This window comes from Streptomyces sp. NBC_00316 (genome assembly GCF_036158715.1).
Classification (GTDB): Bacteria; Actinomycetota; Actinomycetes; order Streptomycetales; family Streptomycetaceae; genus Streptomyces.
Genome location: NZ_CP108023.1, coordinates 4,587,658 through 4,645,328 on the forward strand (window position 1 = coordinate 4,587,658; position 57,671 = coordinate 4,645,328).

The window sequence follows — 57,671 nt, forward strand, 5'->3', positions numbered from 1 at the left end:
GCGTGCACCACGATGGCGTCAATAGGGCCATGGGGGATCATTCCTGGCCAGATTCATCTACTGCGGGGTTGAACGATGCGCGAGTCGGTTCAAGCTGAAGTCATGATGAGTTTTCTCGTCTCCGAGGAGCTCTCCTTCCGTATCCCGGTGGAGCTCCGGTACGAAGTGTGCGATCCGTATGCGATCCGGATGACCTTCCATCTGCCCGGCGACGCCCCCGTCACCTGGGCTTTTGGTCGCGAGCTGCTGCTGGACGGCCTCAACAGCCCCAGCGGCGACGGGGATGTGCACATCAGCCCCACGGAGCCCGAGGGGCTGTCCGACGTGCACATCCGCCTTCAGGTCGGCGCCGATCGCGCTCTCTTCAGGGCCGGCACGGCGCCACTCGTTGCATTTCTGGACCGAACGGACAAACTCGTCCCTCTCGGTCAGGAGTGCACACTGAGTGACTTCGAGGGGAGCCTGGAGGAGGCGCTCGGCCGGATCCTGGCCAAGGAACAGAACGCCGGCTGAAGAGGGGTTTGGGCCGACGGCCGGGCACACCGGTCGAACACGGTGCCTGCCGAACGGGTGATACGTGTTCCGTGCCGGGACGTTCAGTGCTTCGCCCTGCGACGCCGGCCTCTTCCGCTCCGTACGGGTGCCGAAGCTCCGGCTTCCGCGCCGAGCCCCGTGCGGTCGGCGGAGACGACCAAGGCCGCGAGCAATGTCGTCACCGGCACCGAGGCGACCAGTCCGATGGACCCGATCAGCGTGCGTACGATCTCCACCGCCACGAGCTCGCTGTTGGCCACGGTCCCCACGCTGCTCTGCGCGATCGAGAACAGCAGCAATAGGGGAAGCGCGGCGCCGGCATAGGCGAGCACCAGTGTGTTGACCACCGAAGCGATGTGGTCGCGCCCGATCCTGATGCCCGCCCGATACAGCTTCCGCGCCCCCATCGTCGGGTCCGCCTGGTGCAACTCCCAGACCGCCGACGTCTGGGTGACCGTCACATCGTCGAGCACGCCGAGCGAGCCGATGATGACACCGGCCAGCAGCAGGCCGCTCATGTCGATGTGCGGGTACAGGCCGTGGATGAGGCCCGTGCTGTCGTCGGTGTTGCCGCTCAGGCTCGCCCAGCCGATGAAGAGCGAACCGAGCAGCCCGATCAGCACCAGTGAGACCAGCGTGCCGATGACCGCGACCGATGTGCGGGCGCTCAGGCCGTGGCACATGTAGAGCGCGAGCAGCATGATGGCGCTGGCCCCGACGACCGCGACCAGCAGCGGATTCGAGCCCTGCAGGATCGCCGGCAGGATGAACAGGGTCAGCACGGCGAACGATGCGGCGAGAGCGATCAGCGCCATCACCCCGCGCATCCTGCCGACCACGACCACCGCGAGGGCGAAGATCCCGGCCAGCAGAGCCATCGGGAACTCCCGGTCCACGTCGGTGACGGAGTACTGGAGGTCATGGGGCGCGTCGGGGGCGTATGCGACGACGACTCCCTGCCCCTCGTGCAACTGCCGTGGTGCGTCGGGCTGGACGATCTCGACGAAGGTCCTTCCCTTGTCGTGGCCGGTCGTCACCTCGATCGTGGCCTTCTCGCACAGCCCCACCTCCCGGGTCGCGGTCCCCGAGGGCGTCGTGGTGTCGCCGGTGGCCGGTGCCTGAGCGGCGTTCACGTCCTTGCAGTCGACCTTGTCAATGTTCACCACCTTGCCCTGCTGGGTCTGCCGGTCGAAGCCGACACCGGTGCGTTCGTGCGCGGGCGCACCGCCCGGCCAGAGCACCACGAGGCCGACGACGACGGCGGCAGCGAACGGGATCAGCACGGCCGCGATGACCTTGCGCAGATGTTTCGACACCGGTGCCGCAGGCCCATGGCTGTGCGCGTGGGCGTGCTGATGATCCTGCGGTCCGGAGTCGCTCTCGGGGGACGTCACCCAGGGATCATCGCAAGGAGAGGAGGCCCTCTGTTCAGTACGGCTCGAAGGGCGCTAGCGTGGCAGCACCTTTGCACACGCGGGAGCTCGGAGCACCGGGCTGAGAGGGCGCTGATATCCGTACGTCCGTACGGGACAGGCTGCGCCGACCGCCGAACCTGTTACCGGGTAATGCCGGCGTAGGGAGTAGGTCTCATGACCACATCGGACGAACGCACGCCTGCCTCGAATCGGAGCGCCGAGGCCGGGAAATCCATCGGCTGGCACAAGGGTTACGTCCAGGGCTCGCGCCCGGACCTCCGGGTGCCGGTCCGGCAGGTGCACCTCACCAACGGCAAGGACGTGACGCTGTACGACACGTCGGGGCCGTACACCGATCCCGCCACCGACACCGACGTCCGACGCGGGCTTGCGCCGCTCCGGGAGAACTGGATCACCGCCCGCGGCGACACCGAGGAGTACGCGGGCCGCCCGGTCCGCCCCGAGGACGACGGCCTCAAGCACACCTCGCCGCGCGGCGGACTGCGCAACCTCGACGCCGTCTTCCCCGGCCGCCCGCGCCAGCCGCGCCGCAGCCGCGACGGGCAGCCGGTGACCCAGCTCGCGTACGCCCGCGGGGGCGAGATCACCCCGGAGATGGAGTACGTGGCGATCCGGGAGAACGTGGAACCCGAGGTCGTACGCGAGGAGATCGCAGCCGGCCGGGCGGTCCTGCCGGCCAACGTCAACCACCCGGAGAGCGAGCCGATGATCATCGGCAAGCGGTTCCTGGTGAAGGTCAACGCCAACATCGGCAACTCCGCGGTCACCTCCTCCATCGAGGAGGAGGTCGAGAAGATGACCTGGGCAACCCGGTGGGGCGCAGACACGGTCATGGATCTCTCCACCGGTCGCAACATCCACACCACCCGTGAGTGGGTTCTGCGCAACTCCCCGGTGCCGATCGGCACCGTTCCGCTCTACCAGGCCCTCGAAAAGGTCGACGGCAGGGCCGAGGAGCTGACCTGGGAGATGTACAAGGACACCGTCATCGAGCAGGCCGAGCAGGGCGTCGACTACATGACGGTCCACGCCGGTGTGCGCCTCCCGTACGTCCCGCTCACCGCCCGCCGCAAGACCGGCATCGTCTCCCGTGGCGGATCGATCATGGCGGCCTGGTGCCTGGCGCACCACAAGGAGTCGTTCCTGTACGAGAACTTCGAGGAGCTCTGCGAGATCCTCGCGGCGTACGACGTGACGTACTCGCTGGGCGACGGACTGCGCCCCGGCTCGATCGCCGACGCCAACGACGAGGCCCAGTTCGCCGAACTGCGCACGCTCGGCGAACTCAACACGATCGCCAAGCGGTTCGGCGTCCAGACGATGATCGAAGGCCCGGGCCATGTCCCGATGCACAAGATCAAGGAGAACATCGACCTTCAGCAGGAGATCTGCGAGGAGGCGCCGTTCTACACGCTCGGCCCGCTCACCACGGACGTCGCTCCGGCGTACGACCACATCACCTCGGGCATCGGCGCAGCGATGATCGCCTGGTGGGGGACGGCGATGCTCTGTTACGTCACACCCAAGGAGCACCTGGGCCTGCCCAACCGGGACGACGTGAAGACAGGGGTCATCACCTACAAGATCGCGGCTCATGCCGCGGACCTGGCCAAGGGCCACCCGGGGGCGCAGGACTGGGACGACGCCCTGTCGGACGCACGCTTCGAGTTCCGCTGGGAGGACCAGTTCAACCTGGCTCTCGACCCGGACACGGCACGGGAGTTCCACGACGAGACGCTGCCGGCCGAACCGGCGAAGACGGCGCACTTCTGCTCGATGTGCGGCCCGAAGTTCTGCTCGATGAAGATCTCCCAGGACATCCGGCGTGAGCACGGCGGTTCGCAGTCGGAGATCGAGGCCGGCATGGCGGAGAAGGCCAAGGAGTTCGCGGCGGCCGGCAACCGCGTCTATCTGCCGGTCGCGGACTGATCCCGGGGAATTCCGTGTGAGGGGTGGGAGCCGTCTCTCCTGGCGCCCCCCGCCCCTGACGACGCCGTCGCTCATGGCAGGCGACCAAGGGGTGTCCGGCCGCTCCCGGACACCCCCTGGTGGCCGGAGCGGCCGGTCAGTCCAGTTCGTGTTCCGGGCCGCCGAAGTCCGGACTGGTGAAGTCGGGACTCGTGAACGAAGGACGGGGACCCGCCGCCGGGCCCTCCTCGGGGCTCGAGAAGTCCGGCCTGGAATAACCGATCTTCGGGATGCGGTTGGCCGAGGGGTGCGGTGTGCGCGCCGCGGGGCCTGCCGTGGGGTCGGCGAGTGCGTCTCGCAGGAACGGCAGGATGCCCCGCTCCAGCAGTGCATGCCGCCAGGCTTCCCTGGCGCGTGCCACATCCTCCGGCAGCTCGTCCTCGGGGTCCTCGGCGGGCAGCGACGTCGAGCCGTTGCGCAACGCGGTGATGAGCAGTCCGATGGCGGCGGCCAGTATCGCGGCCGCCATGACCGCGGCGAAGAACCAGCCCGCGGTGACCATGGTGTCGGCGAAGGACGGGGGCTGACTGAGCATCTTCAGGATGTAGCCGACCAGGAGGAAGATCAGCGCGGCGGTACCCGCGAGCATCGGCGCCAGGACGGTGACGACTGCCCCTATGCCGGCGCCCGGCCGGTCCAGATCGTCCGCGTCGGACCCGAGGCCCGAGCCCTGGGCCGAGCCGGCGGCCGGTCCGCGCAGTTCTTCGCGGACCTTCACATAGTGCTCGTACTCGGTGGCGGCGGCCACGGTGATCAGTGCTGTGGCGTTCAGCGCCATGGTGCGCAGCTGTTCCGCGTTGAGCCGTTCGCCGACTCCGGCAAGATCCGGTCGTTCATGGGCGTGACGCAGCGCGTCGCCGAGGATCCGCTCGTACTCGGGTCGGTCCTCTGCCAGCAGGTGCGGAGCGCTGTTCATCTGCATCCCCCGATGCTCCGTAGGGCCTGAGTACCCGCTTGGACCGGGCAGTTGGGCGGAAACGGAGGAGAGCCTGCTACTGATAGGCCGATGGTAGAGCGCCCACGGCACGGGGTGACAGGGGGTTTCCGTAAATAGGCCCAGTGGTCGGCATGGTCAGGTCGTGGATGCGTCTTCCCCGCAGACCGTCAGTCATGCAATGGCAGCTGGACGACCAGTAGCTTTCCGGCCATGGTCACGCCGCCGTCCATGGCGATGGCGAGCCCGTCCGCGTACACGTGCGGGCCGTTCACCACGGGGCCTGCACCGTCCTCGCCGTCCTCCGGACCGACCTCGCCGAGCAGATACGGAATGGGGCTGTGACCATGGACGATGCGCTGTCCGCCGTACGCCGCCATCAGTTCCTGGACCGCCTGCGTGCCACCCTCGTCGCGGAAGGCGAACCGCTTGGTGAGCTTGCGGAAGAGGTCCCAGCACTCGTCGGCGTCGTTACGCGTGAGAATGGCATGCACGGTCTCGTTGACGTCCTCGATGGTGGAGCCGTAGTCGAGGTAGGCCGTCGTGTCGGAGTGCATCAGAAGGTGCCCGTCCTCCTCGACGACCGCGTCGAGCCGGGACATCCACTGGAGGTGCACGTCCTGGAGCCGCTCCATGTCGGTCTTCTGACCGCCGTTGAGCAGCCAGGCCGCCTGGAACGTGGCGGTGCCCGCACCGGAGTTGACCGGTGTGTCGGCGAACCGCTTGGCGCCGATGAGCAGCAGTTCGTGGTTGCCCATCAGGGCCTTGCAGTAGCCGCCGGCGGCCGCGGCCTCGGCGGACAGGCGCATGACCAGGTCGATGACGCCGATGCCGTCCGGACCGCGGTCGGTGAAGTCGCCGAGGAACCAGAGCCGGGCGTTGCCTGCGGCCCAGGCGCCCTCGGCGTCGATGAGGCCCTTTTCGGCGAGGGCCTCGCGGAGCTCGTCCAGATACCCGTGGACGTCGCCGACGACGTACAGCGGCCCGAGTCCCTGGTCCGCGGCGGGCCGCGGGTCCGGGACGGCCTGCACCTGGACGGTGTCACCGCGGTTGATCACGGGAAGATCGCGCGCGGTGGGCGTGTACCCCTCCGGCTCGTCGCCGGGAACGACGCTGCCGGGATGCGGCGCCGCGGGCGGCACCGGGGTCTGCGCATAGGGCGGCACGCGGAAGTCACGCAACGTCGCCGTCCGCACCACGGGTTCCTGACCGGCCCCCTGTGTCATCGACCCCTCCACCACCGTCGCGCCGCCGTACACCTGGCGGCCCCTGCTGGTCGGGGTGGTCCGCGGTGTCGTGCGCCCATCATAGGAATGCGGATCGTGCTGTGTGATGCACCAGGGGTGGTGAATCCGGGCGCACGCCGGGTTCACTGGCCGATTGGTCCCAATTGACCTGATCAATCCCCGGACGGAGAGCGAGGGGCGCTGACCGTGGTGCGGGGCGGACGGCGTTGCGAGGACGTCCGGACGATGAGTTCGGTCGGTATGACCCGTTCCACCGGACCGTCCTGATCGACGCCTTCGATGGCGTCGATCAGGAGCTGGACGACCGCTGTGCCGATCCGGCGCGGCTTGAGCGAGAGAGTCGTGATGGGCGGCTCGGTCGTCGCGTACACGGTGGACTCGCTGCAGCAGACGAGCAGCAGGTCCTCGGGAACGCGCAGTCCGTACCGGCGGGCGGCTGCCAGGAGATCGGTGCCGTTGGGGTCGAAGAGTCCGTAGACGGCGTCGGGCCGATCGGGGCGGGCGAGGAGACGGTCGGCTGCGACCGCCCCCGCACACGGGTCGTGAGCCGGATAGGACTCGTACACCGGGTCCTGGCCCACGCGCTCGCACCAGTGGAGGTACGCGGTGGTGGAGAGTCGGGTGTACGTGTCGGTGGTGGTGCCGGTGAGCAGGCCGATCCGGCGGGCCCCGGCGGCGGCGAGATGGTCGAGGAGGTCGAGCACCGCGGCCCGGTGGTCGTTGTCCACCCAGGCGGTGACCGGAAGGGTCCCGGCTGGGCGGCCGTCCGAGACGACGGGCAGCCCCTGGCGGACGAGTTCGGTGACGACCGGATCCTGGTCGGAGGGGTCGATGACGACGGTGCCGTCGAGGGCGACATTCGACCAGACGTCATGGCGTGAAGTGGCGGGGAGGATGACAAGGGCGTAGCCGCGGGCGAGCGCGGCGGAGGTGGCCGCTCTGGCCATCTCCGCGAAATAGGCGAATTCGGTGAAGGTGAAAGGTTCATCCCCGTACGTCGTGACGGTCAGGCCGATGAGGCCGGACTTGCCGGTACGGAGCGTTCGGGCCGCGGCGGACGGGCGGTAGCCCAGGCGCTCGGCGACCTCGCGGACATGGCGGCGGGTGGCGTCCGGGAGCCTGCCCTTGCCGTTGAGCGCGTCGGAGACGGTCGTGATGGAGACCCCGGCGGCAGCGGCCACATCGCGGATTCCCGCTCGTCCCTGCCGTCCGCCGCGCCGGGGTGTCTCCGTCCGGCTCACCTGGTGCTTCCCTGCTGCTGTCATGGCGAGCCGATAGTAGGGCTCGGGCGGTTGGTTGGGCCGGTCGCATATTCACGCATTGACAGACACGTTTCTGCATGATCATTTTACGTCAAATGCCTTGTAAAGCAAGGGCGTTGATATGCGGGGTCATGGTCTGTGGTGTGCCGACGCGGATGGGCCTACTAAATGGTCGATGTTTCGAAGAGGTCTCAACTCACCTCTTCGGGGGACGCGCGCCACGGCGTGAGCCACCGGCGCGCGCCAGGATGAGAAACGCTCCCCCCATTCCCGGGCCCACCGGACGATTCCTCCGCTCTCCCATTCGCAGCAGCGCCCAATCCTCATAAGGTGAGCAGTATTGATGTGTATGACGGTCGAGGAGGACCTGCGGTGAGCAAGACGAGCCCCAAGCTGCGCGCCGAGCTGGACGGCGTCCCCGCCTATGTGCCGGGCCGGCCGGCGGCGGCCGGCGGACCGGTCGCGTTCAAGCTGTCCTCCAACGAGAACCCGTATCCGCCGCTGCCCGGGGTGATGGAGTCCGCTCTGACCGCGGCCGCGAACTTCAACCGCTACCCCGACATGGCCTGCACCGGTCTGATGAACGAGTTGTCCGACCGGTTCGGTGTGCCCCTCTCGCATCTCGCCACCGGTACCGGCTCCGTCGGGGTGGCGCAGCAACTGCTCCAGGCCACGTCGGGCCCGGGCGACGAGGTCATCTATGCCTGGCGCTCCTTCGAGGCGTACCCGATCATCACCCAGATCAGCGGCGCGACCTCGGTGAAGGTGCCGCTCACCGACAGCGAGGTGCACGACCTCGACGCGATGGCGGAAGCGATCACGGACCGCACCCGGATGATCTTCGTATGCAACCCGAACAACCCGACCGGGACGGTGGTGCGCAGGGCCGAGCTGGAGAGGTTCCTGGACCGGGTGCCGGGCGATGTGCTCGTGGTGCTCGACGAGGCGTACAAGGAGTTCATCCGCGACATCGAGGTGCCGGACGGACTCGAGATCTACCGGGACCGGCCCAATGTGGCGGTGCTGCGGACGTTCTCCAAGGCCTACGGGCTGGCCGGTCTGCGGGTCGGGTTCGCGGTGGCCCATGAGCCGGTGGCGGCCGCGCTGCGCAAGACCGCGGTGCCGTTCGGGGTCAGTCAACTGGCGCAGGACGCGGCGGTCGCCTCGATGCGCGCCGAGGACGAACTTCTCGGCCGGGTCGGCTCCCTGGTCTGTGAGCGGATTCGCGTGCAGAAGGCTCTGGTGGGCCAGGGATGGACCGTTCCGGATTCGCAGGCCAACTTCGTCTGGCTGCGGCTCGGCGACCGTGCACTCGACTTCGCCGGGGCCTGCGAGCGGGCCGGTGTCGTGGTACGGCCGTTCGCGGGCGAGGGTGTGCGGGTCACGATCGGCGAGGACGAGGCGAACGACGTGTTCCTGAGGGTGGCGGAGGCGTACCGCGAGGAGCTGTAGCCGACTCCTGCGCGCACACGGCGACGTGCCGCTTCGCGCATGTGTGCACCGAAGGCCCCGCACCTCTCGTTCGTCGAGGTGCGGGGCCTTTCCGTGTGTTGCGAGCGTCCTGACGAGGGGCCCGGGGGACCCCCCTCGACCATCCCGAAAGCCTGTGCGCCATAATGCTTGTGAATGTGAACGCGTTCACAAGCGTGTCCTGTTCCTCCCTTGATCAGTCGGATTAACAGGGCGAACTGCCGCTGTGGCTACGGCGGCGTTAGGAGAAGACGACGTGGAGCTAGCACTGGCGCCCGAGACCTTGGCGCGATGGCAGTTCGGCATCACCACCGTCTACCACTTCCTCTTCGTTCCCCTCACGATCTCGCTCGCCGCGCTCACCGCCGGCCTGCAGACCGCCTGGGTGCGGACCAACAATGAGAAGTACCTCAGGGCCACGAAGTTCTGGGGGAAGCTCTTCCTGATCAACATCGCCATGGGTGTCGTCACCGGCATCGTCCAGGAGTTCCAGTTCGGCATGAACTGGTCCGACTACTCGCGCTTCGTCGGTGACATCTTCGGTGCCCCGCTCGCCTTCGAGGCGCTGATCGCCTTCTTCTTCGAGTCCACCTTCATCGGGCTGTGGATCTTCGGCTGGGACCGGCTGCCGAAGAGGATCCACCTCGCCTGCATCTGGATGGTCTCCATCGGGACGATCCTCTCCGCGTACTTCATCCTGGCGGCGAACTCCTGGATGCAGCACCCGGTCGGCTACCGGATCAACAAGGAACGGGGCCGGGCCGAGCTCACCGACTTCTGGCATGTGCTCACCCAGAACACTGCGCTCGCCCAGTTCTTCCACACCATCTCGGCGGCCTTCCTGGTCGGCGGTGCGTTCATGGTCGGCATCGCAGCCTTTCATCTGGCGCGCAAGAAGCACATCCCGGTGATGCGCACCTCGCTCCGGCTCGGACTGGTCACCGTCGTGATCGCCGGTCTGCTCACCGCCATCAGTGGCGACACGCTGGGCAAGGTCATGTTCAAGCAGCAGCCGATGAAGATGGCCGCGGCCGAGGCGCTGTGGGAGGGGCAGGACGCGGCCCCCTTCTCGATCTTCGCGGTCGGAGACGTGGCCAAGGGCCACAACACCGTGGAGATCTCGATCCCGGGGATACTGTCCTTCCTCGCCGACGACAACTTCCATTCGTACGTCCCCGGCATCAACGACATCAACAAGGCGGAGCAGGAGCGGTTCGGCCCCGGCGACTACCGGCCCAACATCCCGGTCGCCTTCTGGAGCTTCCGCTGGATGATCGGCTTCGGCATGGCGTCCTTCGGCCTGGGCCTGCTCGGACTGTGGCTGACGCGCAAGAGGTTCATGCTGCGGCCGGGGCTGCGGACCGGCGAGGACGAAGTGCCGCATCTGGTCCTCTTCAAGAACAAGGCGCTCAGCCCGAAGTTCACCAGGCTCTACTGGATCGTCGCCCTGTGGACGCTCCTCTTCCCATTGATCGCCAACTCCTGGGGCTGGATCTTCACCGAGATGGGCCGCCAGCCCTGGGTTGTCTACGGGGTGCTGCAGACGCGCAACGCGGTCTCCCCCGGCGTCTCCCAGGGTGAGGTGCTCACCTCGATGATCCTCTTCACCCTGCTCTACGCGGCGCTCGCCGTGATCGAGGTCAAGCTGCTCGTGAAGTACATCAAGGCCGGACCGCCGGAGCTCACGGAGTCCGATCTCAACCCGCCCACCAGGATCGGCGGCGACGACCACGACGACGCCGACCGGCCGATGGCCTTCTCCTACTGAGAGCAGAGGAGCGCAGAGATGGAACTCCACGACGTCTGGTTCGTACTCATCGCCGTTCTCTGGACCGGCTACTTCTTCCTGGAGGGATTCGACTTCGGTATCGGTGTCCTCACCAAGCTGCTGGCCCGGGACCGCAAGGAGCGGCGGGTCCTGATCAATACGATCGGGCCCGTCTGGGACGGCAACGAGGTGTGGCTGCTCACCGCGGGCGGTGCGACCTTCGCCGCCTTCCCCGAGTGGTACGCGACCCTGTTCTCAGGCTTCTACCTGCCACTGCTGATCATTCTGCTCTGCCTGATCGTGCGCGGTGTCGCCTTCGAGTACCGGGCGAAGCGGCCCGAGGAGAGGTGGCAGACGAACTGGGAGCACGCGATTTTTTGGACCTCGCTGATTCCGGCTCTGCTCTGGGGCGTGGCCTTCGGGAACATCGTGCGGGGCGTGAAGATCGACGCCGACATGGAGTACGTGGGCACCTTCGGGGACCTGCTCAACCCGTACGCAATTCTCGGCGGACTGGTCACTCTCTTCCTTTTCACCTTCCACGGTGCGGTGTTCGCCGCGCTCAAGACGGTCGGGGACATCCGGGAGCGCTCGCGTGCCATGGCGCTCAAGCTGGGCCCGGCCAGCGCGGTGCTCGCACTCGGCTTCCTGATCTGGACCCAGGCCGACAGCGGCGACGGCAGGAGTCTCGTGGCGATGGTCATCGCCGTGCTGGCGCTGGTCGGAGCGATCGCCGCCATAGCGGCGGGGCGTGAGGGCTGGTCGTTCGCGCTCTCCGGAGTGACCATCGTGGCCGCCGTCGCGATGCTCTTCCTGACCCTCTTCCCGAACGTCATGCCGTCCTCGCTGAACGACGCCTGGAACCTCACAGTTACCAACGCCTCGTCCAGCCCGTACACGCTGAAGATCATGACCTGGTGCGCCGGAATCGCCACTCCTGTGGTGCTGCTGTACCAGGGGTGGACGTACTGGGTGTTCCGCAAGCGAATCGGCACGCAGCACATCGCCGAAGCGCACTGACGCACCCCGCGCGGGAGACGGGTCCCGGCCTCTCTCCCGCTCCGGTCCACCGACTGAGCTCTCTGGGGGCTGTTTCACGTGAAACCGATCGATCCGCGCCTGCTCCACTACGCCCGTGCCACCCGTCTCTTCCTCACGGCCGTAGTGGCACTCGGGGCGGTCGGGGCGGCGCTGGTCGTCGCCCAGGCCGTGCTCATCGCCGACGTGGTGGTGGGCGGGTTCGAGGACGGGCTGACCGTTCAGGGGCTGTGCACCCCGCTGATCCTGCTCGCGGCGGTCGCGCTGGGCCGGGGGCTGGTCTCCTGGCTGACCGAGCTGGCCGCGTACCGGGCCAGTGCGGCGGTCAAGTCCGAACTCCGCGGCCGGTTGCTCGACCGGGCGGCCGCGCTCGGGCCGGACTGGCTGAGCGGCCAGCGCACCGGTTCCCTCGTGGCGCTCGCCACCCGAGGTGTCGACGCGCTCGACGACTACTTCGCGCGCTATCTGCCGCAGCTCGGACTCGCAGTGATCGTGCCGGTGGCGGTCCTCGCCCGGATCGTCACCGAGGACTGGGTCTCGGCAGCGATCATCGTGGTCACACTGCCGCTCATCCCGCTCTTCATGATTCTGATCGGCTGGGCCACCCAGTCCCGGATGGACCGCCAGTGGCAGTTGCTCTCCCGACTCTCCGGACACTTCCTCGATGTGGTCGCCGGACTGCCCACGCTGAAGGTCTTCGGCCGCGCCAAGGCCCAGGCCGAGTCCATTCGCACCATCACCTCGCAGTACCGCAGGGCCACCCTCCGGACCCTGCGGATCGCCTTCCTGTCGTCCTTCGCACTGGAGCTTCTCGCCACCCTGTCGGTGGCGCTGGTCGCCGTCACCATCGGCATGCGGCTCGTCCACGGCGAACTCGACCTCTACACCGGCCTGGTGGTGCTGATTCTCGCGCCCGAGGCCTATCTGCCGATCCGGCAGGTCGGAGCGCAGTACCACGCAGCGGCCGAAGGACTCTCGGCCGCTGAGGAGATCTTCGCCGTCCTGGAGACCGAGCCACGGGCGGGCGGCACGGCGGACGTCCCGCAGTCGCTGCGGCTGGAGCTGGAAGGGGTGACCGTACGGCACGCGGGCCGTACCGAGCCTTCGCTGGACAGGGCCTCGCTGGTGGTGGACGAAGGGGAGACCGTTGCCCTGGTCGGCCCGAGCGGCGTCGGAAAGTCCACGCTGCTCCATGCGTTGCTGGGGTTCGTGGCGGCCGACGAGGGCCGGGTGCGGGTCGGCGGCGCCGATCTGTCGACGCTCGCGCCCGAGCGCTGGCGGGAGAGGATCGCCTGGGTGCCGCAGCGCCCACAGCTTTTCGCGGGCACGATCGCAGAGAACGTACGGTTGGCCCGGCCGGACGCGGACGACAGCGCGGTGGAGGCGGCGCTGAGGGACGCGGGGGCGTACGACTTCGTGACGGAGCTGCCCGACGGCGCGCAGACGCTCCTCGGCGAGGACGGCGCGGGGCTCTCCGCCGGTCAGCGGCAGCGGCTCGCGCTCGCGCGGGCGTTCCTCGCCGACCGGCCGGTGCTGCTGCTCGACGAGCCGACCGCGAGCCTGGACGGCGAGACGGAGGCGGAGATCGTCGAGGCGGTACGGAGGCTGGCGGCGGGGCGGACCGTGCTGCTCGTCGTGCACCGGCCGGCCCTGCTCGCGGTTGCCGACCGGGTGGTGACGCTGGAACGCGGTGGTGCACCGCAAGGGCAGCCGGCCCGGAGGCCGCCCGAGGCGGCGGCCGGGGTGCCGCGGCAGGCGCGCACGGGCGGGCCGGGGCGCCCGGACACGTACGAGGGCGAGCGGGCGTCCGAGGTGCTGCGGGAGACGACAGCCCGCACCGGAAAGGTGCTCGCCCGGGTTCGGGAGGCCGCAGGGGCGCAGCGCGGACGGTTCGCGCTCGCGCTGCTGCTGGGCAGCCTCGCCCTGGGTTCCACCGTCGGGCTCATGGCCGTCTCCGGCTGGCTGATCTCCCGGGCCTCCGAACAGCCCCCCGTGCTCTATCTGATGGTCGCCGTTACCGCGACCCGTGCCTTCGGGCTCGGACGCGCCGTCTTCCGCTATGCCGAGCGTCTGGTCTCGCACGACGCGGTGCTGAGCATGCTCGCCGAGCTGCGCGTCGCCGTGTACCGCGGACTGGAGCGCATCGCACCCGCCGGCCTGCGCCGCACGCGGCGAGGGGACCTGCTGTCCCGGCTCGTCGCCGATGTCGACGCGCTGCAGGACTACTGGCTGCGGTGGCTGCTGCCCGCCGGGACCGCGGTGGTGGTGGGAACCGCAGCCGCAGGTTTCACCGGTTGGCTGCTGCCCCAGGCGGGCGTCGTTCTCGCCGCCGGGCTGCTGCTGGCCGGTGTCGGGGTGCCGCTGGTGAGCGGTGCCGGCGCCCGCCGTGCGGAACGTCAACTGGCGCCCGCGCGGGCCGATCTGGCGACCCGGATCACCGATCTGCTCGGCGGAACGGCCGAACTGACCGTCGCGGGCGCGCTGCCCGCACGCAAGGAGAGGACACGGGAGGCCGACACCGTGCTGACCAGGATCGCGGCACGGGCAGCGGCGGCCACCGCGCTCGGCGGCGGCCTCTCCGCCCTGATCTGCGGACTCACCGTCGTCGTTGCCGCACTCGTCGCGGTCCCGGCGGTTCACGACGGACGGCTGGAAGGCGTGGAGCTCGCGGTGGTGGTGCTCACCCCGCTCGCCGCGTTCGAAGCCGTGACCGGTCTGCCGCTCGCCGCCCAGTACCGGCATCGGGTCAGGCGGAGCGCGGAGCGGGTGTACGAGGTGCTGGACGCCCCGGTGCCGGTGCACGAGCCCGCCACCCCGGCCGAGGCCCCCGTAACACCGTTCCCGCTGGAGGTGCGGGGGCTGGCCGCCCGGTACGCGGGAGCGTCGCGGGACGCCCTGGACTCGGTCGACCTGACACTGACCGAAGGCCGGTGCATCGCCGTCGTCGGCCCCTCGGGCTCCGGGAAGACCACCCTCGCGCAGGTCCTGCTCCGCTTCCTGGACGCGCGGGCGGGGACGTACCGGATCGGCGGCGTGGAAGCCTCCACCCTGGACGGGGACACCGTGCGGCAGTACGTCGGGCTCTGCGCCCAGGACGCCCATGTCTTCGACAGCTCCATCCGGGAGAACCTCCGGTTCGCCCGTACCGGTGCGACGGACGACGACCTGCGGGGCGCTCTCGCCGAGGCACGGCTGCTCGATTGGGCCGAAGCGCTGCCCGACGGACTCGACACCCTCGTCGGTGAGCACGGCGCGCGGCTCTCCGGCGGCCAGCGCCAGCGGCTTGCGCTGGCCCGGGCACTCCTGGCCGACTTCCCCGTGCTCGTCCTGGACGAGCCGGCCGAGCATCTCGACCTGGCGACGGCGGATGCCCTGACTGCGGATCTGCTGGCCGCGACCCGGGGCCGTACGACGGTCCTGATCACCCATCGGCTGGCGGGGCTCGAAGCCGTCGACGAGGTGGTGGTGATGGACACGGGCAGGATCGTGCAACGTGGTCCGTACGCCGCTCTGGCGGCCGCGGACGGACCGTTGCGCCGGATGCTGGAGCGCGAACGGGAGACCGTACAGATGCCGGACCCGGCCGTGCGGCCGTAGCGCCCTTCCTCCGGGCCCGGGAGGCGGTCCGGCGGCTTCCGGAGCGAGCCTCCGGACCGCTCCGGCCGACTTTCCTCCCCAAAAGGGACTAACTAGGCTCTGGGTATGTCAGAGCAGGACCCGAAGGACTCACTCGAAGCCGCAACGCAGGCGACGCACAGCCTGCAGGGCCTGTCCACCGAGCTCACCGCCCGCGTCCCGCAACTCCTGGAAGCCATGCGCTCCGTCGGCACCGGGCTCGAACTGCACTCCACCCTCGACCGGATCTGCGACACCGCGGCCGAACTTGCCGATGCCCGCTACGCCGCCATCGGCGTCGTCGACGAGGAGGGCGCAGGGCTCTCCGACTTCCTGACGCACGGGGTGCCGAAAGAGGTGGAAGACGAGATCGGGCACCGGCCCAGCGGGCAGCGGGGGCTGCTGGGGGCACTGATCCACGATCCGGCACCCGTCAGGCTCGCCGATCTGACGGCCGATCCGAGATTCGAAGGATTTCCCGCCGGCCATCCCCCGATGCGGACCTTCCTCGGCGTCCCGATCCGGGTCCAGGGCGAGATCTTCGGCAATCTCTATCTCGCCGAGAAGGACGGCGGGGCCGAGTTCACCGACTACGACCTGCACATGGTGCGGGTGCTCGCCACGGAGGCCGGGATCGCCATCGGCAACGCCCGGCTGTACGAGGCAGCGCGCCAGCGCGAACGGTGGATCGACGGATCGGTGGCCGTGACCACCGCGCTGCTCTCCGGCGGGGACGCCGACGACGCCCTGGCGGTCGTCGCCGAACAGGCCCGCCATCTCGCCGACTCCGCCGCGGGCATTGTGCTCCTTCCGGCCGAGGAGGGCGGTCTGGAGATCGTCGCCGTCTCCGCCGACAGCCCGTCCGCATCACTCGGGGTGATCATCGGCCCGGAGAGTCCCGTCGTCGCCGAACTGCTGGACGGCGAGGCGGTCTTCATGGACGACCTGGCCACTGACTCCCGCATGGTCATCAGGCCGGCGCACCCGTACGGCCCGAGCATGTTCCTGCCGCTGCACAGCGGCGGACGGGTGCTCGGGGCGCTCGCCACCCCACGCGCCCGGGGCGACCGGCCGTTCACCAAGACCGAACGGACACTGGCCACGCAGTTCGCCTCGCAGGCCGCGCTCGCGCTGATGATGGCCGAAGCACAGCGGGACCGGGAGCGGCTCGCGGTGTACGAGGACCGCGACCGGATCGCCCGTGACCTCCACGATCTGGTCATCCAGCGGCTGTTCGCCACCGGGATGCTGCTGGAGAGCGCGCAGCGCCGCTCGGACGTACCGGAGGTACGGACCGGCGTCGGCCGGGCGGTCGACGAACTGGACGTGACCATCCAGGAGATCCGTACCGCGATCTTCGCACTCCAACCGGAACCGGCCGAGGCGCCGTCAGGGCTGCGCACCCGCGTCCTGCGCGAGATCAACATGGCGGCCGTCCCTCTGGGCTTCAAGCCGTCGCACCGCTTCCTCGGCCCGGTCGATTCGCTGGTGGGCGAGCTGACCGGCAAGAACCTGATCGCGGCGCTGCGGGAGGCGCTGTCCAACGCGTTCCGGCATGCCGAGGCGTCCTTGATCGACGTGGTCGTCGATGCGACGGCCGCGCTGCCCGACGGACGCGACGCAGTACGTCTGTCGGTTGCCGACGACGGGGTGGGCATCCCGGAGGGCAGCCGCCGCAGCGGGCTGCGGAATCTGGCGCGCAGGGCGGAATCGCTGGGCGGGTCGAGCTGGTTCGGGCCGGGCATCGGGGAGGGCGGCGGAGGCACGACGGTGGTGTGGGAGGCACCGCTGTGACGACCGGGCCCCCGGTGCGAGGCTTCGCGGTCTGCAGCTGTTCGTGTGCGGCGTTCAGCCTTCGGTGCGGTGCGTCCGGCGCTCGGCGACCAGCCGTTCGATGACGACCGCGACACCGTCCTCGTTGTTGGTGACGGTCCGGCCGGAGGCGGCCGCCAGCGCTGCGGGGTGGGCGTTGGCCATCGCGTACGAGGTGCCTGCCCAACTCAGCATCTCCACGTCGTTCGGCATGTCCCCGAAGGCGACGACCTCGGCGGGCGAGATGCCGCGCTCGGCACAGCAGAGCGCCAGCGTGCTGGCCTTGGAGACGCCGGGACCGCTGACTTCCAGCAGGGCCGTGGGGCTGGACCGGGTGAAGGACGCCACATCGCCGGCCGCGGCGCGGGCCACATCGAGGAAGTCGTCGGGGGCCAGCTCCGCGTGGTGCGCGAGAAGCTTCAGAACGGGGACGCCGGAGCCCGGGGTCTCCTCGTGGAGCAGCTTCTCGGCGATGGCGACGGTGGCGCCCGGGTCGACGTGGAACGGCGGGTAGGCCGGCTCGTAGTGGATGCCGGTCGCCAGCTCCACGGCGAACGTCGTGCCCGGGGCGGCCGCCCGCAGGGCGTGGACGACCGCGAGGGCGGCATCACGTTCCAGCGGCCGGACCTTCAGCAGCTTGCCGCCCGCGTGCAGATCGGCGACCGCCGCGCCGTTCGCGCAGATCGCCAGGCCGTGGCCGTGGACATGATCGCTGACGACATCCATCCAGCGGGCCGGGCGTCCGGTGACGAAGAAGACCTCGATCCCGGCCTCCTCGGCCGCGGCGAGAGCCGCGACGGTGCGGTCCGAGACGGTCTTGTCGTCACGCAGCAGAGTGCCGTCCAGATCGGTGGCGACCAGCCGGGGAAGGGCAGGAAGAGGCGATTCGATAGCTGAGGTCACCCCGCCATTCTCGCGTACGACCGCGCACGGGTGTGCGGAGGGGCGCACATATGAGGGTGCGCGCCTCTGAGCTGGGGAACATGCCTTTGGTATATGCCAGGGGATCTGGGGCCCCTGCCGCGCGGCCGGCGGCCGACGGCGGCCCGCCGCCGGCAGCGGGAGTGAGGGTCAGCCGAGCTGGGACAGGCCTTCGGTGGCGATCCGCTCGAAGACCTTCTCGTCCGCCGCGAAGTCGGAGTCCGCGATCGGCCAGTGGATGACGATCTCCGTGAACCCCAGCTCGAAGTGGGTGCCCGCGAAGTCCACGAACGCGTCGAAGGACTCCAGAGGGCGGTCCGGGGTGAAGCCGGTGAGCAGGATCTTGTCCAGCTCGCCGACATCCCGGCCGATGGCTTCGCAGGCCGTTCCGAGCTTCGTGAGCTGCCCGCGGATGGCCTCCACGGACTGCGCGGGCGTGCCCTCCTCGAACAGCTTGGGGTCGCCGGTGGTGACCCAGGCCTGCCCGTACTGCGCGGCGAGCTTCAGCCCGCGCGGTCCGGTGGCGGCCACGGCGAACGGCAACCGCGGGCGCTGCACACAGCCGGGGATGTTCCGCGCCTCGTTCGCCGAGTAGAGCTCCCCCTCGTGCGTGACCGACGGTTCCCGCAGCAGCCGGTCGAGCAGGGGAACGAACTCGGCGAAGTGGTCGGCCCGCTCGCGCGGCGTCCATGGCTCCTCGTCGCTCCGGCGCAGCGTCGTGGCGTCGAAACCGTTGCCGCCTGCACCGATACCGAGGGTGATACGTCCGTCGGAGACGTCGTCCAGTGTGATGAGGTCCTTGGCCAAGGTCACCGGGTGCCGGAAGTTCGGAGAGGTGACGAGGGTGCCCAGACGAATCCGCTCGGTGGCGGCGGCCGCTGCGGTCAGGGTCGGAACCGCACCGAACCACGGTCCGTCGCGGAAGGTCCGCCAGGCCAGGTGGTCGTACGTGTACGCGGCGTGGAACCCCAGCTCCTCGGCGCGCTGCCAGACCTTGCGGCCCTCGCTCCAGCGGTGGATCGGCAGAATTACAGTGCTCAGACGCATACCTATGACCATACGGCGGCGCCAGGGGGACCGGTTCCGCGGTCGGTGCCGTCCGGGGTCAGCCGGGGAAACGCAGGAACTCGGGCGGCACCGCGTCGGTGAGCCAGACACCGTTCGCGCTGACGTAGAAGACGTGGCCGGCCCGGTGCATCGCCGCCGCGTCCACGGAGAGGACGACAGGGCGCCCGCGCCGGACGCCGACACGGGTCGCCGTCTCGCGGTCGGGCGAGAGATGGACGTGGCGCCGGTTCATGGGGCGCAGTCCCTCGGTACGGATCGCGTCCAGGGCGCGGCCCACCGTGCCGTGGTAGAGGTACGCCGGCGGCTCGGCGGGTGGCAGACCGAGGTCCACCGGGACGGTGTGGCCCTGACTCGCACGGATGCGGTCGCCCTCGATGGCGTAGCGCTGCTTGTCATTGACTGCGACGACATGGTCGAGCTCGGCCCGGGTGATGGGGAAATCGTGCCGGGCCATGGCCCGCAGCAGCTCGTCGATCGGCACCCAGCCGTTCGCATCGAGAGTGATACCGATCCGCTCCGGGTGATGCCGCAGGTGCTTCGAAAGATATTTGGACACCTTGACGGTGCGTCTGTCATCCATCGCGCTGTCGTCCATCCCGCAAGAGTGTCCGTGACGATCTCGTCAGCGCATCCGGATTTGGTCAGGATGCACACCGCCGATTTTCGTCCACAGGTTTGATCCACAGCCAACTAGCTTTATCCACAGGCAATTTGGCGATTCTGTGGACAAGTACCTGTAAAATCAATTGATTTGATCAACTTGCATGGATTTAGCGTGCGATGTGGCAAGTGTGTCCAATGTCCTTGTCTGTAGCTCACGTTCGGTGGCCGCAGTGATGAAGGCCGTGACGTGCTCTGTCCCAACAAGCCGTTGCACAGCCTGCATCGTGTCGGGCGGAAGCAGTACGGGGCGTGACTCTTCGGCCGAAAAATCCGCTCCGGGAGGGGTGCCGGTGCCGAGATGGTGCTGCAGATGACGGGTGGCGAACATCCTCATGGCCCGGGCGAGTTCCGCATCGACCGTCTGCTGGGCCAGCGGCCGGAGCCGGCGCACCAGCTCGGCCGCCTCGGACGCATCCGCGTCCGTCGGTGGTCGATGACCGAGGTAACGGGCGAACACATGCTCCGTGGTGAACTCCAGGAAACGGGAGGCGATGTGTTCCACCTGGACGCGAAGTTCCCTCAGGTGGCCGGAGATTGCGGTGAGCGGAACGCCTGCCGCATGCAACTCCACCGCGACCGACAGTTCTTGCGGGCTCGGTACGAGGAACTCGTCCTCCCTTCCGGGGATCGGTTCAAGCACTCCGAGCTCGACCGCCTCGGCGACCGCCTGATCGTCCTGTATGCCGCGGAACTTCCGGTGCAGCTCGTCCCGGGTGATCCGGTCGGCCAGCTCGTCGGTCCACGGACCGTGCACCTCGGCGACGAGCCCGAGCACCCCGCCGAGGCCGCGTCCCGCGTCCCACGCCTCCAGCAACTCCTTGATGCTGGCCAGCGTGTAGCCACGGTCCAGCAGATCGGCGATCTGCCGGAGCCGGGCGAGATGTGCCTCCCCATACACATTGGCCCGGCCGCGCCGCTCCGGGATGGGCAGCAGCCCCCGGTCCTGATAGGCCCGGATCGTGCGGACCGTGGCGCCGCTCGCGTGCGCCAGGTCCTCGATCCGGTACTCGGCGCGCGGCCGTCCCGTCCCGTCCGTTGCCCCCGGCCCGCTCACAGCGGCGGCTTCAGCCGGGCGATCCCGCGCAGCGAGCCGGGGCTGAACCGCGACAGGAACCTGGCGGCGCGGGCCTCCGGCGTCACCGGCACCACGGCACGGTTGTGCACCACGGCCTCGATGATCGCGTCGGCGACCTTCTCCGGCGGGTAGTTGCGAAGCCCGTACAGTCGGCCGGTCCGCTTCTGCAGCCGCTTCTCCTCGGCGGCGTCGACCCCGGCGAAATGCGCCGTCGCGGTGATGTTGGTGTTCACGATGCCGGGGCAGATCGCGCTGACCCCGATCGAGCGCTCGGCCAGTTCGGCCCGCAGGCACTCGCTGAGCATCAGCACGGCAGCCTTGGAAGTGCTGTACGCGGGCAGCACCCGGGACGGCTGATAGGCGGCAGCGGAGGCGGTGTTGACGATATGGCCCCCCTGACCGCGCTCGGCCATCTGCCGGCCGAAGATCCGGCAACCGTGGATGACACCCCACAGATTGACGTCGAGGACGTTCTTCCAGTCCTCGCTCGTGGTCTCCAGGAATGAGCCGGACAGCCCGATCCCGGCATTGTTGACCAGGACGTCGACGATGCCGTACTCGGCGGCGACCTTCTCGGCGAGCTTCTCCATCGCCTGTTCGTCACTGACGTCGACCGCCTCGCCCCAGGCCGCCGGGGAACCGATCAGCTGCGCCATCTCAGCCGTTCTGGCAGCCCCTTCCGCATCCCGGTCCACGGCCACCACCCGGGCGCCCGCCTCGGCGAAGGCGAACGCGGTGGCCCGCCCGATGCCGCCGGCCGCGCCCGTCACCAGCACCAGTTGACCGCCGAACCGGTCCGCATACGCCCCGGTCGGTGCGGTGGCCTGAAGCGGACGCCCGTCCTCCCGGGCCGACTCGTTGGCGGCGACGAACTCGGTGATCCAGGAAGCCAGCTGGTCCGGCCTGGTACGCGGCACCCAGTGCTTGGCCGGCAGGGAGCGTCGTACCAACTGCGGTGCCCAGAGCTCAAGTCGGTCGTAGAGCTTCTCCGAAAGGAAGATGTCACCGGTCGGTGTGATCAGCTGGACCGGCACATGCGCGTACGCGTCGACGCGCGGCCTGCCCAGCCGGGCACGGACGTTGTCGCGGTAGAGCCAGGCGCCGTGCGCCGCGTCGTTCGGCAGGGACGGCGTCGGATAGTCGCCCGCGGGCACGTTCTCCAGGCGCTGGAGCATCCGTGGCCACCGTCTGCCGAGCGGACCGCGCCAGGCGAGCTCCGGCAGCACCGGAGTATGCAGCATGTACACGTACCAGGATTTGGCTCCCTGGCCGAGCAGTTGGCCGACCCGGCGCGGGGTGGGCCGAGACATCCGCTGCTTGATCCAGTGTCCGAAATGGTCCAAAGAGGGTCCCGACATCGATGTGAAGGAGGCGATCCGGCCCTCGGTGCGCTTGACCGTCGCGAACTCCCACGACTGCACCGAACCCCAGTCGTGCCCGACCAGATGCACCGGCCGGTCCGGGCTCACCGCGTCGGCCACCGCCAGGAAGTCGTCGGTCAGTTTCTCCAGCGTGAACCCGCCGCGCAGCGGCGACGGCGCCGTCGACCTGCCGTGTCCACGCACGTCGTACAGCACGACATGCCACTGCTCGGCCAGCCGTCGCGCAACCTCCGTCCAGACCTCCTTGCTGTCCGGGTAGCCGTGCACGAGCACCAGCGTGGGACGCGTCCCGTCGCCCAGCTCGGCGACGCACAGCTCGATCCCGCCCGTACGCACCCGGCGTTCGCGGTAATCCGGCAGATCCTGCAGACTCACGCCGCCACCCTCTCCTCGGCCCAGCGCCGCACATGCGGCAGATCGTCGTCCAGCCAGAAGGCGCTCTGCTCGGGGTCCTTGGAGTCGGTGACGACCAGGATCTCCTCGAACTTCGCGCCCGTACCCCGGAATCCGAGATGGGGCTCCACCGCCCACAGCCCCGGCTGCGGCGGATGGTCGGAGAAGCGGTACGGACTCCACAGCGGTGACCAGCCGTCCCGGTGCCCGTGCAGCGCATCACCGACAAGACCCTTGAGCGACTGCGTGCCGAACCCGAAGACATGCGGGGACCAGCGGCGCTCGGCGACCCGGTCGATCTTGTGGGCGATGACTCCGAAGGGGTACGCGCGATGTCTGTTCGCATACCCCTGCCTGATCATCAGCCGTTCGACATCCTCGTAGATCTCGCGCAGCGAACGCCGCTCGCGCACCTCGCTCAGAATCAGAGCGCGGTGGGCCTCCAGATCGGCGAGGAGCCTGTCGTGCAGCGGGTTGAGCCCGAGACAGCCGGAGTATCCGATGTCCGCCGTGAAACCCTTGTGGACGGGGGCCATGTCGAGGATGAACGGCATCCCCGGCTCCAGCTTCCGGTTGGTCGGGAAGAACTGCAACGGCACCTTGAACCCGGTGAACGCCGTACGGTCCCCGAACCAGGCGAACGGGAGATGGAACCAGTCCCGCACCCCGCGCACCCGCAGCCACTCCCGCTGCATCCGGGCCGCCTCGCGCTCCGTCATGCCCGGTTCGAGCCGGGCGGCGACCGCCTCCGCGCACGCGTACGCGAGGCGCTGCACCTCTCTGAACCCCTGGAGCTCCGGGGCCGATTCGTCCTTCACCGGTGAGGCCATGCCACCGTCCGTCCCATGCCGTGTGCGGTACGTGCTCGTAACGTGACACTGATGAATGTGACAATGCCTGGCGGCTGCGTCAAGGGGTGTGTGCGGACCTGTGGACAACTCCGTGCAGGGCGACTGCGGCCCGCTCCCGGCCGCATCCACGGAACATGTGCAGCCCCGAGCTCCTCGGCGGGCCCGGGTCCTCCTCCATGGGGTCCCCCTACGGGTCCGTACGACTGGAGTCTGACGCGGATACAACCGCCTGGTCTGACGACCGGTGTGGCCCGGACCACTACCTTCGGAGACGTGACTGTGATCGCGACCGAAAGCCTGAGCAAGCGGTTCCCCCGGGTGACCGCTCTTGACCGGCTCACTCTGGACATCGGGCCCGGTGTGACCGGGCTGGTGGGTGCCAATGGAGCCGGCAAATCCACACTGATCAAGATCCTGCTGGGTCTGTCCCCCGCCACCGAAGGCCGGGCCGCAGTGCTCGGGCTGGACGTCGCCACCAAAGGCGCCGCCATCCGGGAGCGGGTCGGGTACATGCCCGAGCACGACTGCCTGCCGCCGGACGTCTCGGCCACCGAGTTCGTCGTCCACATGGCGCGGATGTCCGGACTGCCGCCGACGGCCGCGCGTGAGCGCACCGCCGACACCCTGCGCCACGTGGGGCTGTATGAGGAGCGCTACCGCCCCATCGGTGGCTACTCGACCGGCATGAAGCAGCGGGTCAAGCTGGCTCAGGCGCTGGTCCACGACCCGCAGCTGGTCCTTCTCGACGAGCCGACCAACGGTCTGGACCCGGTCGGACGCGACGAGATGCTCGGCCTGATCCGCCGCGTCCACACCGACTTCGGCATCTCGGTCCTGGTGACCTCGCACCTGCTGGGCGAACTGGAGCGCACCTGCGACCATGTCGTCGTCATCGACGGCGGTGCGCTGCTGCGTTCCAGCTCCACCAGCGACTTCACCCAGATCACCACGACCCTCGCGGTCGAGGTCACCGACAGCGACACCCACCCGGACGGCACGGACGCGCTGCGCCGGACGCTGACGGCAGCCGGCGTGAAGCTCGTGGGCCCCGACGGAATCGAAGGGGACGGCCTGCCCGGCGCCGGGCACATCCTGCTGATCGAGGCCACCGGCGAGGAGACGTACGACGTGGTCCGCGACAGTGTCGCCGGGCTCGGACTCGGTCTCGTACGGATGGAGCAGCGACGCCACCACATCGCCGAGGTCTTCCGTACCGAAGGCACCGCAGAAGCCACGGAAACAGCCCTGGCCGGCGCCGTACAGCAGAAGGGGAGCGGTCGCGATGAGCACTGAGACCGGGGCCGTGACCGGGAGCGAGACCACCCGGATCCACAACATCGGGTACCGCTCCTACGACGGCCCGCGCCTGGGCCGCGGCTATGCCCGCCGCTCGCTCTACTCGCAGTCGCTGCGGGGCTCCTTCGGACTGGGCCGTTCCGCCAAGTCCAAGGTGCTGCCGATGCTGCTCTTCGGTGTGATGTGCCTGGTCGCGCTGATCTTCGTGGCCGTCGCGATGTTCACGCCGGACGCGACGAAACTCCCGGTCAAGTACACCGCCTTCGCGATCTACATGCAGGCCGTCATCGGTCTCTTCCTCGCCGCGCAGGCACCGCAGTCCGTATCCCGGGACCTGCGCTTCAAGAGCGTCCCCCTGTACTTCTCGCGGCCCATCGAGCGGGCCGACTACGTCGCCGCCAAATACGCCGCCATGGCATCCGCCCTGTTCGTCCTCACCGCGACGCCGCTGCTGGTGATGTACGTGGGCGCCCTGCTGGCGAAGTTCGACTTCGCCGACCAGACCAAGTGGTTCGGACAGGGCCTGGTGTCGGTGGCGCTGCTCTCCGTGCTCTTCGCCGGAGTCGGCCTCGTCGTGGCCGCGCTGACACCGCGCCGCGGCTTCGGTGTCGCGGCCGTGATCGCCGGCCTCACCATCTCGTACGGCGCGGTCTCCACGGTGCAGGCCATCGCCTGGGAGACGGGCTCGGCGGGCGCCGTGCAGTGGCTGGGGCTCTTCTCGCCCATCACCCTGATCGGCGGCATCCAGACCGCGTTCCTCGGAGCCACCTCCGCCTTCCCCGGAGGGGAAGAACCCAGCGCCGGGGCAGGCGTGGTGTATCTGATCGCTGTTCTCGCGCTCGTCGCCGGCTCGTACGCCGTACTGATGCGCCGCTACCGGAGGGTCGGGCTGTGACCACCATCGAGATCGACCACACCTCGCGCTGGTTCGGCAATGTGGTCGCCGTCAACGACGTGAGCATGACCGTGGGTCCGGGCGTGACCGGACTGCTCGGCCCCAACGGCGCGGGCAAGTCCACGCTGATCAACATGATGGCCGGGTTCCTCGCTCCGTCGACGGGCACGGTCACGCTCGACGGCGCGCTGATCTGGCGCAACGAGGCGGTGTACCGGCAGATCGGCATCGTGCCGGAGCGGGAGGGGATGTACGACTTCCTCACCGGGCGTGAATTCGTCGTCGCCAATGCGGAACTGCACGGACTCGGTGATGCGGCGGCGCGCAAGGCGCTGGCCACGGTCGAGATGGAATACGCGCAGGACCGCAAGATCTCCACGTACAGCAAGGGCATGCGCCAGCGCGTGAAAATGGCGTCGGCGCTGGTCCACGAGCCGTCGGTGCTCCTCCTCGACGAGCCGTTCAACGGGATGGACCCGCGCCAGCGGATGCAGCTGATGGAACTGCTGCGGCGGATGGGCGCCGAGGGCCGTACGGTGCTGTTCTCCTCCCACATCCTCGAAGAGGTCGAGCAACTCGCCTCGCACATCGAGGTGATCGTGGCCGGCCGGCATGCCGCGTCCGGTGACTTCCGGAAGATCCGCCGGCTGATGACGGACCGCCCGCACCGCTATCTCGTACGGTCCAGCGACGACCGCGCACTCGCTGCCGCGCTCATCGCCGACCCGTCGACCGCCGGGATCGAAGTGGACCTTGGCGAAAAGGCCCTGCGGATCCAGGCGGTCGACTTCGGACGATTCACCACGCTGCTGCCGCAGGTTGCGCGCGAACACGGCATCCGTCTGCTGACCGTCTCGCCGTCCGACGAGTCCCTCGAATCGGTCTTTTCCTATCTCGTAGCGGCCTGAGTAGCGGCCTGAAAGGAGCTGTGAAGCGTCATGTACAACCCCACAGTCGCCCGGCTCACCTACCGGGCCCTGCTCGGCCGGCGACGGGCCGCGATCCTCTTCGTCCTGCCCGCGCTGCTGATCTTCATCGCTGCGGCGGTGCGGATGCTCGCCGGGGCGGATGACCAGGTCGCCGCCAACGTGCTGGGCGGTTTCGCGCTTGCCACGATGGTGCCGCTGATCGGCGTGATCGCCGGTACCGGGGCCATCGGACCCGAGATCGACGACGGATCGATCGTCTATCTGCTCGCCAAGCCGGTGAAACGGCCGACGATCATCTTCACCAAGCTCATCGTGGCGATCGCCGTGACCATGGTCTTCTCCGCCCTGCCGACATTCGTCGCGGGCCTGATCCTCAATGGCAACGGCCAGCAGATCGCGGTGGCGTACACGATCGCGACGCTGGTCGCCTCGATCGCGTACAGCGCGCTGTTCCTGCTGCTCGGCACGGTCAGCCGGCACGCAGTGGTCCTCGGTCTGGTCTACGCACTGGTGTGGGAGGCGCTCTTCGGCAGCCTGGTGCCGGGGGCACGGACGCTCAGTGTGCAGCAGTGGTCGCTCGCGCTTGCCGAGAAGGTCGGCGGGGAAGGCGTGATCACCTCCGACGTCGGACTGCCGCTCGCGACGATCCTGCTGGCAGGTGTCACGGTGGTCGCCACCTGGTACGCGGGCCAGAAACTGCGCACGCTGAAGCTCGCCGGCGAGGAGTGAGCGGAAGGTCTCTGACGTCCTGTCGTGTCAACCCCTGCCCATTGGGCGGGGGTTGACGCATGAGCGGACAGTCGTACGCGTAACTGTACGTTTATCGGCTCGTTGTTCAGGGTGCGTGGAGGTAACTGGGATCCGTGGCGTCGTAGCGTTCGTGAAATTGGGGATTGCCGACTCCGGCGAGGCAGCGCCGGCCGGGTCGGTCATTGGGTGAGTGGCAGCCGTGAGCGACCTCCGCCCCTGAAGCCCGGGGAGAGGGCCGCCCATCGTCGTCTTCGCGAACGCAAGGCATGCCCATGCCCACGGAAGTCGCCCTGCTCGAATCGCGCGCACTGCGCGTCGAGCAGATGGGGCGCGTCGATGTCCTCGACAAGGTGAAGAGCCTTGTCATGCTCCCGGACGGAATTCACGTCCGCACAGAGGATGTGGCTCGCTACTTGAAGTATCCACAGCTTCGGTCAGAAGGCTGACCGATCGGCACCACAAGGAGTTCGCCGAGAACGGCATGCGCGTGCTGCGCGGCGCTGAGCTGCGGTCTTTCCATGGCGACATCGAGTTGCTATGGAACGGCGAGGCGGCGGAAAGTTATCCACAGGCCGCTACTCAGCTGAGACTGTTCACCAGCAGGACCGTGCTCAATGTCGCGATGCTTCTTCGCGACAGCGACATCGCCCGATGCGTCCGCACCTATCTGCTCGACGCGGAGGAGGATCTGCGGGCGGGGTACTCCTCGCTCAATCGGCGTGCCACCCGGGTCGAGAGCTGCCTGGCCGGAGTCGGCGTCGCGCTCCAGGAACTCGGGCCGGTGCTCCGCCGGATGTCGCACCGGCTCGACAGTCTCGACCGGAGGCTCGAGGTCACGAACCAGGTGGTCGGAGCCATGAGTGTCCGACTCGGAGACATCTCCGAGGACATCGTCCGTATCGATGCCCGGATGGACGACTTCGTCCTGCAGCTCAAGGATCTGCGCCGTCGTCGTGAGCGCCGCTGATTCCTGACACGCTCGCGGTCCGCTCCGGCCCGGTCCGTACCGGCCGGTCGCGGGCCGCGAGCAACCCCGTCGGCCGGGGCCGTGCCCGCCGCCCGAATAATGGGTGGCGGACAAGGGCCGCCCCGGGCACAGTGGTTGAGGAAGTGCACGCCACAGGACCGGGAGAGGAGCGCGGCGATGACCGAGAGTCCGAGTCCGTCGAGTTCCCAGCAGGGCGGCCCGGAGCAGGCGCCGGAGTAACCATCACCTCACTCCGCCGAGCCGCTCAGGGTGAGCCCGGGGCGGCCCCTCTGCGCGCATCGCGCGCGGCCGCCCTCCCGGAGGATTGGCCGAGTGGTAAGGCAGCGGCTTGCTAAGCCGTCGTCGGGGCGCTGAGCCCTGCGCGCGTTCGATCCGCGCATCCTCCGCACAGTTTCGGCGTCGGCGCACTCCGCATCCGCGCGACCGGCGGCGCAGCCCGCCTGGTGCTGTGACCGGAAAGGTTCACCGGCTCGCGGCGTTCGGCACGGCACCTCGCCGCGTTGTCGCATCACCTGAGTACATCCAGTACGCGGGCGATGCTCCGCCTTGCGATGCACCGCACCGGACGCCGCGAGCTTCCCGGCAAACCTTTCCGGTCACAGCACTAGTAGGACTCCGTTAGGTCTCTCTGGCTCTTGGGTTCCTTCTGGTGACGGATGTTCTGGGCAGGGGGCGGTGGCAGGTGGTGCAGGTGCCGGTCCAGCAGTTCAGCAGGTCCTGGATGGCGTCGAGGGTCTGGTAGAGGGTGAGTCCGCTGTATCGGCTTTTGGGGCCAGGCGCTGTTCGGTGAGGAACGCGTGGGCAGCGGTGACCAGGGTGACGTGGTGATGCCACCCTGCCCAGGAACGTCCCTCGAAGTGGTCCAGGCCCAGGCCGTGCTTGAGTTCCCGGTAGTCGTGTTCGATGCGCCAGCGGATCTTCGCCAGGCGGACCAGTTCGGCCGTCGGGGTGTCCTGGGGCAGGTTGGACAACCAGTAGTCGGTGGGTGCTTCGGCGTCCTCGGGCCATTCGACCAGCAGCGTGACCTCGGGCAGGACACCGTCCCAGCTGCCGTGCCGCTCGGTGGCGGCGCTCTGAGCCAGGCGGCGGGCCTTGACTCCGGCGGGCCGCACCCGCAGCGCCAGGAAGTGCGAGCGCATCGGTCCGCGGGAGCCTTCCCGCCAGGTCACCTCGGTGAAGGCCTGCCGCCCATGGCCGGTCGCCAGCACGGCCACCGGGGACGGCTTGTCCCGGTAGCGGGGTTGAGGCTTGCGGCCGTTGCCCGACCATGACGGCGTGACCGGTTTGGCCTCGTGCGGGTGGACGGTCACATCCGAACGGACCGCCACGACATATCCGATGCCCCGGCCGTCCAGGCCGTCGCGGAAGTCGGCGTTCTGCCCGTATCCGGCGTCGGCCACCACCACCGGCGGCACCAGACCCCACCCGGCCAGCTCGTCGAAGGTGTCCAGGGCCAGGCGCCACTTCTCCCGGTGCCCGACCTCCTGCGGTATCCCGGTCTTCTGCCGCCGTCCGGCGTCGTGCGCCCACTGCTCGGGCACGAACAACCGCCACTGCAGCGGACAGGACGCAGTGTCGGAGACCGCGTGCACGCTCACCGCGACCTGGCAGTTGGCCTGCTTGCCCAGCGCCCCGCAGTACTGGTGCGCGACCGCCACCGACATCCGGCCGTCCTTGGGGAACGACACATCATCGACCGCCCAGGCATCCGGGCCGATCAGCGGCACCATCCGCTCCGCAATCCGCCGCCGCACCGGCACCGGATCCCAGGTGGACTGGTTCACGAACTGCTGCAGGTTCTGCTCGTTGCCGTCCGGCAACCGCTCCGCCATCGGCTGGATCGACTTACGCCGCCCGTCCAGCATCAGCCCCCGCAGATAGCAGTCACCCTTCGCCCGCTGATCCTTCCGCGGCACCGACGCGAACACGTCAGCCACGAATAACGCCAACTTCGCCCGAGCACGGTTCACTTCGTATGCGTCCACACCCCCAACATGCCCCCAAACAGGACCGCGAGACAGACCTAACGGAGCCCTACTAGAGCAGCTGTTCCAGCACCAGCGCGATGCCGTCGTCCTCGTTCGACGCGGTGATCTCGTGCGCCACGGCCTTCAGGTCGTCGTGCGCGTTGGCCATCGCCACGCTGTGCTGCGCCCAGGCGAACATCGGGATGTCGTTAGGCATGTCACCGAAGGCGAGTGTGTCCGCCGCCTTCACGCCCAGCCGGCGCGCGGCCAGCGAGAGCCCGGTCGCCTTGCTCAGCCCCAGCGGCAGGATCTCCACCACGCCGGGACCCGCCATGACCACGTCCACCAGATTGCCGACGACTCCGCGCGCGGCCTTCGCCAGTGCGTCGTCGTCGAGTGCCGGGTGCTGGATGTAGACCTTGTTCAGCGGCGCGGACCACATCTCGGTCGCGTCGTCCACGAAGACGGCCGGAAGCGGCCCTTCCTGTACCCGGTAGCCGGGACCGACCAGCACCTCGCCGTCGAGTCCGTCGCGGCTCGCGGCCAGCGCCAGCGGGCCGACCTCCGCCTCGATCTTGGACAGCGCGAGACCGGCGAGCTGCCGGTCCAGCGTCAGCGAGGTCAGCAGCTTGTGCTCGCCCGCGTGGTAGACCTGCGCGCCCTGGCCGCAGACCGCGATGCCGTCGTAGCCCAGGTCGTCCAGGATGTGCCGGGTCCACGGAACGGCCCGACCGGTGACGATGATGTGCGCGGCACCGGCCGCGGCGGCGGCGGCCAGTGCCTCGCGGGTGCGCTCGGAGACCGTGTCGTCGTTACGCAGCAGCGTTCCGTCGAGGTCGGTCGCGACGAGCTTGTAGGGGAACGTCACTTGACGACCGGCTCCAGAACCTCACGACCGCCCAGATACGGACGGAGTACCTCGGGCACACGTACGGAACCGTCGGCCAGCTGGTGGTTCTCCAGGATCGCCACGATGGTGCGCGGTACGGCGCAGAGCGTGCCGTTCAGCGTGGCGAGCGGCTGGACCTTCTTGCCGTCGCGCATCCGGACGGAGAGGCGGCGCGCCTGGAACCCGTCGCAGTTGGACGCGGACGTCAGCTCGCGGTACTTGCCCTGGGTCGGGATCCACGCCTCGCAGTCGAACTTCCGGGAGGCCGAGGAACCCAGGTCGCCAGTGGCCACATCGATCACCTGGAACGGAAGCTCGAGACCGGTGAGCCACTGCTTCTCCCAGTCCAGGAGCCGCCGGTGCTCCGCCTCGGCGTCCGCCGGGTCGACGTACGAGAACATCTCGACCTTGTCGAACTGGTGGACACGGAAGATGCCCCGGGTGTCCTTGCCGTACGTGCCGGCCTCGCGGCGGAAGCACGGCGAGAAGCCGGCGTACCGCAGCGGCAGCTTGTCGGCGTCGATGATCTCGTCCATGTGGTACGCGGCGAGCGGGACTTCGGAGGTGCCGACGAGGTAGTAGTCGTCCTTCTCCAGGTGGTACACGTTCTCCGCGGCCTGGCCGAGGAAGCCGGTGCCCTCCATGGCGCGCGGGCGGACCAGCGCCGGCGTCAGCATCGGGATGAATCCGGCCTCGGTGGCCTGCGCGATCGCCGCGTTGACGAGGGCGAGCTCGAGCAGTGCGCCGACACCCGTCAGGTAGTAGAAGCGCGAGCCGGACACCTTGGCGCCGCGCTCCACGTCGATGGCGCCGAGCGCCTCGCCGAGCTCCAGGTGGTCCTTGGGCTCGAAGCCCTCGGCGCCGAAGTCGCGGATGGTGCCGTGCGTCTCGAGAACGACGAAGTCCTCCTCGCCGCCGACCGGCACGTCCTCATGGACGATGTTGCCGAGCTTCAGCAGCAGGTTCTTGGCCTCCGCGTCGGCCTCGTCCTGCGCCGCATCCGCAGCCCTGACGTCGGCCTTCAGCTGCTCGGCCTTCTTGAGCAGCTCGGTGCGCTCCTCGGGCGAAGCCTTGGGAATGAGCTTACCGAGCGATTTCTGCTCGGAACGGAGTTCGTCGAAGCGGACACCGGACGACCTGCGCCGTTCGTCGGCGGAGAGAAGAGCGTCGACGAGCGCGACGTCCTCTCCACGGGCGCGCTGGGAGGCGCGAACACGGTCGGGGTCCTCACGGAGCAGGCGAAGGTCAATCACCCCTCCAGGCTACCGGTGTGCGCTTCCATAGCTCGAACCGATATCGCCAAGCGTGTCACTTTGTCCGAATTGCCACCATTGGTAATGGTGGGGGTGCGTGTCGACCGCAGTTGATCTCGTCCGTCAGTAAAGAGTCCCTATTCCCCTAAATGGGGCAGAAGGGGTCTCTGTTCTTGACGCATCGGCCTTGTGAGGGGCGGGAGTTGGAGGTCGCTTGTCCACAGGTTCGAGGGTGCATCCAGGGTTATCCACAGGCTGTGAGGAAGATCTGTGGACATCGGAAGAGATCATTCCGAAAGCCGCGCGAAGGGTCATGGATTCCCCGTTCAAACGCACTTCACACACTCATTCGGGTGGGAATTCCTCGCCCTCAAGAGTTGATCAAAGGAATTAAGGTGACACGGCCCGACCTGGGGCTCTGTGGAGGGATCTGGGCGACTGGAGCGATTTGTCGACCATGTCGCATTGAGGTGTCGACTTGTCCCCAGGTCGAGAACCAGCCCTGTGGATAACTCTGTGGGTTATGAAAAACGGCAGATAACACCAGCGATGCGCGCGCACTGCCGCCGCACATGCAGCAGCCCCTGCCGGTGGGCCCGGCAACCGTCAGCGGCCGGGCCCACCTGCTCCACGAGACCGCAGGCCCAGCCGCCCTACGAGACCGTCAGGCCCGGCCGTCCTGGTTCCGGGCCAGCCAGTCCGAGGCATCGGTGAAGTCCGTGTCCGACGTCCCCGGACGCAGCGGTCGTACGTCCTCCGGTGCCACCCCGGCCCGCGGATACGAACCGAGGAACCGCACCTTGGGGCTGATCCGCTTCAGCCCCATCAGCGCCTCGCCGACCCGGCGGTCGGCGATGTGCCCCTCGGCGTCCACCGCGAAGCAGTAGTTCCCGATGCCCGCACCCGTCGGCCGGGACTGGATCAGCATCAGGTTCACCCCGCGCACCATGAACTCCTGGAGGAGTTCGAGCAGGGCACCGGGGTGGTCGTCGCCCAGCCAGATGACCACCGACGTCTTGTCCGCGCCGGTCGGCGCCGCCGGCCGGGCCGGGCGGCCCACCAGGACGAAGCGCGTCTGTGCGTTCTCCGCGTCGTGGATCTCCGTCACCAGCGGTTCGAGACCGTATGTCGCCGCCGCGAACTCACCGGCGAAGGCGGCGTCGTACCGCCCCTCCTGCACCAGCCGCGCACCGTCCGCGTTGGATGCGGCCGACTCCCACAGGGCTTCCGGCAGATGGGCCGCCATCCAGTTGCGCACCTGTGGCTGCGCGGCCGGGTGCGCGGTGACCGTCTTGATGTCGGACAGCTTGGTGCCGGGCCGCACGAGCAGCGCGAAGGTGATGGAGAGCAGCACCTCGCGGTAGATCATCAGCGGTTCGCCGGTGGTCAGCTCGTCGAGGGTCGCGGTGATGCCGCCCTCGACGGAGTTCTCGATCGGTACGAGGGCTGCCGCGGCGGCTCCGCTGCGTACCGCGTCCAGAGCCGCCGGTACGGAGACCATCGGGACGAGTTCCCGAGTGGCGGCTTCCGGGAGCGTACGGAGGGCGACCTCGGTGAAGGTGCCTTCGGGGCCGAGATAGGCGTAGCGCGTGGCGGACATACCGTCACCCTAATGCGCTGCGGTGGCTCAGGACTCCAGCAGCCGCTGCCCCACGTACTCCCCGGCCGCGGCGCCGCCCGGCACCGCGAACAGTCCGCTCGCCTCGTGCCGGATGAACGGCGACAGCGCGTCCCCCCGGTCGAGTTTGCGCTGTACGGGCACGAACCCCTTGAGCGGATCCGCCTGCCAGCAGACGAACAGCAGCCCGGCGTCCGGAGTGCCGTCCGCCGCGATGCCGTCGTGGTACGAGAAGGGGCGCCTCAGCATTGCCGCGCCGCTGTTCCGCTCGGGGGAGGAGATCCGGGCATGGGCGTTGTCCGGGATCAGCAGCTTGCCGTCGGGGCCCGCCTTGTCGAGGTCCATCTCGGTGGTCTCGGTACCCCCGCTCAGCGGCGCACCGTCCGTCTTGCGCCGCCCTATGACCCGCTCCTGCCCGTCCACCGGGAGCTTCTCCCAGTCGTCGAGCAGCATCCTGATCCGTCGTACGACCGCGTACGAGCCGCCGGCCAGCCAGGCGTACTCCGCGTTGTCGCCCTGGCCCGTGTGCGGCGGCACGAAGATGCGGCGGTCGAAGTCGCTCTCCGAAGGCTTCGGGTTGCCGGTGCCGTCGATCTGGCCCATCAGATTGCGGGCGGTCATGGGTGCGGCCGTGGCGCCCGGGGTGCGGTTGAAGCCGTTCATCTGCCACCGCACACGTGCCGTGGTGGCGGCCTCCTTCTGGATGGCACGCAGTGCGTGGAAGGCGACGAGTGCGTCGTCGGCACCTACCTGTACCCAGAGGTCGCCGTCGGACCGTTTGGCGTCGAGCCGGTCGGAGGAGAACGGTGGCAGTGGGTCCAGCCCGGGCGGCCGATGGTCCACCAGGCCTGTGCGTTCGAAGAAGGTGTATCCGAAACCGAAGGTGACGGTCAGCGAGGAGGGACCCGCGTCCAGCGCGATCCCGGTGTCGTGCGTCGTGCCGTCCTCGCTGCCGCCGGTGGGTTCTCCGGCCATCAGCCGCTCGGCCGCGGCGGACCAGCGGCGCATCAGGGCGGCGGCTTCCTTCCGTCCTGCGCCGGGTGCCAGATCGAAGGCGACGAGATGGCCGCGTGCCTGAAGCGGGGTGGTGATCCCCGGTTGGTGTTTCCCGTGAAACATTGCCCGGGTCGAGCCGACCGTGGTCAGGGCCGTCTGCTCATCGGGGCGGGTCGCGACGTATCCGGTCGCGCCGCCCGCCGCGCCCAGCACCAGTCCGGTCGCACCGGCCGCGCCCACGCTGCCGAGCAGCCGCCGTCGGGAGATGTCGCCCGTGGCTGCCTGCGGTCCGGTGTCTGTGCCGACCTTGCTGTTCTTGCTGTTCGCGCCGCGCTTGCTGTTCGCGCCGCTCATGCTGGTTCCGCTCACGATCCCGCTCAGCCGATCTTCACGTTCTTGCCGATGGTGGTCTGATCGATGTCCGATGTGCGCACGGTCACCGCGATCTTCCAGTTGCCTGCCATGGGGATCTGGACGCCACTGGCGGTCCAGTGCCCCTCGGTGAGGCGGTCGGGGACGACGGGCAGCGGACCGATGTCCTTGGACGTGAGGGTGAAGGCGAGCTTCACCTCGGGAACGTCCAGGGGGCGGCCGTCGGGGCCCTCGATCCAGATGTGCAGCCCGTTGGCACCGGTCCGGCCGGGGTCGATGTCCAGCCGGACCGTTCCCTTGCCGTTTTGGCCACCGGTGTCGAACGGCAGGTCCACTGCAAGGGGGACCGCGGCCGCGGGCGCGGCTGCGGCCGTCGAGGTGCGGGCCGCTTCCTCCTCGGTGCGTCCCGGCTCGGTCGACGTCAGCACGGTGGTCACCGCCAACAGCGCCACCGCGACCCCGACTTCGGCCAGTACCGAGCGGCGGAGCCCGGACCGGTCGGGGTCGGCATCACGGATCCGCTTCTTCGTGGCGGTTGCCACGGCTGCCTTCTGCCGGGCGAGCTGGGCGGTGCGTGCGGGGTCCTCGGGCACCGTCGCCGACTCGGTCTCCGCAGCAGTTTCGGCGTCGTCCTCGCCGTCGTCCGGGCACGCGTCCTGTGCCTGCGCCGTGCCCGCAGTCAGCCGTGCCGTCCACCGTCGCGAGATCCATGCGACCCCGACCAGTACGGCGACGAGCCCCACCTTGACGAGCAGCAGCTGCCCGTACGCGGTACCGGTCAGCGCCGACCAGGAGCCGACCTGGCGCCAGGACTGGTAGAGCCCGGTCGCGGTGAGCACGAGCACGCTGCCGAACGCGATACGGGAGAAGCGCCGTACCGCGGTGACTCCGATGTCCGGCGTCCGGTACAGCGCGACCAGCAGTGCCGCGAGGCCGCCCAGCCAGGTGGCGACGGCCAGCAGGTGAAGTACGTCGACCGGCATGGCGATGCCCGGCTGGATCCCGGTGGAGGCATGTTCGGCGAGCGCCCATGTACCGGCGATCCCGGCGGCGACGACCGTGCCGCCGATGGCCAGCCCGAAGGTGAGGTCCTTCTTCTCCCGCGCGTCCTCGCGCTTCGCGTACGCCCCGAACAGCACGGCGATGAAGAGTGCGGCGGCGCCGAGCAGCAGCAGCCGGGCCACCAGGGCGGCCCCCGGTTTGGTGTCGAGCACGGCCTTCAGGCCGTCCAGGTCGAAGGCGTCCGCGAGCTTCCCGGAGCCGGTGTACGGGTTCCGCAGCGCGAGCATGGCCAGAGTGGCCGCGGTGAGCGTCATCCAGCCGCGTACGACCAGGCGCTGCAGCGGCAGGGCGCCCGCCCCGCGCTGCCAGCAGGCGAGGACGAAGGCCGCGCCACCGGCCAGCAGGATGAATCCGGCGTACGCGGCGTAGCGCGCGATGCCGTAGAGCGTGCCGACCAGGCCGCCGCCGGCCTGGTCCGTCGGCAGGGCGACGGTGGTCGCGGAGGGAGCGCCGATGGAGAAGGTGAAGGCGCCGGAGACCGGGTGGCTGTCCGCGGAGACGGCCTGCCAGGCCACGGTGTACGTGCCGTCGGGCAGCCCGGCATGCAGCGGGACGCCGTATTTCACGGTGGAGCCGCTCTGCAGATCGCGTGGTTCCGCACCGGTGTCGGCGCGTTTTCCGCTGGGGTCCAGCACCCGGATGGAGCCGTCGCCCATGGCGACCTGCTCGGAGAAGGTGAGTGTGACCTGCGTGGGTGCGGTGGCGACCACCGCCCCGTCCTGCGGATCGCTCCCGGTGAGCGCGGCATGCGCGGTTGCGGGTGCCGCGCTCACCAGCAGCAGGCCGAACACCGTGCCGAGGAGTGCGGCAAGGAGTGCGGCGGCGGCGCGTGGCCGGCGCAGCGGTGACACGGTCGGGGGCGGGCCGAAGTGCGGGGCGGTGGCCGTCATGGAGTGTCAGTCCCTCACTGCTTCTTCGGGTTGTGGGTGGTCTCCTTCACGGGGAGATCCACCTTGATGGGGTCGGCCTTCTCGAAGTGCAGCTCCACGGACACCTTCTCGCCCTGCCTGGGCTGCTGTTTGAGTTTCATGAACATGATGTGGTTGCCGCCGCGTTCCAGATCCAGTTCGCCACCCGCGGGCACCTCGAAGGAGGACACCATGCGCATGGTCTGGTTCGTCGTCCTGTGGATCGTGACGTCGTCCGAGAGGGGGCTGGTGACCGAGGTGAGCCGGTCGGAGCCGCTGCCGCTGTTGTGCACGATGAGGAAGCCGGCTGCCATGTCGTTGATGGGCTGCGGCATGAACGCGCCGGTGACCTTCAGTTCGGGTGCGCCGCCGGAGGACGAGCACCCCGCCAGCGTCAGCCCGGTGGTGAGGGCGAGCACGCCGGCGAGGACGGTGCGGCGGGTCACGGGTTCTCCCCCTTGATGATCTTGGGGAGGTCCTTGGTGTAGTCGTCGGGCGTGGTGTCCTCGCTGTACAGCACGTACCCCTTGTCGGTCTTCGGGGAGAACGCGATGACCTGCGACCCGTGCATCGAGACGATCGTTCCGTCCTTCTCCTTCTTCGGCGGGTCTATGCCGATGCCGATCTGCCGTGCGCCCGCCTGGATGGTCGGGAAGGCGCCGGTGAGACCGATGAAGGAGGCGTCCTGGGCCCTGAGCCAGCTCCCCAGCGAGGATGGGGTGTCCCGCTCGGGGTCGGTGGTCACGAAGACGACCTGGAGCTTGTCCTGGTCGGCCTTGGGCAGGGACTTCTTGGCGATGGCGATGTTGCTCATGATGAGCGGGCAGACGTCGGGGCAGTGGGTGTAGCCGAAGTAGATGAGCGTCGGCTTGCCCCGGGTCTGCTCACGGAGGTCGTACGTCTTGCCGTGGGTGTCGGTCAGGACGAGGTCGGGCTTGGTGAACGGCTGGTCGAGCACCGTTGCGGCCCCTGTCTGCGCCGGGGCGGAGACGTCCGCGAGGGGCTTGCCGGCGTCGTCGCTGCTGCCGCAGGCCGACAGGGTGAGCGCGGCCGCGGCGACGAACGCCGCGGCCAGCACAGTCTTCTTACGCATGGATTGCTGATTCCTGGTGGGTCGGTGTTTCGGTGGGGCCGGAGGGTCAGGCGGTGCGCCGGCGGCCGGCGAGGACGCCGAAGGCCACTCCGGCGGCGCCGATGAGGATGCCGACGATGCCGAGGACCCGGGCTGTGGTGTCGCTGGAGGAGGACGACGCGGACGACGCCTCCGTGTGCTCGTCCTTCGCCTGGTCGGCGCCGGCCGCACCGCTCTTGTCGGCGGCGCCGTGCTCGTCAGCGGTCGCGGCGGTCAGTTTGAGGACCGGAGCGGGGCTCTCGGGCTCCTCCGCGCCGTCCTTCTGCTCCTCGATCCAGCGGACGACTTCCTTGTTGTCGTACGTCTGGATGGTCTTGAAGACCAGCTGGTCGGTGTCCTCGGGGAGCTGGCCGACGGAGAGCGGGAACTGCTGGAACTCGCCCGGAAGGATGCCGAGGTCGCTCTTGCTGCCGTCGGCGGTCCAGGTGACCTTGGAGACCGCCTCGTTGATCTTGCTGCCGTGGACCTCGAGGGGCTTGGCGAGCTTGCTCTTGGTGACGTCGATCTTCCAGCCGGGCACCGGCTGCGGCATGACGGAGGACAGTGGGTGGTCGGTCGGGAAGTTGACCTCGAGCTTGGTCGTCGAGGCGTTGTCGCGCTCGTTGGGGACCTTGAAGTTGATGGTGGCGTAGCCGCCCTTGGCGGCCTCGCCCTGCGGCTGCACGCTGACATGTGCGGAGGCGGTGCCGGCGAGGATCAGCACGGTGGACGCGGCGACGCCGCCGGCGAGGGCGATGCGGGAAACGTTCATGTCAGGAATCACTCCACAGAAGCACGAAGGAAAGGTGGTCCGGCGCGCCGGTGCGCGACGGCATCGCGACACCTCTTGCTCATGTGCGCAGTGCGTGTACCGAGCCGCGCGGCCACCGCACGGCGAAGGCCGGGCGGTGACTGCGTCGAGCCGTGCGTACGACGGGCGGAGGGTGTCGCGTCAGGCTGCGAGGGTGAATACGGACGGAGGCCCGCGCCTGATCACCAGGTGCTGCAGTGGATCGCCGGTGGCGGGAGCCGGGGCGTCGGCCGCGGTACGGGGTGTGCGCGGCCCGGTCGCCGGTTCGTCCGGGAGGCCGGCGCGCAGTGCCCGTACGAGTGCGAGCGCGGCCCGCAGCGCACGCAACCGGGCCCCGGCCACGAGCTGCCTGGCGCCGTACGCCGACAGCCGGACCAGCCGGAACAGTGCGATTTCGCCACGCCGCAGCAGCCAGCCGGTGGCCAGTGCGGCCAGCAGGTGGCCGAGCAGCATGGGCAGGCTGGGCAGCAGTCCGGCGAGCGCGGCCGGGTCGGGCGCGGTGGTGACCACGGTCCCGGTCATGGCGGCCATGTGCTGATGGCCCTGGTCCATCACGGTCGCCGGGTCGATGCCCGCGTCGGTGACGATGCGGCGGGCGTCGACGGCGTTCAGCTGTGCCGGTCCTGCGCCGCACACGAGGCTCGCCGCGAACCGGATCAGCGAGCCGTCGCCGCCCGGCACCGCGTCCTTCGCCGCACTGGAGGCGCTGTGCGTGCCCAGTCCGAACAGGGTGTGCAGGACGATCTGCCCGCCGGCCAGGGCGGCGGCGATGGACGGCATGGAGCGTTCGCGTCCGGCGAGCGGCACCACCACGGCGAAGACTCCGAGGAAGCCCGCGAGCAATGTCCACCAGGGGACGATGTCGCAGGACGCCAGTGTGTGCCCTGCCGCGGACAGCGCGACACAGGCCGCGGTGAACACCGCGGCCCTCAGGAGCCGCAGACCGGCTCCGGCGCGTGCGACAGGCATAGACATGGCCGGGCCATCATCGCACTGTGCCCCCGGCCTCCGGAGGGCAGGTCCGGAAGGTCGCCTTCCGCCCGATTGGATGCGAGGCGCGTGTGCTGGACGGGTCCGGCATACACGGGTGTACGGAGTGCGGATATCCGCCGAATGAGCGGTCTCACATCGGAACTGTGCTTACGGACCGCCGTCTGCGGCAATACGTATCGGTATGTCGAGCCGCAGCCAGGAGGCTGGAGCATGAGCATCTGGTGGTCACTCCATTTGCGGCGCGAAGCTGCGAGCGTTCCGCTCGCGCGTCGTTTCCTGCTCGGCACCATGGAGACCGCGGGCGTGGATCCGGACATCTCCTTCGACCTGTCGCTCGCCCTCAGCGAGGCGTGTGCGAACGCTGTCGAGCACGGTGGGGAGCGCAGGGGCGCCGACGACCTCGTTGCCGCGGGGGACTGCGATCCGTGGGATACGTGGGACTCCTGGGACGATCAGTCGGTTATGGCCTCGGGGCAGTACTGGGTCACCGCCTATCTGGACGGTGAGAAATGCCGTATCGAAGTCGCCGATCTGGGACCCGGGTTCCCTGCCCGGAATGTGCTTCGCACCGCCGAACACCCGCAGCCGCATCAGCCGCAGCCACAGACCCGTCAACAGCAGCCGTACCCCTCGCAGCAGCTCCCTCCGCTCAGCGCCGAGGACGGCCGGGGACTCTGCCTGATCGAGCAGCTCGCCGACCATGTCCACTTCGGCAACCGTCCGGGCCGGGGCGCGGTGGTGAGCTTCGACAAGGTCCTGAAATGGCGGAAGGGCGCCCTGCTCATGGTGTCCTGAGCGGGGCGCCCTCCGATGTGCCGCAACCGGCCGGCGATGATCAGCCCTTGAGCTGAGCCATCCATGCCTCGACCTCGTCGGCCTGGCGCGGCAGCTTGTCCGAGAGGTTCCGGTTGCCGTCCTCGGTCACGAGGATGTCGTCCTCGATCCGGACGCCGATGCCGCGGTACTCCTCCGGCACGGTCAGGTCGTCGGCCTGGAAGTACAGACCGGGCTCGACGGTGAGGCAGACGCCGGGCTCCAGCGTCCCGTTGACGTACGTCTCGGTCCGCGCGGCGGCGCAGTCGTGGACGTCCATGCCGAGCATGTGGCCGGTGCCGTGCAGGGTCCAGCGGCGCTGCAGACCCAGCTCCAGGACCTTGTCCACGGAGAGGTCGCCCAGCAGACCCCACTCGACGAGCTTCTCGGCGAGCACGCGCTGCGCGGCGTCGTGGAAGTCGCGGTAGTCCGCGCCGGGCTTGACGGCTGCGATGCCCGCCTCCTGGGCCTCGTACACCGCGTCGTAGATCTTCCGCTGCAGCGGCGTGAACGTGCCGTTGATGGGAAGGGTCCGTGTCACGTCGGCCGTGTAGAGGTCATTGGTCTCCACGCCGGCGTCGAGGAGCAGCAGCTCGCCGGAGCGCACGGGGCCGTCGTTGCGCACCCAGTGCAGGGTGGTGGCGTGCGGGCCCGCGGCGCAGATCGAGCCGTAGCCGATGTCGTTGCCCTCGACGCGGGCGCGCAGGAAGAACGTGCCTTCGATGTAACGCTCGCTCGTCGCCTCGGCCTTGTCGAGGACCTTCACGACGTCCTCGAAGCCGCGCGCCGTGGCGTCGCAGGCCTTCTCCAGCTCGGCGATCTCGAAGGCGTCCTTGACGAGTCGCGCCTCGGAGAGGAAGACCCGCAGCTCTTCGTCGCGCTCCGCGGTGACCTTGTCCTTCAGCGCGGACTCGATGCCGGCGTCGTGTCCCCGGACGTTGCGGACCGGGCCGGTGGCCTCGGTCAGCGCGGCCGGGAGCTTCCGCACGTCCTTCGCCGGGATGCCCAGCAGCTGCTCGGCCTCGGCCAGGGAGTGACGGCGGCCGACCCACAGCTCGCCCTGGCCGTCGAGCCAGAACTCGCCGTTCTCGCGGTCGGAGCGGGGCAGCAGGTAGATGGTCGCCTCGTGTCCGTCGTCCGTCGGCTCCAGGACGAGCACACCGTCCTGGGTCTGGTCGCCGGTGAGGTACGCGTACTCGGTGGACGCGCGGAAGGCGTACTCGGTGTCATTGGAGCGGGTCTTCAGATTGCCCGCGGGAACGACCAGACGCTCGCCGGGGAAGCGTGCGGAGAGTGCGGCGCGGCGGGCGGCGGTGTGCCCGGCCTGGGCGATCGGCTCGAGGCCGTGCAGCTCGGTGTCGGCCCAGCCCGACTTCATGCTGGCGGCGAGCTCGTCGGAGACGCCCGGGTACAGGCCGTTCTTCCGCTGCTTGACCGTCTCTGCTTCTTCGGTCTCCGGGTTCTCCGGGGTGAGCTCCTCAGACACGACTTGTCTCTCCTTGCTACGACACTGGACCCCTGCCATCGTACGGGCGTACGGAAGGGGGCCCAGGGCCGGAAGGCCTCTTACAGAGACCGGCCGTATGTCCCCCAGGAGAATTGCGGCGCCCGGCAGCCCATCAGTCCGGCATCCCGGCGGACGGCGCGGCTCAGCCGAAGCGCGCGGCCAGGAGGACGACGTCCTCGGTGCTGTCGACCTGGTCGAGCCCGTCGGGCAGGACGGTCCGCAGCACATGGTCGGCCACCGATCCGGCGTCGTGGCGCAGCGCCTTCGGCACGCTCGCGGCCGCCGAGTGGAGCCGGGCGAATGCCCGGTCCGTCGAGTCGCCGGTACGGCGCAGCAGACCGTCGGTGTAAAGCAGCACGGTCTCGCCGGACGCCGGAGCCATCTCCACGCTCGGCGCCTCCCAACAGGCCAGCATGCCCAGCGGAGCGGACAGGGTGGTCTCGACGAACTCGGTGCGCCGGTCGCCGATAATCAGCGGTGGGGTGTGTCCGGCACCGGCCAGCACGACCTTGCGTGCGGCGGGCTCGCAGTAGGCGAAGAGCGCGGTCGCGGACCGTGCGGGTTCGGTCAGCCGCAGCAGCAGTTCCAGGTCGGAGAGCACGGCGACCGGATCCTCGCCCTCCATCACCGCGTACGCCCGCAGGCCGGCCCGCAGCCGCCCCATGGCGGCCAGAGCGCTCGGGCCGGAGCCGCCCACCGAGCCGACGGCGAGACCGAGCGCACCTTCCGGCAGCGCCAGCGCGTCGTACCAGTCACCGCCGCCGCACGGTGCCACGCGGTGCCGGGCGGCCAGCTGCACGCCGGGGACCCGGGGCAGCCGGCCGGGCCGCAGCTCCTCGGTGAGGGCGGCGGCCTCGGCCTTGGCCCGGTGCAGCTCCAGCAGCCGGGCCAGGTGCTCGCTCGCGTGACCGGAGTAGAGGCCGACGAGGTGGCGCTGGCGTTCGAGGGGTTCGGCGGGCTCGTCGTAGAGCCAGACGGCCGCGCCCAGCCGGCCGGTCGCGTCGGTGGCGAGGGGCAGGGCGTAGCTGGCGGCGTATCCGAGCCGGGCGGCGACTTCGCGGTGGCGGGGGTCCAGGCTTGCGTCACCCAGCAGATCGGGGCTGGTCAGAGGTCCTTTGGCGTCCGGGAGGCCGTCCAGGATCCGGCCGTACGAGGTTGCGCAGCGGGGCACCGTCTCGATGTGGCCGAGGTCGGCATGGGCGAGTCCGAGGCCGATGGTGGCGACCGGGCCTCGGTGGTCGGAGGGTTCGAAGACGATCAGTCCGCGGCGGGCACCGACGAGGGCGGCGCCGGCGCCGAGTACCTCGTGCAGCGCGTCGTCGAGGGTGCTGGTTCCGGCCAGGCGCTCGGTGAGCTCGTGCAGCGTGGTGAGGTCGGAGACCCAGCCGGCCAGACGGTCCTGGAGGAAGGCTCCTGGCGCGGCGGGTACACCGGCCAGAGGGCCTGGAGTGTGCGCTGAAACAGGAACTGTGGGATCGATTCCAGCCACTTTCGGCAGGTGAGGGGCGCTCATGGCAACCGGCTTTCCGACCAGTGCGTTTCGTCGAATAGCATCGCAAACCCCCATGTCATTCTGCGCCGCTATCAGTGCATCCACATGTACACGCACAAGTAAGCAGATGTCCAGCATTGTCCCTGCGGGATTTGTGGTGTCCGTGTGACTACTAAGTTGGCCAAAAAATGCACCCCATGAACGTTATTTGCGGTCGACTGGGTCTTGTTCGACAGGGGTTCCCCCGGGGTGAAGTCCCGGGCGGAGCGTCATTCCGGGCATGCTGGGTACGTAATCGGTGAGGAACCAGGGGCAGTTCTGATCGCTCCGGAACCTGGCAGCGAGCCCGGACGTCCTCACTTGTGACGGCCGCGCCCCACCCCGAGTGCGGGGCGGTGCACCATGGGGCGGCAGACGCGATGCGCGCAGCCCCTTGCCATGCTTTTGGCTGGACCCGGATCAGCTCGACTCGGCTCACGCTCGGTACCGACGGGATACCCGTACCGCAGACTCAGAGAGCATGTACGCACGGTGAAGTGATGCACACGCGGCGTGACGCGCGCGTGGTGTGATGTGGCCCTCGGCGTTCAACGGAAAGGAACGAGCGCTCATGCGCGAGATCCTCGGAAGGCGACGCAGGCTCCGGCTCCGGCGCAAGGCAAGGCCCGCCCAGCTCGACGCGGCCCTGACCTGTGCCACCGCATGGCACTGGCCCGTGCTGCCCGGCGTGGGGCTGAACGCGGCCGGGGGCCGCGGTGGCCGCGGCCGCAGCTGCGCCTGCCCCGATCCCGAGTGCGCCGTACCCGGCGCGCACCCCTTCGACCCCGGTCTTCTTGCGGCGACCACCGACGAGCGCATGGTGCGCTGGTGGTGGACCAACCGGCCGGCTGCGCCGATCATGCTCGCCACCGGCGGCCGTGCCCCGTGCGCGCTGAGCCTGCCCGCCGTGGCCGGCGCCCGGGCACTGACCGAACTCGACCGCATGGGCATGCGACTCGGGCCGGTGGTGGCGACGCCGACGCGCTGGTCGCTGCTGGTGGCTCCGTACACCCTCGAACAGCTCGGTGAACTGTTGCACGCCAAGGACTGGGTGCCCAGTTCGCTGCGGTTCCACGGAGAGGGGGGCTACCTCGTGCTTCCCCCGTCCGAGGTGGGTACGGGGCAGGTGCGCTGGGAACGGGCCCCGCTGCCCGGCTCCGCGGCCCCCTGGCTGCCGCGTGTGGAGGCGGTCGTGGACGCGCTGGTCGAAGCGAGCAGCAGCGCCCCCGACGGCGGCAGCCGGCTCGCGCACTGAGGGCCGGTCGACGGCGGGTCCCGTGACCGGCCGGTGGGTCCGTGCGGCGGCCGGCGGGCTGTGCCGACGGCTCGGCTCACTCGTTCGGGTGTGAGCAGGTCCGAATTCTGCGGTAAATGGGTGCTCCCCATCCAGGAGCCCGCATTTTCGCCGATATCTTCGGCGCGCCGTGCAGGAATTCCCGCGCAGTCGACAGGTGATCTCGCATGATCGCCATGACGGGTGTGATGGTGTCCGCCGTCGTGCTTCCGCCCGCGGCTTCCGCGGAACCCGCGGGCGTCCCCGGTGCCGTGTCGCCTCATGCAAAGTCTGCCGATGCAAAGTCCCGTCGGGACGGGCTTTCTGACGGACCTTCCGGGACCGGCTCGAAGTGTCTTTCGAAAGGGCCGTCGAAGAGGTATTCGGGCGCCGTTTCAAAGAGATCTTCGGGGCGGGGTGCCGGGACCGGATTTCTGTCCGATACAGACCCGTCGGGCGGGGCGGGCGAAGCCGCCGGGTCCTACGGAGAGGCGGGCTCCGCTTTCGCCGCACCGTTCGGGTCCGCACCGCGGACCGTGGCGCGGTGCGGGCCCGAGCTGACGTCTCCCGAGGGCGTCGAGGCGCAGACCTGCGTCATGACCGACGGACGGGACACATGGGCGCGCAGTTACCACCGCAATACGACGGGCGACGAACTCCGTTCCGTGCTCACGCTGATGGGTCCCGGCGGCCGGACCGTCGAAATGCGCTGCACAGTGGATCCACAGGATGAGCCGGGGGTCTGCCAGACGCCGCGCCGCAGGTCGTACGGAGGTCCCGAGGGGTGCGTGGCGGTGGCCGAGTACGCCTGGGGCGGGGTGGCCGAGGGGGCGGAAGGCGAGGTTCCGCTGCTGCTGAGGTCCGGATCCAATCCGGCACCCTCCGCGTCGCGTTGACGCCGGATCCGCAGCCGCTGCGGGCCGTCCGGCACAACACGTGGACATGAGAGTGCCCGATCGCTGGCGACGGGGGATGCACCAGCGACCGGGCTTCTAGAACGGTAACAAGAGATCTGCCGTTCGCAAATTCGATCTCGCTTATTCGGACAGCTATTTACCTGCGGGTACGGGGAGTTGTGACATGAGTCACCGATCGGCCCGCAGGAGTCCTCACGCCGTCACGGTCAGCTGAGCGTCACCTGGCGGTTGGTGAGACCGCCGCGGGCCCGCCGCTCCTCCGCGGTCAGCGGCGCGTCCGAGGCGAGCGCCTGCGCCAGTCGCTCGGCGAGCCCGGCCGCGGGCTTCTCGCAGTCCTCGGCCCCCATCGCGCTCGGCAGATCCCAGACCGGGACCATCAGCCCGTGCGCGCGGAAGGATCCGACCAGCCGCGTCCCCTCGCCGAGCGAGGAGGTGCCGGCGGCGTGCAGCCGGGCGAGCGCGTCGAGGAGCTGTTCCTCGGGGTGCGGCATGACCCACCGCAGGTGGTTCTTCTCGGGGGTCTCGCACCAGTACGCGGCGTCCACCCCGGAGAGCCGGGTGGTCGGGATCGCCGCCTCGTTCGCGCGCTCCAGGGACGCGGAGACCTCGGGCGTGGAGTTCTCCGCGTCCGGGATCCAGAACTCGAATCCGGAGTGGATGGTCGGCTCGAACGCGGCTTCCGGGTCGAGCAGGTCCTGCAGACGCGGCCCGTCGGCCGGTACACCCTGGGCGGCGACGGGCGAACCGGGCTCGGCGTCCAGTGCGCGCTGCAGGGTGCCAGCCAGGTCACGGCTGAGGTCGCCGGACGGGGTGTCGTTCTGCAGGGCGAGCAGGACGGAGCCGTCGTCGCGCCGCAGCGCCGGCCATGCCATCGGCAGCACGGTCGCGAGCGTCACGGACGGCACGCCCTCGGGCAGCCCGCCCTTCAGGGCCAGTTCGACCGTGGCGGCGGGTACCAGTTCCCGCAGGGCGACCCAGTCGCACTCGCCGGCCAGGCCCTCGAACGGGCGGTGGACGAGCTCGGTGACGGCCTGGGCGGCGGCACGGCCGTGGCAGGCCTTGTAGCGGCGGCCCGAACCGCACGGGCAGGGCTCGCGAGCCCCGACCACCGGGATCTCGCCGTCCTTGAGCTGCTGCTTCCCGGCCTTGGTCTGAGGGCGCTTCTTGGCCATGGTGGGCTTTCTCCCGATTGCGACAGTGCGGTCTGGGCCGCGAGCCTAGCCGCCCTTGTCGGGTCCGGTGTACAGACGCCCGGGCGCCCGCGGCATGTGTGCCGGATCGCCTGTGTGCACGTACGTGTGTACGGCGGTGAGCGAGTGCGCACGGGCCGCTCCGCACCGTGGTGTGCGTGCCCGTCGGTGCACCGGTCCTTGCGCGAGCCGAACCGGTGTGCCGGTCTCAGCCGGCGTCGTCGAAGGCGTCGGCGAAGTCCAGCCCGTCGAGCCCCGGTACGTGCCCGTTCCCATGACCGTGGTCATGGTCGTGGTCATGGTCGTGGCTCTCGCTGACCACCACCCACACGGTGACCTCGCCGGACGAGCTGTCGCGCACGCCCCATTCCTCGGCGAGCGCGCTGATGATGTTGAGCCCGCGACCGCCGCGCGCCGTCACGGACGGTGTGGCCGGAATCGGTCGGGTCGGACCGCCTCCGTCCGTCACCTCGACGGTCAGCCCGCCCGTTCCGTCGACGCGCCATGCGGCGCGTACGTCGCCCTCACCCACATCCGTGTGCCGCCCCAGCGGTCTGCCGTGGCGGCAGGCATTGCTGAGAAGTTCGGAAAGAATCAATACAGCATCGTCGACAACCGAATCCGACACCCCGTAACTGCGCAGTTGCTCACGCATCCGGTGTCGCGCCTGACCCACGCCCGCAGGGCCATGGGGTACGGCCATGCTCGACGACGTGGGCACTTCCTGTGCCACCACCAACGCCACCCCCGAGACCTCCTTTGCCCCACGCCACGGAGTGGATGCCCTCCTGGACTGGACCGGAAACCGGCCAATGGCCTGCTGATGACGCACTCGTAACGATCGGGTACGGGCTGAATGCGCCGGTGTACTCCCTGTAACTGACGTTAAAGGCGACCCAGTTGGGACAGAACCTGTTTTGGGCGATTCGTGATGATTGCCTCGACGCCGAGGCGGGCGCAAAGCTCGACGTCCTCGGGTTCGTTGACCGTCCAGACGTGCACGCGGTGGCCCGCGTGGTGCAGTCGCTCGACGTAACCGGGGTGACTGCGTACGATCCGCAGCCCCGGACCGGCGATACGGGCACCGGCCGGCAGCCGCCCGTCGCGCAGCCGCGGCGAGACGAACTGCATCAGATAGACCGTCGGCAGGGTCGGCGAGGCCGCCTGGATGCGGTGCAGGGAGCGGGCCGAGAAACTCATGATGCGCACCGGCGAGGGGCCGTCGGCGGGTGGGGCGTCCAGTTCGAATCGCTTCAGCAGATACAGCAGCCGCTCCTCCACCTGGCCCGCCCAGCGAGTGGGGTGCTTGGTCTCGATGGCCAGCTGGAGGGGCCGCCCGGCGGTGCGTGTCTCGACGACCAGTTCGAGCAGTCGCTCGAGCGTGAGTACGGAGGTGAGCTCGCCCGGCGCCGGATCCCAGTCCGGGGACTCCTCGCGGTCCTTCCAGGAGCCGAAGTCGAGAGCGGCGAGTTCGGAGAGCTCCAGGGCGGAGACGGCACCGCGGCCGTTGGACGTGCGGTTCACCCGCCGGTCGTGCACACAGACCAGGTGGCCGTCGGAGGTGAGCCGTACATCGCACTCCAGTGCGTCGGCGCCGTCCTCGATCGCCTTGCGGTAGGCGGCCAGGGTGTGCTCGGGCGCGTCGTCGGACGCCCCGCGGTGTGCGATGACCTGGATGGGATGGTGCAGTGTGTGCTGCCGTGCATGGGTCACCGCGTCATGGTGTCACCGAGAGGCGACGGCGGCCCGCACCTTGCGACCGGAGACCGTTTTGCCGGATATAAAGATTGGTGTGCGGACGCACAGGTCCTGCTTACAGTGGCCTGACGGGTCATGGGAAAAGCTGAGTCCAGACACGTACGCAGCGGATCTCTTGCCGACATTGATGAGGAACCGAGGAGTAACAAGCTGTGAGCACAGAGAACGAGGGCAACGAGGGCACTGCGGCTCAGGCCGTACCGTCCGTACCTCCCGTGCCGGCCGCTCCTCCTGAGGGCCCGCCTGTGCCCCCGTCGGCGCCCCCGGTTGACCCGTCGGACGCACCGGCATCGCAGCAGTCGGGACAGGCGAAGGACTGGCCGCCGCCGCAGCCTCCCCAGCAGGCGAAGGACTGGCCGCCGCCGCAGCCGCCTCACTCCCCCGAGCAGCAGCAGACGGCGCACGCGCAGCCGGGCCTGTCCGCGGAGGATCCGACTGCTGCCGTGACGACTCCGATGGCCCCGGTCGCTCCGGACACCGGGACCGCGGCCCAGCCGCAGGCGGCCGGTGGCTGGCCGCCGCCCCCGCCCACCGTTCCCGCGTACGCGCAGGGTGCGGATGCCGGTGGTCCCGTCTGGGGTGCGCCCGGTCAGCTGCAGTCGCCCGAGGCCCCGCACCGACGGCGGGCCGGCGGCCTGGTGGCCGCGGTGGCCGTGGCGGCACTCGTGGCGGGCGGTGTCGGCGGCGCTCTCGGTTACTGGGCGGCCGACCGGAACGACAGCGGCAACTCCTCCGGCTCGACCACGATCGCGGCGTCGGCCAACCCGCAGGACCTCAAGCGCGACCCCGGTACGGTCGCGGGCGTCGCGGCGAGGGCGCTGCCCAGCGTGGTCACCATCGATGCACAGAGCGGCGACGGCGAGGGCGGCACGGGCACCGGCTTCGTGTACGACAAGGAAGGCCACATTCTCACCAACAACCACGTGGTGGCTTCTGCGGCGAACAGCGGCCAGCTGACGGCGACGTTCTCCAACGGCAAGAAGTACGACGCCGAGGTCGTCGGCCGCGCTGAGGGGTACGACGTCGCCGTGCTGAAGCTCAAGAACGCTCCGTCGGGGCTCGCCCCGCTGGCCCTGGGCAACTCGGACCAGGTCGCGGTCGGCGACTCGACGATCGCGATCGGCGCGCCGTTCGGTCTGTCCAACACGGTCACGACCGGCATCATCAGCGCGAAGAACCGTCCGGTCGCCTCCGGTGACGGATCCGGCGGCAGCAATTCGTACATGAGCGCACTGCAGACCGACGCCTCGATCAACCCGGGCAACTCCGGTGGCCCGCTGCTCGATGCGGGCGGTGCGGTCATCGGTATCAACTCCGCCATCCAGTCGACCGCCAGCAGTGGCCAGTCCCAGGCGGGATCCATCGGCCTCGGCTTCGCGATCCCGATCAACCAGGCGGAGAACGTCGCCCAGCAGCTGATCAAGACGGGCCAGCCGGTCTATCCGGTCATCGGTGCCACGGTCACGATGGACGAGAAGACCGGCGGTGCCGTCATCTCGGACCAGGGCTCGGGCGGCACATCGGCCGTCAGCCCGGACGGGCCCGCCGACAAGGCCGGTCTCAAGGCGGGCGATGTCATCACCAAGTTCGACGACGCGGTGATCGACAGCGGCCCCACCCTGATCGGCCAGATCTGGACCCACAAGCCGGGCGACCAGGTCACACTCACCTACAAGCGCGACGGCAAGGTGTCGACGGCCGAAGTCACGCTGGGGGAGCGCAAGGGCGACAGCTGACCGGCTAGGCTGTCCTCGCGTCAACGCCGGTCCATGACCGGTGACGCGGGGTGGGTTGCCCGAGCGGCCTAAGGGAACGGTCTTGAAAACCGTCGTGGCGCGAGTCACCGTGGGTTCAAATCCCACACCCACCGCCAGTCCGGCGAATGTGCAGGCCAGAAGGGGCGTCCGACCAGGGCGCCCCTTCGGCATGAGGCCTGCGGCCAACCTGCGCAGCGCTGTCGTCCCGGCCGCGGCTGCCTGTCCGTCAGGGTGCGGCGGATCGCGGACAGGAACAATCCGTTTCAAGGGGACGGGTCGGGGCGCTCGGCGTCCTGCGGGCCCGTGGGGCGGTCCGCGGTCAGGCGGGCGGCCGAGGCGATGGTGGCCCGGGCCTCCCGTTCGGTGAGGCCGGTCCGGACGGCGGCGCTGGTGAGGGCGTCCGCCAGTTCGTCGCCGAAGCCGTGTTCGTACGCGCGGCAAGCGGCCCAGAAGAGCCGGGTGTTGCGCTGTCCTTCGTGTGCCGCGAGGACGAACTGGATCAGGCCCTGGCCATGGTGGGGGCGGCCCGAGGCGTGGTGCGGGCGCGCGGGGGGTGTGAGCAGGCGGAGGAGTGCGCGGGGGCAGGGGGCCGGGGAGAGATCCGCGGCACCGGGGGCGAGGCGGTAGGTGCCGCGGGTGGTGACCGAGCCGGGACCGACCAGGTAGCCGCCGGTGCCGCGGATGTCGATGCCCGGGGCGAGACGGCTTGCGGAGTTCGGTACGGATACGCCGGGCGGGCCGGTGAGCCAGATGTGGCGGCCGCCGCTGGGCGTGATCACCGTGACCGTCGGCGGGATGGTGAACAGGTGGTGCAGGGCCAGCTGCTGGAGAGCCGCCACGGAGTCGTTCCGGCCGGTGGTGTCGATGTCGAGGTCGACGCCGATGAGGTGGTGCGGGGCCCGGCCGCACGCGATTCCGTAGCCGGTGGCCCACGGAGCGGCGGCGAAGAGGGCTCGTACGGCGGCCGGGTTCGTGGTGGCGTCATGGACGCCGTGCCCGGGAAGACCGCAGGCGCCCCGGCAGCGGACCGGCCGGTCCTCGTCGTGGTGGGGGGAGCGCAGCGCGGGGAGTTTGGTGGCGGACAGCGGGATGACGGGGAGCCCGTGCTCGGCGGCGGAGAGCGCGTGGGCGAGGGCCAGGGTGGCGGTCTGCCTGTCGGTGATGGCCATGGCTCTATTTTCGTACAACTGTTCGAGGATGGGAAGGGCTGGCGGCGGGGCCGGCCGGTGAGGGGCGGCCGAGGGGTCGATGAGGGCGGATTTCCAGAGAATGCGGCGAAACGCTTTTCCTTATGGGATGCGTGGGATCGAACGGTGTCCGGGTGTGCGCCGGGGGTGCGGCTTGGGGCTTTGAGGCGCATTGGAGGTTTATCAGGTGTTCCTCATGCTTGCGGGGGAATAGGCGATCCTGGGCGGTTCGCAGGGGGTTCGGTGGGCAGCTTTGGTCTCGCGACGTCGTGACCCGTACCGAGGCCGTCGGCCAACTGCCCCGGAGCAAGCAGCACATCCGTTTTTGGAGGAAATTGACATGGCAACCATCCGTACCGCCCGCATCCTCGCGGTTGTTGCCGCGCTGCCCCTCGCCGCCGCACTCTTCGGCGGTGTGGCCCAGGCCGACAACGGGGCGTTCGCGAGCGGCGGATCGAATGTGGGCGTCGCGACCATCAGCGGCAGTGGGGTAGGTGGGAACAACTCTGGCAACTCGTCCACGTCGCAGCAGCAGGCCACCGGCTCCGGGGCATCGAACCGGAGCAACTCGGCGCAAGTGAGCGGCTCGCCCTTCACTGCGATCGACCAGTCCGACAGGAGCATCGCGGTGAACTTCACCAATCTCTGGTGAGCCGGGGCCCACCGTGGGCCGGTCGGGGGGCCGGAGCGGGGTGGGGTGAACGGCGGCCTGCGTGAGGGTGCTTCGGCGCCTTTGCGCAGGCCGTTCGCGTTTGCCGGTGGACATGTTCGGGTGTCTCCGACCTTGACAGCCACCTCAAATCTGACGGACAGTCAGAAATCCGGTTCCATTCACCTGTGTCCGGGAGGCCGGCTGCCGTGCACCTCGCCCCGACGGAGCGCCAGCTGCAGCTGCGCGCCGAACTCCGCATGTATTTCCAGGATGTGGTCTCCGGTCAGGATGTGCCCCCCGGGGCAGGTGTGATGCCCGGGGTGCGGGTGAGGCCGGCCGGGGATGCGGCCGAGCAGCGCCGACTGCTGCGCCGGATCGGCGCCGACGGGATGCTCGGACTCGGCTGGCCCGTCGAGTACGGAGGTCAGGGCCGTGGACCCGACGAGCAGTTCGTCTTCTTCGACGAGGCGTACCGGGCGGGCGTGCCCGTATCCATGGTCACGCTCAACACCGTCGGCCCGACCCTCATGAAGTACGGGACCGAGGAGCAGAAGAACTACTTCCTGCCGCGGATCCTGAGCGGCGACCTCGTCTTCGCGATCGGTTACAGCGAGCCGGAGGCCGGCACGGATCTGGCCGCGCTGCGCACCAGGGCGGTGCGGGACGCAGGGGGCGGATCCCGCCGGGGCGAGGCCGGGAGCGAGGGGGACTGGGTGATCGACGGGCAGAAGATCTTCACCAGCAATGCCCAGAACGCCGACTGGATCTGGCTCGCCTGCCGTACGGATCCGGATGCTCCCAGGCACCAGGGCATCTCGATCATCCTGGTCCCGACGGACGCCCCTGGGTTCGCCTGGACGCCCATCGAGACCGTGGGCGGCCTGACCACGACGGCCACCTATTACGACGGGGTGCGGGTCCCCGCCACGAACCTGGTCGGTGAGGAGAACGGCGGCTGGGGGCTGATCACCAACCAGCTGAACCACGAGCGGGTGGCGCTCGCAGCGATCGGGATGCAGGCCGAGGAGTTCTACGAGGCCGCGCTCGCCCACGCCCGTACCCCCGATCCGGTGACGGGGCGCCGTCCGGTTGACGAGCCGTGGGTGCGGTCCCGGCTGGCCGAAGCGTATGCCCGACTTGCGGCAACGCGCCTGCTCAACTGGCGTCTGGTGGGGGACGTGGGAGCGGGCTCGCTGGCCCCGGGCGAGGCGAGCGGCGTGAAGTTCGCGGGAACCGAATCGGCCGTGGAGGTGTATCGGATGTGCCAGGAAATCACGGGCGAGGCCGGGATGATCCGGGGCGGTTCGCCCGGCTCCTTCGGGGACGGGGAGCTGGAGCGGATGAACAGGGCGGCGCAGATCAACACCTTCGGGGGCGGGGTGAGCGAGGTGCAGCGGGAGATCGTCGCGACGATGCGGCTCGGCATGAAGAGCATGAAGAGGGGGAAGCGGTGACGGGCACGCGGTACAGGCAGGCCGGGGGCGGGCCGGACGGCAGGAGCGGGCCGGACGAGTTGTACGGGCGGCTGAAGGCGTACGAGGGGCGGGCGGCCGCCACCGCGGGCGTGGGCAAGGACCTGGTCAACGAGCCGATGATCAGGCACTGGTGCGAGGCCGTGGGCGACACGAACCCGGCATACGCCGGGCCGGGGGCAATCGCTCCGCCGACGATGCTGCAGGCGTGGACGATGGGCGGCCTTTCGGGGCACTCGGATCGTTCCTCGGCGTACGACGAGCTGTTCGGGCTGCTCGACGGCGCCGGGTACACCTCGGTGGTCGCGACCGACTGCGAGCAGGAGTATCTGAGGCCGCTGAGGCCCGGGGACGAGATCACCTTCGATGCGGTGATCGAGGCGGTGTCGGAGCGGAAGACGACGAAACTGGGGACGGGCTACTTCATCACTACACGGACGGATGTCCGAGCGGCCGGGGAGCCGGCCGGCACGCATCGTTTCCGCATCCTCAAGTACACGCCTGCGGTGAAGGGGCGCGGGGCGAAGCCGGGCGGGGCGCCGGAGGCAGGACAGGACGGCCGGATGCTGCGGCCGAGGCCCGTCATCAACCGGGACAATGCCGGGTTCTGGCAGGGCGTGGCCGAGCACAAACTGCTCATCCAACGGTGCGGCGGGTGCGGGGCCCTGCGTTTTCCCTGGCTGCCGGGGTGCAATGAATGCGGCTGTCAGGAGTGGGACACGGTCGAGGCGAGCGGCGAGGGCACCGTCTTCAGCCATGTCGTGATGCACCACCCGCCCTTCCCCGCCTTCCGCACTTCCGACGACGCGGGGTCGTACGCGGTGGCGCTGATAGAGCTGGCGGAGGGCGTACGGATGGTCAGCAACGTGGTCGGGGTCCCGCACGGCAAAGTACGTACGGGGATGCCGGTCAGGCTGGAATTCCTGCGTACGGACCCCGAGTTGGAACTGCCGGTCTTCCGGGGAAGCGGGGGCTGACATGGACTTCACACCTACGGAGGAGCAGGCCGCGGCCCAGGGTCTCGCCGCGCGCATCTTCGGAGATCTGGCCACGCACGAGCGGCTGGCCGCGGCCGGGACGGGGACGGACACCGAGCTGTGGAAGGAGCTGTGCGCGGCCGGCCTGACCGGCGCCGTCGAGGAGATCGGGCTGCTGGGCCTGGTACTGGTCCTGGAGGAGCAGGGGAGAACGACTGCGCAGGTGCCGTTCGCGGCGACGTGTGTGTACGGGCTGCTCGCCGTCGCAGGACACGGCACGGACGAACAACGGGAGCGAATGCTGCCGCCGTTGCGGGACGGCTCGGCCGTCGCCACCGGAGCGTTCCCGGCGCGTGGCGGTCTACGGGCCGACGGGGAAGGGCGGTTGAGCGGCAGCGTGCCCTATGTGCCGTGGCTGCGGGACGCCACCGTGGTGCTCGTCGCAGACGCCGACCGTGCGTTGTGGCTCGTGCGGACGGCCGATCCGGGCGTGACGGTCGGTCCCGTGGAGACCACGGCTCCGTGGTCGGCGGCTCGACTCACGCTGGACCGGGTGGCCGGTGAGCGGCTCGGCGGCGCAGGGGCCGGAGCGGAAGCGTACGGTGCCGTGCTGGCTGCGAGCCGGACGGCATTCGCGGGGTTGCAGGCCGGGGTGTGCGCCGGGTCGCTCGCCCGGGCGGTCGCCCACACCACCACCCGGGAGCAGTTCGGGCGGCCGCTCTCGACCAATCAAGGGGTGCTGCTTCGCGCCGCCGACGCCCATATGGACACCGAGGCGATACGGGTCACTGCGTACGAGGCGGCGTGGCGCCACGACATGGGGCTGTCGTACGAGGCGCAGGCGCTGACCGCGGCCTGGTGGGCCTCGGAGGCCGGCAAGAGGGTCGTGCATGCCGGACAGCATCTGCACGGTGGGACGGGCGCCGACCTCGACCACCCGGTCCACCGGCACTTCCTCTGGGGCCGTCAGCTCGACGCCTATCTCGGATGTGGCAGCGAAGTGCTCGAGGAGTTGGGTCAGTTGCTGGTGAAGGAGGGATCGCAATGAAGGTCGGCGAGGAGCTGGAACCGCTGGAGATCGCGGTGACCCGCACCCTGATTGTGGCGGGTGCCGTCGCCTCCCGCGATTACCAGGACGTGCACCATGACGCCGAGCTCGCGCGACAGAAGGGCTCCCCGGACATCTTCATGAACATCCTGACGACCAACGGGCTCGTCGGGCGGTACGTCACCGACCACTTCGGGCCCTCGGTAGTGCTCCACAGGGTCGCCATCAGGCTGGGAGTGCCCAACTATCCGGGGGACACCATGGTGTTGAGCGGAGCTGTCACGGCCCTCGGCGACGACGGGACGGCCGAGGTGACGGTGGTCGGATCCAACGGACTCGGCAGGCACGTCACCGGAAAGGTGACGGTCAGCGTTCCGGAGGGAGCCGCGTGAGCGTGCGCAGAGCGGATTCGCTCGGCGGCCGGGCCGCGATCGTCGGGATCGGGGCAACCGAGTTCTCCAAGGACTCCGGGCGCAGCGAACTGAAGCTGGCTGTCGAGGCGGTGCGGGCCGCCCTCGACGACGCCGGGCTGACCCCCGCCGATGTCGACGGCCTGGTCACCTTCACGATGGACACCAGTCCCGAGATCACCGTCGCCCAGGCAGCCGGCATCGGCGAGCTGTCGTTCTTCTCCCGCATCCACTACGGAGGCGGGGCGGCCTGTGCCACCGTGCAGCAGGCGGCGCTCGCCGTCGCGAGCGGGGTGGCCGACGTCGTGGTCTGCTACCGCGCGTTCAACGAGCGCTCGGGGAGGCGCTTCGGTTCCGGGGTGCAGCACCGGGAGCCGACCGCAGAGGGGACCGCGCTCGGCTGGAACCTCCCCTTCGGACTGCTCACCCCGGCCTCCTGGGTCGCCATGGCCGCTCAGCGCTATCTGCACACGTACAACCTGACGCCGGAGGCCTTCGGCCATGTCGCGGTGACCGACCGGCGCCATGCCGCGCGCAATCCTGCGGCGTACTTCTACCGGAAGCCGATCACGCTGGCCGATCACGCCGCATCGCGCTGGATCGTCGAACCCCTCCGCCTGCTCGACTGCTGCCAGGAGACCGACGGCGGACAGGCGCTCGTCGTCACCAGTGCCGAGCGTGCCCGTGACCTGCCCCGGCCGCCCGCGGTGATCGTCGCCGCGGCGCAGGGTGCCGGGCGGGCCCAGGAGCAGATGACGAGTTTCTACCGTGACGGGCTGACCGGACTGCCGGAGACCGCCGTCGTCGCCGGACAGCTCTGGCGTACCTCCGGACTCTCCCCCTGCGACATCGATGTGGGCATCCTCTACGACCACTTCACTCCGTTCGTACTGATGCAACTGGA

General features: G+C 69.4%; 47 protein-coding genes, 2 tRNA genes and 1 pseudogene (1 of these 50 running past the window's edge). 24 read left to right on the forward strand and 26 right to left on the reverse strand.

Going from position 1 to position 57,671, the window contains the following annotated elements:
* Positions 1–75 precede the first annotated feature (75 nt).
* Entirely contained in the window at positions 76–513 is a 438-nt protein-coding gene (locus OG878_RS20420) for an SsgA family sporulation/cell division regulator (RefSeq protein WP_277327198.1), read from the forward strand.
* Between the two features lie 83 nt (positions 514–596).
* Here the strand turns inward: OG878_RS20420 and OG878_RS20425 are convergent, their stop codons facing one another.
* Positions 597–1,928, reverse strand: a complete 1,332-nt coding sequence (locus OG878_RS20425; protein WP_328888120.1) for a YibE/F family protein — start codon at positions 1,926–1,928, stop codon at positions 597–599.
* A 195-nt stretch (positions 1,929–2,123) separates the two neighbouring features.
* Between OG878_RS20425 and thiC the strand changes: the two genes are divergently transcribed.
* A complete protein-coding gene (thiC, locus tag OG878_RS20430; RefSeq protein WP_328888121.1) occupies positions 2,124–3,899 on the forward strand; it encodes a phosphomethylpyrimidine synthase ThiC in 1,776 nt (591 codons plus the stop codon).
* 136 nt (positions 3,900–4,035) lie between these two features.
* Here the strand turns inward: thiC and OG878_RS20435 are convergent, their stop codons facing one another.
* From OG878_RS20435 to OG878_RS20445, 3 genes are all read right to left on the reverse strand, one after another.
* Positions 4,036–4,860 (reverse strand): hypothetical protein, encoded by an 825-nt coding sequence (locus tag OG878_RS20435; protein WP_328888122.1) that lies wholly within the window; start codon positions 4,858–4,860, stop codon positions 4,036–4,038.
* 182 nt (positions 4,861–5,042) lie between these two features.
* Complete coding sequence (locus tag OG878_RS20440) at positions 5,043–6,098, reverse strand: metallophosphoesterase (RefSeq protein WP_328888123.1); 1,056 nt, start codon at positions 6,096–6,098, stop codon at positions 5,043–5,045.
* A gap of 173 nt (positions 6,099–6,271) precedes the next feature.
* Complete coding sequence (locus tag OG878_RS20445) at positions 6,272–7,384, reverse strand: LacI family DNA-binding transcriptional regulator (RefSeq protein WP_277327193.1); 1,113 nt, start codon at positions 7,382–7,384, stop codon at positions 6,272–6,274.
* A 369-nt stretch (positions 7,385–7,753) separates the two neighbouring features.
* Here OG878_RS20445 and hisC point away from each other — a divergent pair, with 369 nt between their 5' ends.
* From hisC to OG878_RS20470, 5 genes are all read left to right on the forward strand, one after another.
* Positions 7,754–8,833 (forward strand): histidinol-phosphate transaminase, encoded by a 1,080-nt coding sequence (gene hisC, locus OG878_RS20450; RefSeq protein WP_328888124.1) that lies wholly within the window; start codon positions 7,754–7,756, stop codon positions 8,831–8,833.
* Between the two features lie 274 nt (positions 8,834–9,107).
* Complete coding sequence (locus OG878_RS20455) at positions 9,108–10,619, forward strand: cytochrome ubiquinol oxidase subunit I (protein ID WP_328888125.1); 1,512 nt, start codon at positions 9,108–9,110, stop codon at positions 10,617–10,619.
* Between the two features lie 18 nt (positions 10,620–10,637).
* On the forward strand, positions 10,638–11,639 hold the full coding sequence (gene cydB, locus OG878_RS20460; RefSeq protein WP_328888126.1) for a cytochrome d ubiquinol oxidase subunit II: 1,002 nt from the start codon (positions 10,638–10,640) through the stop codon (positions 11,637–11,639).
* A 78-nt stretch (positions 11,640–11,717) separates the two neighbouring features.
* Positions 11,718–15,254 (forward strand): thiol reductant ABC exporter subunit CydD, encoded by a 3,537-nt coding sequence (gene cydD, locus OG878_RS20465; RefSeq protein ID WP_328888127.1) that lies wholly within the window; start codon positions 11,718–11,720, stop codon positions 15,252–15,254.
* A 105-nt stretch (positions 15,255–15,359) separates the two neighbouring features.
* On the forward strand, positions 15,360–17,066 hold the full coding sequence (locus OG878_RS20470) for a sensor histidine kinase (RefSeq protein ID WP_328888128.1): 1,707 nt from the start codon (positions 15,360–15,362) through the stop codon (positions 17,064–17,066).
* A 54-nt stretch (positions 17,067–17,120) separates the two neighbouring features.
* Here the strand turns inward: OG878_RS20470 and OG878_RS20475 are convergent, their stop codons facing one another.
* From OG878_RS20475 to OG878_RS20500, 6 genes are all read right to left on the reverse strand, one after another.
* Positions 17,121–17,987, reverse strand: coding sequence for a Cof-type HAD-IIB family hydrolase (locus OG878_RS20475; RefSeq protein ID WP_328888129.1), 867 nt, complete (start codon positions 17,985–17,987; stop codon positions 17,121–17,123).
* 168 nt (positions 17,988–18,155) lie between these two features.
* Complete coding sequence (locus OG878_RS20480; RefSeq protein ID WP_328888130.1) at positions 18,156–19,052, reverse strand: LLM class flavin-dependent oxidoreductase; 897 nt, start codon at positions 19,050–19,052, stop codon at positions 18,156–18,158.
* 58 nt (positions 19,053–19,110) lie between these two features.
* A complete protein-coding gene (locus tag OG878_RS20485) occupies positions 19,111–19,653 on the reverse strand; it encodes an RNA 2'-phosphotransferase (protein ID WP_328891311.1) in 543 nt (180 codons plus the stop codon).
* Positions 19,654–19,815: 162 nt separating this feature from the next.
* Entirely contained in the window at positions 19,816–20,790 is a 975-nt protein-coding gene (locus OG878_RS20490; protein WP_328888131.1) for a MerR family transcriptional regulator, read from the reverse strand.
* Complete coding sequence (locus OG878_RS20495) at positions 20,787–22,568, reverse strand: SDR family oxidoreductase (RefSeq protein ID WP_328888132.1); 1,782 nt, start codon at positions 22,566–22,568, stop codon at positions 20,787–20,789. The genes OG878_RS20490 and OG878_RS20495 overlap by 4 nt, the downstream gene beginning before the upstream one ends.
* A complete protein-coding gene (locus tag OG878_RS20500) occupies positions 22,565–23,416 on the reverse strand; it encodes a M24 family metallopeptidase (protein ID WP_328888133.1) in 852 nt (283 codons plus the stop codon). The genes OG878_RS20495 and OG878_RS20500 overlap by 4 nt, the downstream gene beginning before the upstream one ends.
* Before the next feature lie 300 nt (positions 23,417–23,716).
* Here OG878_RS20500 and OG878_RS20505 point away from each other — a divergent pair, with 300 nt between their 5' ends.
* The 6 genes and pseudogenes from OG878_RS20505 to OG878_RS20530 all read left to right on the forward strand — a co-directional run bounded on the left by OG878_RS20505 (position 23,717) and on the right by OG878_RS20530 (position 28,681).
* A complete protein-coding gene (locus tag OG878_RS20505) occupies positions 23,717–24,730 on the forward strand; it encodes an ABC transporter ATP-binding protein (RefSeq protein WP_328891312.1) in 1,014 nt (337 codons plus the stop codon).
* Complete coding sequence (locus tag OG878_RS20510; protein ID WP_328888134.1) at positions 24,720–25,628, forward strand: ABC transporter permease; 909 nt, start codon at positions 24,720–24,722, stop codon at positions 25,626–25,628. The genes OG878_RS20505 and OG878_RS20510 overlap by 11 nt, the downstream gene beginning before the upstream one ends.
* A complete protein-coding gene (locus OG878_RS20515) occupies positions 25,625–26,536 on the forward strand; it encodes an ABC transporter ATP-binding protein (protein ID WP_328888135.1) in 912 nt (303 codons plus the stop codon). Before OG878_RS20510 ends, OG878_RS20515 begins: the two co-directional genes overlap by 4 nt.
* A 30-nt stretch (positions 26,537–26,566) precedes the next feature.
* Positions 26,567–27,286 carry an ABC transporter permease gene (locus OG878_RS20520; RefSeq protein WP_328888136.1) on the forward strand — a complete coding sequence of 240 codons (720 nt, stop codon included), beginning with the start codon at positions 26,567–26,569 and terminating at the stop codon, positions 27,284–27,286.
* Between the two features lie 293 nt (positions 27,287–27,579).
* Positions 27,580–28,274, forward strand: a pseudogene (locus OG878_RS20525) (hypothetical protein).
* Positions 28,275–28,593: 319 nt separating this feature from the next.
* Positions 28,594–28,681, forward strand: a tRNA-Ser gene (locus OG878_RS20530).
* A gap of 321 nt (positions 28,682–29,002) precedes the next feature.
* Here OG878_RS20530 and OG878_RS20535 read toward each other — a convergent pair.
* The 10 genes from OG878_RS20535 to OG878_RS20580 form a co-directional block, all read right to left on the reverse strand.
* Positions 29,003–30,280, reverse strand: a complete 1,278-nt coding sequence (locus OG878_RS20535) for an IS701 family transposase (protein WP_328888137.1) — start codon at positions 30,278–30,280, stop codon at positions 29,003–29,005.
* Positions 30,281–30,332: 52 nt separating this feature from the next.
* Positions 30,333–31,130, reverse strand: coding sequence for an HAD family hydrolase (locus tag OG878_RS20540; protein ID WP_328888138.1), 798 nt, complete (start codon positions 31,128–31,130; stop codon positions 30,333–30,335).
* Complete coding sequence (serS, locus tag OG878_RS20545; RefSeq protein WP_328888139.1) at positions 31,127–32,404, reverse strand: serine--tRNA ligase; 1,278 nt, start codon at positions 32,402–32,404, stop codon at positions 31,127–31,129. The genes OG878_RS20540 and serS overlap by 4 nt, the downstream gene beginning before the upstream one ends.
* Before the next feature lie 664 nt (positions 32,405–33,068).
* Positions 33,069–34,004 (reverse strand): prephenate dehydratase, encoded by a 936-nt coding sequence (pheA, locus tag OG878_RS20550; protein ID WP_328888140.1) that lies wholly within the window; start codon positions 34,002–34,004, stop codon positions 33,069–33,071.
* A 27-nt stretch (positions 34,005–34,031) separates the two neighbouring features.
* Positions 34,032–35,372: an iron uptake transporter deferrochelatase/peroxidase subunit gene (gene efeB / locus OG878_RS20555; protein WP_328888141.1), complete on the reverse strand. Its 1,341-nt coding sequence runs from the start codon at positions 35,370–35,372 to the stop codon at positions 34,032–34,034.
* A 23-nt stretch (positions 35,373–35,395) separates the two neighbouring features.
* Entirely contained in the window at positions 35,396–37,342 is a 1,947-nt protein-coding gene (locus OG878_RS20560) for a copper resistance CopC/CopD family protein (protein ID WP_328888142.1), read from the reverse strand.
* Positions 37,343–37,356: 14 nt separating this feature from the next.
* The gene (locus OG878_RS20565; RefSeq protein ID WP_328888143.1) at positions 37,357–37,806 is read right to left on the reverse strand and encodes a copper chaperone PCu(A)C; all 450 of its coding nucleotides are present in this window, start codon (positions 37,804–37,806) and stop codon (positions 37,357–37,359) included.
* Entirely contained in the window at positions 37,803–38,453 is a 651-nt protein-coding gene (locus OG878_RS20570) for an SCO family protein (RefSeq protein WP_328888144.1), read from the reverse strand. The genes OG878_RS20565 and OG878_RS20570 overlap by 4 nt, the downstream gene beginning before the upstream one ends.
* A 46-nt stretch (positions 38,454–38,499) precedes the next feature.
* Complete coding sequence (locus tag OG878_RS20575; RefSeq protein ID WP_328888145.1) at positions 38,500–39,243, reverse strand: YcnI family copper-binding membrane protein; 744 nt, start codon at positions 39,241–39,243, stop codon at positions 38,500–38,502.
* Positions 39,244–39,423: 180 nt separating this feature from the next.
* Entirely contained in the window at positions 39,424–40,257 is an 834-nt protein-coding gene (locus OG878_RS20580) for a hypothetical protein (RefSeq protein WP_328888146.1), read from the reverse strand.
* A 228-nt stretch (positions 40,258–40,485) separates the two neighbouring features.
* On the opposite strand from OG878_RS20580, the gene OG878_RS20585 reads away from it, so the two are divergent.
* On the forward strand, positions 40,486–41,070 hold the full coding sequence (locus OG878_RS20585) for an ATP-binding protein (RefSeq protein ID WP_328888147.1): 585 nt from the start codon (positions 40,486–40,488) through the stop codon (positions 41,068–41,070).
* 40 nt (positions 41,071–41,110) lie between these two features.
* Here OG878_RS20585 and OG878_RS20590 read toward each other — a convergent pair whose 3' ends face one another.
* A complete protein-coding gene (locus OG878_RS20590; RefSeq protein WP_328888148.1) occupies positions 41,111–42,574 on the reverse strand; it encodes an aminopeptidase P family protein in 1,464 nt (487 codons plus the stop codon).
* Between the two features lie 163 nt (positions 42,575–42,737).
* Positions 42,738–44,225, reverse strand: coding sequence for a PP2C family protein-serine/threonine phosphatase (locus OG878_RS20595; protein ID WP_328888149.1), 1,488 nt, complete (start codon positions 44,223–44,225; stop codon positions 42,738–42,740).
* Between the two features lie 472 nt (positions 44,226–44,697).
* Here OG878_RS20595 and OG878_RS20600 point away from each other — a divergent pair, with 472 nt between their 5' ends.
* On the forward strand, positions 44,698–45,381 hold the full coding sequence (locus OG878_RS20600) for a bifunctional DNA primase/polymerase (protein ID WP_328888150.1): 684 nt from the start codon (positions 44,698–44,700) through the stop codon (positions 45,379–45,381).
* Positions 45,382–45,995: 614 nt separating this feature from the next.
* A complete protein-coding gene (locus OG878_RS20605) occupies positions 45,996–46,295 on the forward strand; it encodes a hypothetical protein (RefSeq protein WP_328888151.1) in 300 nt (99 codons plus the stop codon).
* A gap of 227 nt (positions 46,296–46,522) precedes the next feature.
* Here OG878_RS20605 and OG878_RS20610 read toward each other — a convergent pair whose 3' ends face one another.
* The 3 genes from OG878_RS20610 to OG878_RS20620 form a co-directional block, all read right to left on the reverse strand.
* A complete protein-coding gene (locus OG878_RS20610) occupies positions 46,523–47,488 on the reverse strand; it encodes a DUF5926 family protein (RefSeq protein ID WP_328888152.1) in 966 nt (321 codons plus the stop codon).
* 226 nt (positions 47,489–47,714) lie between these two features.
* Positions 47,715–48,338, reverse strand: a complete 624-nt coding sequence (locus OG878_RS20615) for an ATP-binding protein (protein ID WP_328888153.1) — start codon at positions 48,336–48,338, stop codon at positions 47,715–47,717.
* Between the two features lie 53 nt (positions 48,339–48,391).
* On the reverse strand, positions 48,392–49,219 hold the full coding sequence (locus OG878_RS20620; RefSeq protein ID WP_328888154.1) for a glycerophosphodiester phosphodiesterase: 828 nt from the start codon (positions 49,217–49,219) through the stop codon (positions 48,392–48,394).
* Positions 49,220–49,416: 197 nt separating this feature from the next.
* Here OG878_RS20620 and OG878_RS20625 point away from each other — a divergent pair, with 197 nt between their 5' ends.
* Both OG878_RS20625 and OG878_RS20630 read left to right on the forward strand, forming a co-directional pair.
* A complete protein-coding gene (locus tag OG878_RS20625; protein WP_328888155.1) occupies positions 49,417–51,000 on the forward strand; it encodes a S1C family serine protease in 1,584 nt (527 codons plus the stop codon).
* A 49-nt stretch (positions 51,001–51,049) separates the two neighbouring features.
* Positions 51,050–51,137: transfer RNA gene (locus OG878_RS20630), tRNA-Ser, on the forward strand.
* A gap of 147 nt (positions 51,138–51,284) precedes the next feature.
* On the opposite strand, the gene OG878_RS20635 is transcribed toward OG878_RS20630, so the two are convergent.
* Positions 51,285–52,190: a bifunctional DNA primase/polymerase gene (locus tag OG878_RS20635; protein WP_328888156.1), complete on the reverse strand. Its 906-nt coding sequence runs from the start codon at positions 52,188–52,190 to the stop codon at positions 51,285–51,287.
* Between the two features lie 358 nt (positions 52,191–52,548).
* Here OG878_RS20635 and OG878_RS20640 point away from each other — a divergent pair, with 358 nt between their 5' ends.
* The 6 genes from OG878_RS20640 to OG878_RS20665 all read left to right on the forward strand — a co-directional run.
* Positions 52,549–52,860 carry a hypothetical protein gene (locus OG878_RS20640; protein ID WP_328888157.1) on the forward strand — a complete coding sequence of 104 codons (312 nt, stop codon included), beginning with the start codon at positions 52,549–52,551 and terminating at the stop codon, positions 52,858–52,860.
* A 206-nt stretch (positions 52,861–53,066) separates the two neighbouring features.
* Positions 53,067–54,314 carry an acyl-CoA dehydrogenase family protein gene (locus OG878_RS20645; RefSeq protein ID WP_328891313.1) on the forward strand — a complete coding sequence of 416 codons (1,248 nt, stop codon included), beginning with the start codon at positions 53,067–53,069 and terminating at the stop codon, positions 54,312–54,314.
* Positions 54,311–55,309, forward strand: coding sequence for a bifunctional MaoC family dehydratase N-terminal/OB-fold nucleic acid binding domain-containing protein (locus OG878_RS20650; protein WP_328888158.1), 999 nt, complete (start codon positions 54,311–54,313; stop codon positions 55,307–55,309). Before OG878_RS20645 ends, OG878_RS20650 begins: the two co-directional genes overlap by 4 nt.
* 1 nt (position 55,310) lies before the next feature.
* Positions 55,311–56,357, forward strand: coding sequence for an acyl-CoA dehydrogenase family protein (locus tag OG878_RS20655; RefSeq protein ID WP_328888159.1), 1,047 nt, complete (start codon positions 55,311–55,313; stop codon positions 56,355–56,357).
* Entirely contained in the window at positions 56,354–56,749 is a 396-nt protein-coding gene (locus OG878_RS20660) for a MaoC family dehydratase (protein ID WP_328888160.1), read from the forward strand. Before OG878_RS20655 ends, OG878_RS20660 begins: the two co-directional genes overlap by 4 nt.
* On the forward strand, positions 56,746–57,671 hold the 5' portion of the coding sequence (locus OG878_RS20665; protein ID WP_328888161.1) for a lipid-transfer protein. The gene runs 241 nt beyond the window's last position; the window shows 926 of its 1,167 coding nt (coding positions 1–926); it begins with the start codon at positions 56,746–56,748; the stop codon falls past the right edge of the window. Before OG878_RS20660 ends, OG878_RS20665 begins: the two co-directional genes overlap by 4 nt.

Bases quoted from the DNA above. Each gene is read 5' to 3' on its own strand.
- OG878_RS20445 (WP_277327193.1), bottom strand. From the start codon at position 7,384: ATGACAGCAGCAGGGAAGCACCAGGTGAGCCGGACGGAGACACCCCGG.
- OG878_RS20420 (WP_277327198.1), top strand. From the start codon at position 76: ATGCGCGAGTCGGTTCAAGCTGAAGTCATGATGAGTTTTCTCGTCTCC.
- OG878_RS20640 (WP_328888157.1), top strand. From the start codon at position 52,549: ATGGCAACCATCCGTACCGCCCGCATCCTCGCGGTTGTTGCCGCGCTG.
- OG878_RS20510 (WP_328888134.1), top strand. From the start codon at position 24,720: ATGAGCACTGAGACCGGGGCCGTGACCGGGAGCGAGACCACCCGGATC.
- OG878_RS20435 (WP_328888122.1), bottom strand. From the start codon at position 4,860: ATGCAGATGAACAGCGCTCCGCACCTGCTGGCAGAGGACCGACCCGAG.
- OG878_RS20595 (WP_328888149.1), bottom strand. From the start codon at position 44,225: ATGCTGGACATCTGCTTACTTGTGCGTGTACATGTGGATGCACTGATA.
- pheA (WP_328888140.1), bottom strand. From the start codon at position 34,004: ATGTCCGCCACGCGCTACGCCTATCTCGGCCCCGAAGGCACCTTCACC.
- OG878_RS20655 (WP_328888159.1), top strand. From the start codon at position 55,311: ATGGACTTCACACCTACGGAGGAGCAGGCCGCGGCCCAGGGTCTCGCC.
- thiC (WP_328888121.1), top strand. From the start codon at position 2,124: ATGACCACATCGGACGAACGCACGCCTGCCTCGAATCGGAGCGCCGAG.
- OG878_RS20560 (WP_328888142.1), bottom strand. From the start codon at position 37,342: ATGACGGCCACCGCCCCGCACTTCGGCCCGCCCCCGACCGTGTCACCG.
- OG878_RS20635 (WP_328888156.1), bottom strand. From the start codon at position 52,190: ATGGCCATCACCGACAGGCAGACCGCCACCCTGGCCCTCGCCCACGCG.
- OG878_RS20605 (WP_328888151.1), top strand. From the start codon at position 45,996: ATGACCGACGGACGGGACACATGGGCGCGCAGTTACCACCGCAATACG.
- OG878_RS20585 (WP_328888147.1), top strand. From the start codon at position 40,486: ATGAGCATCTGGTGGTCACTCCATTTGCGGCGCGAAGCTGCGAGCGTT.
- OG878_RS20610 (WP_328888152.1), bottom strand. From the start codon at position 47,488: ATGGCCAAGAAGCGCCCTCAGACCAAGGCCGGGAAGCAGCAGCTCAAG.
- OG878_RS20575 (WP_328888145.1), bottom strand. From the start codon at position 39,243: ATGAACGTTTCCCGCATCGCCCTCGCCGGCGGCGTCGCCGCGTCCACC.
- OG878_RS20500 (WP_328888133.1), bottom strand. From the start codon at position 23,416: ATGGCCTCACCGGTGAAGGACGAATCGGCCCCGGAGCTCCAGGGGTTC.
- OG878_RS20570 (WP_328888144.1), bottom strand. From the start codon at position 38,453: ATGCGTAAGAAGACTGTGCTGGCCGCGGCGTTCGTCGCCGCGGCCGCG.
- efeB (WP_328888141.1), bottom strand. From the start codon at position 35,372: ATGAGCGGCGCGAACAGCAAGCGCGGCGCGAACAGCAAGAACAGCAAG.
- OG878_RS20485 (WP_328891311.1), bottom strand. From the start codon at position 19,653: ATGGATGACAGACGCACCGTCAAGGTGTCCAAATATCTTTCGAAGCAC.
- OG878_RS20520 (WP_328888136.1), top strand. From the start codon at position 26,567: ATGTACAACCCCACAGTCGCCCGGCTCACCTACCGGGCCCTGCTCGGC.
- cydB (WP_328888126.1), top strand. From the start codon at position 10,638: ATGGAACTCCACGACGTCTGGTTCGTACTCATCGCCGTTCTCTGGACC.
- OG878_RS20660 (WP_328888160.1), top strand. From the start codon at position 56,354: ATGAAGGTCGGCGAGGAGCTGGAACCGCTGGAGATCGCGGTGACCCGC.
- OG878_RS20480 (WP_328888130.1), bottom strand. From the start codon at position 19,052: ATGCGTCTGAGCACTGTAATTCTGCCGATCCACCGCTGGAGCGAGGGC.
- OG878_RS20600 (WP_328888150.1), top strand. From the start codon at position 44,698: ATGCGCGAGATCCTCGGAAGGCGACGCAGGCTCCGGCTCCGGCGCAAG.
- OG878_RS20470 (WP_328888128.1), top strand. From the start codon at position 15,360: ATGTCAGAGCAGGACCCGAAGGACTCACTCGAAGCCGCAACGCAGGCG.
- OG878_RS20580 (WP_328888146.1), bottom strand. From the start codon at position 40,257: ATGTCTATGCCTGTCGCACGCGCCGGAGCCGGTCTGCGGCTCCTGAGG.
- OG878_RS20440 (WP_328888123.1), bottom strand. From the start codon at position 6,098: ATGACACAGGGGGCCGGTCAGGAACCCGTGGTGCGGACGGCGACGTTG.